Below are 44,150 nucleotides of genomic sequence, written 5' to 3'. Positions count from 1 at the left end.
TTCAATGAGCTGGTAATCCTGCATCAGAAGCGGGCCGCGCTCCCCGGCACTCAGGGAATTCTGGTTGTCCGGTATCGGAGCGCCTGCACTCGTCGTCATTATCGGGCGATCTGCCATGGGAAATTCCCTCCTGAAAAGCCAATATTGAATGGGACTAGCCTTGCTAAAAGCATGACGCAGTTCGCCCGCATCCTGCCGTGGCTAGGTAACTGACCCAGATTAGACCTATTCCAATCATAATCTCCAATTGCTTTTTCGATTATTTTTGATAATTTTTTCCTATCATGTTTACGGTCCGTCAAATGCGCTATTTCGATGCGCTCGCCTCCACCCTGCATTTTCGCAAGGCCGCAGAACTGGCACATGTCTCCCAGCCTGCCCTCTCCGCCCAGATCGCGGAAATGGAAGCTCTTGCGGGTGCCCCGCTTTTCGAGCGATCGCAGCGACAAGTCATCATGACGGAGCTTGGCAAACAGCTTTATCCGGGTATCCAGACCGTCCTGCGCGAACTCCACATGCTTGAGGAGATTGCTGCGCAAAGCCGGGGACTTCTGCAAACAAGGCTGCGATTGGGCATCATTCCCACCGTTGCGCCCTATCTGGTGCCGGTTCTCATTCCCCTTCTACGCGAACGGCATCCGTCATTTCGCCTGCAATTGCGGGAAAGCGTAACCGCCAAACTTCTCGACGAGCTGCATGCGGGCGAGATTGATGCCATAGTTGCGGCTCTCCCGATCGACGATGAGCGGCTTGCGCAACGAAAACTGTTTGATGATCGCTTTTTGATCGCGACCTCCACCAATGATCAAACGGTTCTGGCCTCCCCCATGACGCAGGATAATGTTGCCCTTGATCGTTTGCTTTTGCTGGAAGAAGGCCACTGCATGAGGGACCAGGCCCTGGCTGTCTGTTCCCACCCCCCGCAGCGCCAGCTTGTGAAATATGGCGCCACCAGCATGACCACGCTTTTGCAGATGGTCAGTCATGGCATGGGCCTTACCCTCATTCCGGAAATCGCAGTGCGTGCCGAAGCGCGCAGCAGCCATATGCGCATTGTGCCTTTTGACGGCGAACAGCCAAAACGGGAGATTGCGCTTTTCTGGCGGCGACAAAGCATGCGCCGGAAGGATTTTCAGGCGCTTGCCGAATGCCTTGCGGAAAGCGCTGAGAAATTGATGATAAACCAGACCGAACTCAATCGTTTATTGGATAAGCCCTTGGCCCCATCCACCTCTTAAGACTGTATTAAGCTCAGGCGCATACCCCACCGAACGTTTTGATTCTGAAACGTATTATCGGAGGGGTTAATGAGGTGGTCCGACTTGGGGATCTATGCTGTCGTCTTTTGTCTGAGCCTCGGATATTTCGCGGCAACGAGCGACAGTTCACGCACGAAGGCGGCTTCGGCGCGGCCACACACCAGCACTACTGCTGCAAACAGCAACAAGGCCGCACCGCAAAACGTCGCGGCGGTTGCGGAGAAGGAAAAGGCTCCGGCAGCGAAAGCAGCAGAGCCGGAACAGGCAGCCTGGGACATCGCCGATCCCGATACGCTGCCCGATGACGCCTGGGGGAAGATCGTGCGGCATGGCCGCGATCTGATTACCGAAACCTATGCGCATATCGGCCCGGAAGTGGCCGATGAGACGAAACGCTTCGCCGGTAATAATCTTTCCTGCCAGAACTGCCATCTGGAGGCGGGAACAAAGCAGTATGGGTTGCCGCTTGTCGGTGTTTACGGCGATTTCCCGCAATATCGTTCCCGCGAGGGGCAGATTGGCACGATTGAAGACCGCGTCAATGGGTGCATGACCCGAAGTCTTAACGGCGAGCCGCTGCCGCTCGATTCTGACGAAATGAGAGCCATGGTCGCCTATATCAAGTATGTTTCGGCAGGAACGACGGTCGGTGAAGACACCAAAGGCCGCGGTTCGGGAAAAATGCCTGAACTCAAACGTGCAGCCGACCCGGTGCATGGCGAAAAGCTCTATGCCGAAATCTGCGCGGCCTGCCATGGCGGTGACGGTCAGGGCAAGCGCGTCGGCGTTGTCGGCGATGCCAAGGGCTATGAGTTTCCGCCGCTTTGGGGCCCGGACAGCTTCAACGACGGCGCAGGCATGAACCGGCTGATCTCGGCCGCGAACTTCATCCATGCCAACATGCCCAACGGCGTGTCGCTGGAAGAGCCGCAACTGGAACCGGAAGATGCATGGGACATTGCTGCCTTCTTCCAGTCAAAGCCGCGCCCTGCGAAAGCCAATCTTGAGGGTGATTTCCCGAACCGGCTGGAGAAGCCCGTGGACGCCAGCTACGGCCCCTATGCCGATAGCCTTCCAGCGGAGATGCATAAGGTCGGCCCTTTCGAGGAGATCCGGGCCGAGGTCAAGAAGCTGAAGACTGCGAGCAACTGAAAACAAAAAGGCGGCTCCAACCGGGCCGCCTTTTCTTCACCAACCGTCTGATACGCTATTACATACCGCCTGGATAATTCGGGCTTTCACGGGTAATGGCGACGCCGTGCGAATGGCTTTCGCGCAGGCCCGCATTGGAAATGCGCACAAAGGTCGCCTTCTCGCGGAATTCTTCCAGCGTCTTTGCGCCAACATAGCCCATGGAGGCGCGCAAGCCGCCCGCAAGCTGGTGCAGAACCGCCGAAATCGGTCCCTTATAGGCAACCTGCCCTTCGATGCCCTCGGGCACGAGTTTCAACTCATCGCGCACTTCCGCCTGGAAATAACGGTCGGCCGAGCCGCGCGCCATAGCGCCGACTGAACCCATGCCGCGATAGGCCTTGAACGAGCGGCCCTGATGCAGATAAACCTCGCCCGGACTTTCTTCCGTACCGGCCAGAAGCGAACCGGCCATTGCCGCGACAGCCCCCGCAGCCAGCGCCTTGGCGAAATCGCCCGAGAACTTGATACCGCCATCTGCGATGACCGGGATGTTCTGCTTTTGCGCGGCTTCAACGGCGGACATAATAGCCGAAAGCTGCGGAACACCGACACCGGCAACGATACGCGTGGTGCAGATCGAGCCCGGTCCAATCCCGACCTTGACCGCATCCGCACCGGCGTCGATCAGAGCCTGTGTACCGGCAATCGTTGCCACATTGCCCGCGAGAATCGCGACATTCGGATAAGCCTTCTTGATACGTGCGACAGCATCCAGAACGCGTTGCGAATGGCCGTGCGCCGTATCCACGACCAGAAGATCGACACCGGCATCGATCAGGCGTTCGGCGCGCTCGTAGCCGTCTTCACCGACGCTCGTTGCGGCGGCGGCGCGCAGGCGTCCCTGGGCATCCTTGGCGGCGTTCGGATTGAGCTGCGACTTTTCAATGTCCTTGACGGTGACGAGACCGACGCAACGGCCCTGATCGTCGACAACGAGAAGCTTTTCGATGCGATGAGCGTGCAGGAGACGCTTTGCCTCATCCTGATTGACATTCTCGCGAACCGTAACGAGTTTCTCGCGCGTCATCAGTTCGTGGATTTTCTGCTTTGGATCGGACGCAAAACGAACGTCGCGATTGGTCAATATGCCAACAAGACGCCCCGGACCCTTGGTTGCATTCTCAACGACCGGAATGCCGGAAATTCCGTGCGCCCTCATCAAGGCCTGCGCATCGGCCAAGGTGGCATCCGGCCCGATCGTGACCGGATTGACCACCATGCCGGATTCGAATTTCTTGACCTGACGGACTTCTTCGGCCTGACGCTCGGGCGTCAGATTGCGGTGAATGACGCCAATGCCGCCGGCCTGTGCCATCGCAATGGCCAGACGGGATTCCGTCACCGTGTCCATGGCGGCGGAAAGAAGAGGAAGATTGAGTTCGATATCCTTGGCGATGCGCGTGCGCAGGTCGACCTGCCCCGGCATTACTTCGGAATGGCCCGGCTGCAACAGCACGTCATCGAACGTGAGAGCGAGAGCGCCAGTGGGCGATTCCACGATTTTAGCCATTGCCAATTCCTTTGCCGGTTTTATCGAATGAGAAAAGCCGCCTCTCCGGAAATAAGTCCGGGAGCAGCGACGCATCTGGTTTGCAAGGTTGAATTGGCACCGGCTGGTAACACGGTTATGACCAAATGGAAAGTCTTTTACTGACAAGTTTCAGTTACCGATAAGGATTTGCGTGATAAATCTCCGCACATCGAAATCGGGCAGCAGCAGGTTTGCAGGGGCAAAGTGAGAAAATCCTATAAGCGCGTTCCACTCATCCGCCGGTCAAAGGCCATGTGGATATCCCCGCATGTCTGGAAACCGCGACTGGTCTTCTGGTGCGGCGCCCTGGCCATCGGCCTGATCAGCGTTGGCTTCGCGGAAGCCGCGGATGTGGCACAGGAATGGTTCAAGGCCCTGACCAGCGGAAACAGCGGGCGGGTCTGGCTTCCCCTGCTTATCACGCCGCTGGGCTTCATGGCGTGTTCGTGGGTCGCTTTATCCTGGTTTCCCAATTCCGGTGGAAGCGGCATCCCGCAGGCAATCGCCGCGCGCCACTTGCACGATCATGAAGATCGCTCCCTTCTGCTTTCGATCAGAACCGCCATTGGCAAAATCGTTCTGACGCTCGCCGGGCTTTTCAGCGGTGCGTCCATCGGCAGGGAAGGCCCGACGGTGCAGATCGGCGCATCCATCATGATGCAATCCGCGCGTTTCGGCGGCATGGAGCAGGCGCGCGGCCTCATTCTTGCTGGCTCAGCGGCGGGCATCGCGGCTGCGTTCAACACGCCTTTGGCAGGCGTGGTGTTCGCGATTGAGGAAATGGGGCGCGCCTATGCGGCCCGAACAAACGGCCTTGTGCTATCCGCCGTCATTCTCGCCGGTCTCGCCTCGCTTGGCCTTGTTGGAAACTATAACTATTTCGGGCTAACCACCGTGACTGCCTCGACCGGCAAGGATTGGGTTCTGGTCATTGCGTGCGGCGTGATCGGAGGGGCATTCGGAGCCGCCTTCAGCGCGCTGGCGCTTGAACTGGGACGCCGCGTGCGGCGGCGCGTTCAAAAGGCTCCCCTGCGCAATGCGGTGTTCTTTGCTGGCATCTGCGGTCTTCTCGTCGCAATTATCGGGATTGCATCCGGCGGATCGACTTTTGGCGCAGGCTATGACCAGGCTCGAAGCGCAGTGGAAGGGGTGCCTCTTCCACCTTTTTACTTCATAGGGAAATTTCTCGCCGGGCTTCTTTCCATGATCTCGGGAATACCGGGCGGAATATTCGCGCCTTCACTTTCCGTCGGCGCAGGACTGGGCAGCACGATCGGTCTTATTCTTGGAACCAGCGCCAGCCTTGCGGCTGTTCTTGGCATGGCGGGATATTTTGCCGGTGTCGTGCAGGCCCCGATGACTGCCTTTGTCATCATACTGGAAATGACCGGCAATCATAACAACGTCATTCCGCTGATGTGCGCATCCATGTTGGGCTATGGCACCGCGCGCCTCATATCACATGAACCGCTCTATCACGCCCTCTCGCGTGACTATGTGGCCGATGTGCTGCGCCAACGCCGGGCGCGCGAAAAGAATACGCTCTCGCAATAGAGCGAAAATGGAGGAGGAAACTGTTCATGGATCGCAGAACATTCGCCAAGTCGCTTGCGGGACTTGGGGCAATGCCCTTTGTCGTCAATAGCGCATCGGCAGCTACCGAGGGAGGAACAAGCATGCTGGAACTTATGGGTGGGAGCATCACGGATGTACCCGGAATCAAGCTGGGGCACCACACGCTGAAAAAACGCCCGACCGGCTGCACCGTCCTTCTTTGCGAGGAAGGTGCTTCCGCGGGCGTTGATGTGCGCGGTTCAGCCCCCGGCACACGCGAGACCGATCTGCTCGATCCGATCAATTATGTGCAGCAGGTTCAGGCGATCCTGCTTTCCGGCGGCAGTGCCTATGGCCTTGCGGCTGCAACCGGCGTGATGCGCTATCTGGAAGAAAACAATCTCGGCTTCAAGATCGGCAAGGGTGTCGTTCCGATTGTACCGGCGGCAATCCTGATGGATCTCGGCGTGGGCGATTTCTCCGTGCGCCCCGATGAGGAAGCGGGATATCTGGCCTGCAAGGCGGCCAGGACGGAGCCATCGGGCGAAGGCAATATTGGCGCGGGCGCAGGCGCGACTGTCGGCAAGATGTTCGGCATGGATTACGCCATGAAAGGCGGGCTCGGCACGGCAAGCCATAAAGTGCCGGGGACGGAAATCGTCGTGGGTGCAATTGTCGCCGTCAATGCGGTGGGCGATGTCTATGCTCCAAATTCCCGCCAGATTCTTGCAGGCGCAAGGAGTGAAGACGGCAAAGGTTTCCGCAACACGATGGCCTCCATCATGCAGGGGCATGGCGTTGTGAAATCCGGCGGGGCAAACACCACGATCGGCGCCGTCGCCACCAATGTCCCGTTTGGCAAGGCGGAATTGAAGAAAATCGCCGGAATGGCCCATGACGGCTTTGCCCGCACGATCAACCCGATCCATACCATGTGGGATGGCGATACTATCTTTGCGCTTTCCACCGGCAAGGCAAAGGGCGTGGAAGCCGACGTCACCGCCATCGGCGCGATTGCAGCCACGGTTATGGCAGAAGCCGTGGCACGCGCAGTCATCAACGCGGACAGCCTCACGGATTTAAATCTGCCCGCACATAAGGATTATGCCCCGCAATAAGCTAATGCATGTCTCCCAAAAGCGGGAACCGCCTTCGCGGGGAAATCAGTCCACTGGACTGATTTCTGATCCCGCTACGATGGGATAAAGACATGCAGGAAAACAAAAACTTAAAGCGTGTCGTATGACTACGATAAAATGCGACACGCTTTAGAGCGGTTCCTATTTTAACGGAATCGTCGGAACCGCTCTAACTATTTGTTTTGTCGTATTATCCTACGCAAAACCGTTTCACACTTTTGCTGGAAATGCTCTAGGGTCAGGACCTATTCATCTTCCGGTGTAATGCGCAGACACCCGCAAATGCGCCAAAGGCAGTCTGGACGGGCTGTAGAAGCGTGTTCTTTACGAGAGCGAATCCTTCTATAGTCCGCCCATGCCAATTCGACACTTAAGCGAAACCATCATCAATCAGATCGCGGCGGGCGAGGTCATCGAGCGCCCCGCCAGCGTCATCAAGGAACTTGTCGAAAACGCCATCGACGCCGGCGCGACCCGTATCGAGGTCGTCACCGGCAGCGGCGGCAAGACATTGCTGCGCGTGACGGATAATGGTTCCGGCATTCCCGTCGATGAGCTTCCCTTGGCAGTCTCCCGCCATTGCACCTCCAAGCTTTCCGACGATGTGCATGACATTCGCGCACTTGGATTTCGCGGAGAAGCGTTGCCATCCATCGGATCGGTCGCAAAACTGACGCTCAAATCCCGTCCGCAGGATGCCGATTCGGGTTTCGAAGTTTCGGTTTCGGGCGGGCATCTCGATGGCCCGCGACCTTCCGCACTGAACTGCGGAACAATCGCCGAGGTGCGCGATCTTTTCTATGCGACACCGGCCCGCCTCAAATTCATGAAGACGGATCGCGCGGAAGCGTCGGCGATAACCGACGTCGTCAAGCGCATCGCGATTGCCTTCCCGCATATCCGCTTTTCGCTTGCAGGCACCGACAGAACACCATTGGAGCTGGCCGCAACCGGCACCGGCGCAGATGCAACGCTTGAGCGTATCAATCAGGTGCTTGGAAAAGAGTTCGGCGAAAACGCGCTCGCCATCGACGCCGAGCGCGATGGCGTGCGCCTGGCCGGATTTGTCGGCATACCCTCCCACAATCGCGGCAACGCTTTGCATCAGTTCGCCTATGTGAATGGCCGTCCGGTGCGCGACAAACAGCTTTTCGGCGCATTGCGCGGCGCCTATGCCGACGTCATGGCGCGCGACCGTCATCCGGTTGCCGTCCTATTCCTGACGCTGGACCCGGCATTGGTTGACGTCAACGTGCACCCTGCCAAGGCTGATGTGCGTTTCCGCGATCCCGGTCTTGTGCGCGGACTGATCGTCGGAGCAATCAAGCAGGCGCTGGCGCAATCGGGCATTCGGCCAGCAACAAGCGGTGCGGATGCGATGCTGCAAGCCTTCCGCGCGGAGGGATTCCAGCCTTCCGCACCATCCTTCACATCGCGTCCTTCTTCGACAGGCTATGCATCGGGGGGCTGGCGCCCCGCAGCCTCCGCGCCCCGAACCGAATGGTCGCCACAGACTGCGCATCCGGCGCATCGTCCGCTTGACTTCGCAGCCGCATCGTCTTTTCAGGAAAGCGATCAGACGACGCTTGCCGCCGTCACTACGCCTGCCGCGGATGCCCGCGCAACGCTCGATGAAGCCCCGGCGGAACTCCAGCAAAAACCGCTTGGAGCGGCTCGGGCTCAAATCCACGCCAACTATATCGTGTCCCAGACGGAAGACAGTCTGGTCATTGTGGACCAGCATGCTGCGCACGAGCGCCTTGTTTATGAAGCGCTGAAAAATGCCCTGCATTCCCGTCCCATACCGGGACAATTGCTGCTTATTCCTGAAATCGTCGATCTGCCGGAAGAAGATGCCGAACGGCTCACGGCACATGCGGAAACGCTTGCGCGTTTCGGTCTTGGTATTGAGCAATTTGGACCGGGCGCTATCGCCGTGCGTGAAACGCCTGCAATGCTGGGAGAAATGAACGTCCAGCAACTGATCCGCGATCTGTCGGATGAAATAGCCGAACACGATACTTCGGACGGGCTGAAAGCCATGCTGAACCACGTGGCCGCAACCATGGCCTGTCACGGTTCCGTGCGCTCGGGACGGCGTTTGAAACCGGAAGAAATGAACGCACTCTTACGTGAAATGGAAGCCACCCCCGGTTCGGGCACCTGCAACCACGGCCGCCCGACCTATATCGAACTGAAGCTGACAGATATTGAACGGCTTTTTGGCCGGCGCTGATTGAATTACAGCCAGACAAGACGCGGTATCGCTGGACGCAACCTCCAGCGCTTGTTAGAGTTGATTACAAAGGTTTTGGACATATGAATAGATTTGAATCTCCCCGTTCTTCCGAAGCTGTTCTGCGCTATCTCGATGGTGATTATGAAATCGTCAGGCACGGAGCCTATGTCGTTTGTGCGGTCACGGGCGCCCATATCCCGCTCGATGAGCTGAAATACTGGAGTGTTGCGCGGCAGGAGCCTTACGCAACCGGCCTGATTTCTTTTGAGCGTGAGCTTGAAGTCAATCCTGAACTGCGCAGCCGCAAGAAAGCTTGAGATCAGCGTGTAATGCGGCCTCTAAAGCGTTCGATGACCGTATCGAGAATGCGGTCAAGCGCATCATCGCGTTCAAATGTGAGATCGACATCAAGGACAGCGAGTTTCGCCAGAAACTCTGCGGGAACGCCGATCATCGTTGCCAAACGCACCTGATCCTTTGCCGTGGTAATCAGTCCCAATCCTTGACGGCGAGACGTGTCGATCAGGTTGCGAATTTCGTCAGGTTCAAAACTGTGGTGGTCGGGGAATGAGCGCGTTTCCACAATCTCGCCGCCTGCTTCGGCAACGCTGGCATAGAATTTTTCAGGATTGCCGATGCCTGCGAATGCAAGCCAGCGATGACCCGCCACGGGTGCTGTTGACGACGGCACAAGCCGCGCTTCATAGATCGGTCGACCTGCTCGCGCTGCCTGACGGATAACGAAATCAGCTCCATCGTCTTTGCCTATGCGAAGCAGAGCGTCGGTCTTGCGCATCTGGTCTGTCAGCGGAGCCCGCAACGGGCCTGCCGGTATGACCCTGCCATTGCCAATGCCACGTGCCGCATCCACGACCAACAACGAAAAATCGGCATATAGGCGAGCGCTCTGAAAGCCGTCATCCATGATGATGAAGTCACATCCGAGCGCCTGCAAATGTTTTGCAGCCTTCAACCGATCCGGGCAAAGGGCCACCGGAGCGTGCCGTGCCAGCAAAAGCGGCTCGTCTCCAACATGGCGCGCGCTGTCATGCCCGGCATCAACAAGGTGCAATCCCTTATAGGCCCCGCCATATCCACGGGAGACAATTCCGGGCTTTGAACCGCGCGCTTTCAGCCCTCTGGCAAAAGCGATGGCCGTCGGGGTTTTTCCCGAGCCTCCAACCGTAAAATTGCCCACACAGAGGACCGGCAAGGAAACTTGCGGCGGTTCCGCCTTCAAAAGTCGCCGCCCCGCCACGGCTCCATAGAGCCAGGCGGCAGGTGCCAGAGACAAAGCGCGCCAATCAGGTTTTTCCCACCAGAAAGGCGGAGCTTCACTCACCATCGTCAATGCCCGCCTGTCTGATACGCAGCCTCGTTGCGATTACCGGGCAATTGTGCCTGCAGGATCAAAGGCTGGATAAATGGCTCAAGTGCGACAAGCGTGCGATCCAGCGCGCCGCGCATATCCCTGACCGTGCTCACCCCGGCATTGATCATGGCCCGCAGATGCTGGGGATTGTTGAACAGAAAATTGATCGCGCCTGCCAGCATATTGCGATCCTTCACGATGCGCGCCCCGCCATTTTTGATAAGGCGCTGGAAGGATTCGCGAAAATTCTGGACATTCCGCCCGGTTAGCACCGCAGTCCCCATCATTGCCGGTTCCAGCGGATTATGCCCGCCTTCCTTGGTCAGGGAATTGCCGATAAATGCTATCTCTGTCAGCTGGAGATAAAGCCCCATCTCCCCGATAGTGTCCCCCAGCAGAATATCGGTATCGGCCTCAATCAGCTCATTGGCGCTGCGGCGCGCAACCTTGAGCCCTTTTTCAGCCAGCATGGCTTCGATGGCGGGGGCACGATCCGGATGACGCGGCACAATGATGGTAACAAGATGCGGATAGCGCATCTTCAGCATCTGATGGACTTCGGCTGCGATCGCTTCCTCGCCGTCATGGGTGGAGATTGCAGCCCATGTCCGCCGCCCGGCGATCTGGCGTTGCAATGCAACCAGGGCCTGCGGATCAGCTGGCGGCGGATTTGTATCGACTTTCAGATTTCCCGAAACGCTTACAGGGCGTGCTCCAAGCGTGCGAAAACGTTCCGCATCGAGCTCCGACTGCGCAACCACATAGGCAAAATTTTCGAACAGCGCTTCGGCCAATGCAGGTCTTTTTTGCCATGCGGCAAAAGAGCGATCAGACATGCGCCCATTGACCAGAACTTGCGGCGTATGACGGCTGCCGAGAGACAGCACTGTTGCAGGCCAGATCTCGGACTCGCAGCCAATGGCAAGATCCGGTTTCCAATGGTTGAGAAACTTGTTCAGCGCGGGCTGCAAATCCAGCGGCGCATATTGGTGAATGACCTTGTGGCCCAGATGATCCGCGACAAATTTTGCCGATGTCACCGTCCCCGTCGTCAACACGATATGAATACCCGTTGCCGCGATACGCTCGATCAGGGGCGTGATCGCGACGGTTTCCCCCACGCTTGCCGCATGTGTCCAGATAACAGGCCCCTGCGGGCGCGCAATGGCGGATTTGCCGTAGCGTTCGCCGCGGCGTGCCCGTTCTTCCTTACCGCGAGATGCGCGATAGGCAATATAGGGGCCCATGAAAGGATAGGCCGCCGAACCAAGCGCGCGATAGGCTGACAACATGTTGCGCGCCCAGCGTTCGCTCATTTCGCTTTCTCCAACGCAGCATGGGCCTTGGCGGTCGCGTCGTTGAGTTGGCGCGTTAGCTCCATGCGTTTTTCTTCCAATTGCGTTTCATCGGCATCCGGATCGACCCATATATTTTCGCCGCGCACGATGATCGAGCGCCCGAAGGGCAGCGGAATCGCCGTCTTGTCCCAGGACTTTTCCAAAACATGGTTCCGCGAGAACGCATAAGCAACCGGTATTATCGGGCGACCGGACAATTTCGCCAGTAAAATGATACCTTCGCCCGCTTCCCGCGCCTTGCCATGCGCAATATCCGCGATCATCGATGCCGATTGCCCTTTTTTAAGGGCATTCTTCAGCGTCAGCAGCGCACGCGCTCCCCCCTTTTCAGGCTTGGAGCGTGTTCCCCGCCCGCCAGAGCCGCGCACTGTCACCAATCCCAGTTTTTCCGCGACGCGAGCGTTCAATTCCGCATCGGCACTGCGCGAAAACATGGCAACGATTTCAATTCCCTTGGGACGGATAAACGGTCCCATCAGGTGCTGCCCATGCCAGAAGGTCACGATGAAAGGATCATCCTGACCAACCACCGCCTGCGGATCGACAGATTCCTTCAGGCGTGGATTGGTCAAATAGACAAACTTGAAATAAACGGTAATCAGCCACACAAGCACCGATTTTACCACAGCCGACTGCGTCAATGGCCCGCGAAAGCGCCGCCATAGGCGTTTCGCGATCCCTTGCTTCCTACGCTTGCCGGTCTGACCTGGATTGTCTGCGCTTTGCATCCGATATTGGCCGGGAGCAGACAAGCTGCTCAATCCGCCTTCAACGTCAAGCCTTCCGGATCGAGCAATCGGTGCAGGTGCACGATAAAATAGCGCATATGAGCATTATCTACAGTTTGCTGGGCCCGAGACTTCCACGCGGTCTTGGCAGATTCGTAATCCGGATAGATGCCGACGATATCGAGGTTCTGGAGATCGCGGAACTCAACCGTGCCAAGCTTTTTCAGCTCACCGCCGAACACCAGATGAAGAAGCTGCTTTTTGTCGCCTTCGACGCTCATGACTATAATCCCTGAACAAATTTGGTTCGCGGCATGATTAACCCAAGGGCTAGCCCGCGACAACACTCAACATTTCTTGCAGAAGGTTCCCGCTGGCGGCAACGAGAGCCCCATGGCTCCGCGTCGGTCCGCCATATATAATCGGTGAGGCATCGCTTGTGAGGATTGCCCCGCCCGACTCACTGAGGATCAGATCAGCTGCTGCCAGATCCCAATCATGCGAATTTGGCCGAATGAAGGTACCGGCTATATCTCCCCGCGCCACCATTGCAATACGATATGCAAGGGAGGGAACATAGGGATGAACCTTCACACGATCCCGCCAACCGTCCGGCAGCGCCGTTACCATGTTGCGCGCGGATGCAATCGCGATCTGTTCTCCCGCCGCGGGCAAGCGGGTATGGATGGCATGCCCGTTCTGCAAGGCTCCGCCCCCCTGGGCGGCCTCGATCAGCTCCTTACGCGCCGGGCATTCCAGAACACCGGCAAGGGGACGGCCATTTTCAACTATGGCAATACTGACGCACCATTGATCCTGTCCGGCAATGTAGGCGCGGGTTCCATCAATCGGATCGACCACGAAAACGCGGCTGCGTTTTGCGGCTGCCCTTTCATCGACAGTCTCTTCCGATATCCAGCCATAGTCCGGCCGCGCATTCAAAAGGAACGCTTTCAAATAGCGGTCGACAGCCATATCGGCTTCGCTGACCGGCGATATGCCGTCCTTCAGCCAGACTTCCGGGGAACGGCCGAAGTAACGCATTGCAATGCGCCCGGCTTCCCGTGCAGCGGCCCGAAGAAGCGCCAATTCACCGACAACGTCGCTATGCCTGTCAGTTCCCGGCAAGGGTCATGCCTTCGATCAGAAGTGTCGGCGCGGTCATTCCGAAGTTTCGATCGATGTCGGATGCCGGCGTCATGTTAAGGAACATGTCCTTGAGGTTCGAAGCAATCGTCACTTCGCTGACCGGATAGGCGAGTTCGCCGTTCTCGATCCAGAAACCCGAAGCACCGCGACTGTACTGGCCGGTTATCATGTCCACGCCCTGCCCGAACACTTCCGTCACATAAAAGCCCGTACCCACAGCGCGGATCAATTCTTCCGGCGACTGTGAACCGGGCTCGATGGCAAAGTTGGTGGATGCGGGTGAAACACCGGAACCCGAACGAACCCCACGGCCATTGCCTTGCAGGCCAAGTTCACGGGCGCTCGACCCGGAAAGCAGCCAATGATTGAGAACGCCGTCCTCAATCATCGTCAGTGGCTGCCCCTCGATCCCTTCCCCGTCAAACGGACGTGAAGACGAACCACGAACACGAAGCGGGTTGTCGGTAACATTTATACCTCGCCTGAGCACCTGCTTGCCGAGACACTCGCGAAGAAAGCTCGTCCTGCGCGCAACCGAAGCGCCATTGATGGCGCTTGCCAGATGCCCGGCAATACCGCGCGCAAGCCGGGGATCATATATGACCGTAACAGGGCCGGTTTTGGCCTGACGCGCACCCAGCCTCCGCACGGCGCGCTCACCGGCGCTGCGACCGATATTTTCCGGCGTCTCGAGATCGGCAAAATGCAGGCGCGAACTGAAATCGTAATCGCGCTCCATTTTCGTGCCCTCGCCGGCAATGGCCGAGACCGAACGTCCGAAGCGCGTAGCAGCATAGTGACCCGAAAAACCCGTCGACGTGACCAGCACCAGCCCGCCCAGACTGCGCGAAGCACCTGCCCCGCCTGAATTCGTCACGCCGTCGACCGCAAGTGCCGCCGCTTCCGTTGCAAGCGCGTCCTGCGTCAACCGTTCGGAATCAATTTCCATGGCATCATAAAGGTCGAGGTCACGCGGCGAAACCACAAGCAGGGATGGGTCGGCCAGTTGTTCATAAGGGTCTTCCGGCGCAACCCGCGCCATGGCAACCGCCCGTTCTGCCAGACGATCCGGATCGGCGCTCGCATTGGCGGAAACGCTTGCAATGCGACGGCCAACAAAAACGCGCAGCGCGAAATCATCACTCTCCGACGATTCGGTTCCCTCAACCTTGCCAAGTCTCACCGACACGCTGACGGACCGTGCGCGCATCACGACCGCGTCAGCATGGTCTGCACCTGCCCGCCTGGCGGCAGCAACGAGAGCGGTTGCCCGATCGACAAGCTTTTCTGCCGAATTATCTGAAATCATTATATAATCCGAGTTTCCTAAGCATATCGTGGTTCAAACTGGTACTACGAACTGCAGTGAGAAAGAAACCGTGACCTGCCAAAAAATATCGCCAAATTGTTCGACATCGGGCTGAATACAGCCATATCTTGTCTCTATATTGCCGAAATCCGGGGGCTTCAAGGCAAGCCCTCCTATATTTCTCCAAATTCCAAGAGCTTGGCATGGTTGCAACTGGCGGAAGTCTCTACCTACAGTGTCTGATGATTTTGGGCGGTGCCATTATCGCCGCGCCGCTGTTCAAGCGGTTGGGACTTGGCACGGTTCTCGGCTATCTTGCGGCAGGCATCACGATTGGACCTGTGGCTCGTCTCATTGCGGATGGAGAAGATTTTCTGCATTTTTCCGAACTGGGCGTCGTCTTCCTGCTTTTCATTATCGGCCTCGAACTGAAACCATCCAGACTTTGGGCGCTGCGCCAATCGATCTTCGGTCTTGGCACCGCCCAGGTTCTGCTATGCGGTGCGGCTCTGGCTGCTCTTGGCATCTACCTTGCGGGCCTCAGTATGGAAGCGGGGATCATTGTCGGTTTCGGCCTGGCGCTGTCTTCCACGGCATTCGCCATGCAGGTGCTGGAGGATCGGGCGGAAACAAATCAGAAGCATGGCCAGCGTGCTTTTTCGATCCTGCTGTTCCAGGATCTCGCAATCGTGCCGATTCTCGCAATCATTCCGGCACTTTCACCCAATGAACCTTCGCAGGCAAGTGCGGGTTTCCATCTCGCCACGGCCATTGCAGCCATCGCGGCCCTGGTGATCGCAGGGCGCTATCTCATCAACCCGATGTTCCGCATCATCGCCAATACCGGCGCCCGTGAGGTGATGATCGCAGCCGCACTGTTCATTGTGTTGGGTTCGGCCAGCCTGCTTCAGGCCGCAGGTCTTTCCATGGCCATGGGGGCATTCATTGCCGGTGTTCTTTTGGCGGAATCATCCTATCGACACGAACTTGAAGCCGATATCGAACCGTTCCGCGGTATTTTCCTCGGATTGTTCTTTGTCGCGGTTGGCCTGTCACTGAACCTCTCGGTGATCCTGCAATACTGGAAGATTATTCTTCTTGCCGTGCCCATCTTCATGGCAACCAAGATCGCCATCATTTATCTGCTGTGCCGCATCTTCCGATCCAGCCACAATGATGCGGTGCGGATAGCCTTTCTTCTGCCGCAGGGCGGTGAATTTGCCTTTGTCCTTTTTTCGGCGGCTTCGGCTGCAGCCATTATTTCCAGCGCTCTCGGTTCGGAGCTTGTGGCTGCCGTCACCATATCCATGGCGCTCACGCCGCTTTCCGTTGCGATCGGCTCCAGGCTGCTCGTCAAGGACAAGGCCATCGATATAATGGAAGAAAATTTTGAAGGCGCCGGGTCCGACGTGCTGATGATCGGTTTTTCCCGTTACGGCCAGATTGCGGCGCAGATTCTGCTCGCGGGCGGCATTGATGTAACCGTCATCGACAGCTCGCCCAATCGTGTCCGCGCTGCCGGAAAATTCGGCTTTCGCATTTATTTCGGCGACGGCACCCGCAAGGACGTGCTGGAAGCGGCAGGCATCAGAAAAGCGAAGATTGTCGCTATCTGCACCCACAAGAAAGAAACCACCAACCACATCATCAACCTCATCCAGTCGGAATATCCGGATGTACGGCTGTTCGTTCGCTCTTATGACCGCGAACATACGTTGCAATTGCGCGCTCAAGGCGTTGAATACGAGCTACGCGAAACATTTGAATCCGGCCTGCTTTTCGGCCAGCGCACACTGGAAGGGCTCGGCATTGCCGAGGCTCAGGCTTACGGGATAAGCGAAGACGTCCGCCAGCGCGACGAAGACCGTCTCCATGTACAGGCATCGGAGGGTATCATGGCAGGCCGCCACCTGCTGTTCAACAAGCCGGTCACACCGGAACCCCTGGTCAAACCCGCCCGCGAAGGCCAGCGCATCGATAAAGGCGTGGACGATATACCCTCACCTTCATCGTCCGGCGACACGCCCGCATCATCGGTTCCAGCGGAATAGAAGCGACCGGACGCCGATAAATTCAGACCGCAAGCGTTGAATTTATCGGCACCGCTTTGCCTTCGACAGCCAGTTCGATTCCACGCTTCAGTTCATCGCGAACGCCAGCGCTTTGTGACAGGATCTGTTCGAATTTCAGGAAGTCCAGAAGCCCGATCCGCTCGACATTGGGACGGATGAAAATGTGCGGTGGACGAATACGAAACTTGTTTTCGTTGATAGAACACATCATCAGCTGGTTCGCGCCGATCACAGCCTCGAATGTGGTCGGCATATAGTCATCCGGCCCAACCGGCGCGCCCACAACGTCGATGCCGATCACAATATCGGCTTCGTCAAACAGCAGGTCAAAAGGCACGGGATTGAACAGGCCGCCGTCAACCAGAATGCGGCCCTTCCGGCGCACCGGAGCAAACACCGGCGGAATGGCACAAGATGCCGCAATAGCAGAGCGAAGATCACCGTCGCGAATATGAACTTCCCGCGCGGCGTGGAAATCCACTGCCGTGATGCACATCGGAATCTTCAGTTCTTCCACATTCTCCGGAAAACTGGCCGGCAGGAAGACGTCCAGCACCTTTTCGATATTGAACTGGCTGACGCGCAAGCCGCCCTTCAGCAATTCGCTCCACCGGGCAGGTCGAGTTTGCCACATGCGCTTTGCGACTTCGGAACGGCGATTGAAGATCGCCGCCATATAATCGTGAATGTCCTTGCCGCTCATGCCGCTGGCCATGCCCGAGCCGACAATCGAACCGATCGAAGAGCCCGCAATGGCAACCGGTTTTATACCCAGTTCATCGAGCACTTCAACAATATGGATATGGGCAACGCCGCGTGCTCCGCCCCCGCCGAAAGCGACGGCAATGCGGGGGGATGACGGTACTGCCTTTTCCAAATGAGCACCTGTCAGCTTTGAGCGGGGCCGAAGATCAGGATAGCCGGTTCCGCGTCGAGCAGTTTTTTGGCAATCGCCTTGACCTGATCGAGCGTCACGGCATCAATCAATTCCGAACGCTTGTCGATATAATCACGCGGAAGTTCTGCTTCCTGCAAGCTCACGAGAGTTTCGGCAATTGCCGCAGACGAGTCCAGATTGTTGACCGCATACGACCCCTTGAGAAAACTCTTGGCTGCGGCCAGTTCCGCTTCCGTCGGACCATCGGCGGCCATAGCGGCAACCTGTTCGCGGATGATCTTCAAGGATTCCTGCGCCTTTTCAGGGCGGGTTGCGGTGGAAATCATCAGTGCGGAAGCATGATCGCGCATGACCATGGACGATGATACCGAATAGGCAAGGCCGCGCTTCTCACGCACTTCGGCATAAAGACGGGATGTGAAGCCGCCGCCCAGAATATGGTTCATCAGATAGGCTGCGAAAAATTCAGGATCCTTGCGGGGAATGGCCGGATAGACGAAGCTGATCGACGTCTGGGGCATATCGAAATTGAGGCTGGTCGTGGTCCCGAGTGCCAGTTTGGCATCCGGCACAGGAACCAGTTCGGCCATCGCAGGCAGATCGCCGAACACCTTGTCCAGCAGCACACCCAGATCCTTCGCATTGATGGCGCCCACCACGCCGATCGTCAGATTGTCACGCGCAAAATTCTTGCGATGAAAATTCACCAGATCGTCACGTGTGATCGACTGCAAAGACTTCACCGTGCCGTCGTCTGGACGTGCATAGGGATGGTTGCCATAGAGAACCTCGGAAAACTTGCGCGATGCAATCGTCGACGGGTTGCGTTGCGACGCTTCGATGCCTGCGACGACCTGCTGGCGTATCCGATCGACAGCATCCTGATCGAAGCGAGGTTTGTTGACCGCAAGGGCGAGCAAATTTGTCACTGCGTCGCGATTTTCCGCCAGCATGCGAATCCCGCCCGAAACAGAATCCTGCGTCGCGGAAAAGCTCATTTCCGCACCCAGATTATCCATCCGTTCCTGAAATGCATCCGATTTCAGATCGCCCGCACCTTCATCGAACAGCCCGGTCATCAGATTGGCCAGTCCCTCCTTGCCCGAAGGGTCTTGCGATGTGCCGCCCTTGAACGAGAATCGCATGGAAACAAGCGGGACTGAATTATCTTCCACCAGCCAGGCATGAATGCCCTTTGGCGAAACCACTTCCTGAATTTCGATGGCACGCGCGGGCAAGGCGCATACGGCCAACACCATCATCGATGCCGCAAGCATGCCCACAACAGACCGGACATCAGAAAAACCGAAAATGCGTTTGAATTTCAGCATGATGATCTTCTTCACTGGATCATTCCTCCCGCCCCGTTGCCACCGACGCCTTCAGCGGATGCATTTGGGTTCTCGCGCGCATTTTCCGGCTCGGCATCCGGCGGAAGCAGATAACTTGTCACCGACTGGTCCTTGACGAGATACCGCGTCGCCACATCCTTGATCTGATCGACAGTGACGCCCTTGATGACATCGGGCCACTTCTGGATATCGTCGACAGTCTGTCCAACGGACAGTGTCGAGCCATAGATCCGGGCCATGCCGGTCTGGCTGTCGCGTGCGAAGATAACGGCCTTGAGAAAACGATTGCGCGCTTGATCAAGCTCCGCCTGGCTCACTCCATCCTTGATGATCCGTGCCACTTCGGCCTCGACGGCTTTTTCCACATCTCCCAAAGTCGCACCGTTGCGTGGCGCGCCGTAAACGGAAAACGTGCCATCGTCCAGCGCGTCGCCACCATAGTTCGCGCCCGTACTGGCGGCGATACCTTGTTTGACGATCAGCTGCTGATAAAGACGCGAACGCAGCGATCCACCCAGAATTTCGCTGAGGAGATCGAGAGCGGGGGCATCCCCCGGCTTCGCGTTCGCAAACCGCTTCTCATTCGCATAGGATGGCACCAGCCAGGAGATACGGAACGAGGGCATGCTGACACGATCGTCATGCAGCGTCACGACGCGGGCCGCATGCTTGGCAGGCTCCTGCGGGCGTTCACGCGGCAGGACCTCGGCGCGTTTGGGCACTTTTGCCCAGGTTTTCAGTGTCAGTTCACGCACGCGTTCAGGTGAAACATCTCCTGCAATAATGAGCGTTGCGTTATTCGGCGTGTAGTATTGCTGATAGAAATCGATGGCGTTCTTGAGGCTCAACTTTTCCATCTCCTGCTGCCAGCCGATGACCGGCTTGCGGTAGGGATGGTTATAGAAAAGAACAGCGTCGGTATTTTCCATCAGCATGGATGCTGGATTGGAATCGACCCGCATCCTGCGTTCTTCCAGGATCACGTCCCGTTCGGTTTTCACCGCTTCCTCGTTCAGCACCAGATTTTCCATCCGGTCCGACTCGAACTGCATCACCATTTCCAGGGCTTCGGGCGATACGCGCTGAAAATAGGCCGTATAATCATAGGAAGTGAAAGCGTTCTCCTGCCCCCCGATGGCGGCAACCTTTGCGGAGAATTCACCGGCCGGATGGTTTTTCGTTCCCTTGAACATAAGATGCTCAAGAAAATGGGCGATCCCCGACACACCCGGCGCTTCGTCAGCCGAGCCCACATGGTACCAGATCATCTGCGTCACCACCGGAGCGCGATGATCGGGAATGACGACCACTTCCAGGCCATTTGGCAAAGTGAAGCGGCTGACCCCGTCCGACTGGGTGATCTCGGGAAGCGTCTCCTGCCCGGCAGCTGGCGATGGCGCGGGCGTCGTTGCCGCTTGCGTCCGGGCAGCCGCCGCAGGCTGGCTTTCTGCCCGGACAGCGCCGCTTGCCAGCGGCAACACCAGCACAAAACCAAGGGCGGTGGACAACAGCAAGCGCCGGAGTGAGGGGTTATTCACCAAGCGACATCTCCAATCGGTTTCGTTTTCGCCCGTTATCCGGACGGCATACTATATTTTTTGCGAACAGGATCGTCCGCTCATTCAACCGGCGGCTTTCAACTGGATCAGCCGAATAATCGTGCCCCCGTAGTTGCGCTCTTCCAGCACGACGAACCGCTCATCGAGATCGAGTGCGGCCTCCGCATTTTCTTCAAGCACCAAAAGTGCGTCAGGATTAAGCCAGCCACCCTGAAGTGCCGATAAAAATGCCTTTTCTCCCATGCGGCGCCCATAGGGCGGATCGGCAAAGACCAGATCAAACGGCTCCATCGTGCCGACGATACCCAACTGACAGGCATCGCGCCGCAAGATCTTGGTGTGTCCCTGAAGACTGAAAGCCTCGATATTCTGGCGTAGCAATCCCCGTCCCTCCGCGGATTCCTCCACAAAGGTCACGTAGCGCGCGCCACGCGACAGAGCCTCCAGCCCCAGCGCGCCCGTCCCGGCAAACAGGTCGAGAACGCGCGCACCCTCCACCTTGTCCGGGAAATTATGCGCGAGAATATTGAACAGGCTCTCGCGGGTGCGATCAGTCGTCGGGCGAATGGCGTTGGTGGACGGCGTTACAAGCGCACGCCCACGAAACTTACCGCCGACGATCCGCACCGCCGCCCCCCGTTCTGCCGCCGCCCGATTTTCCACCGGGCTTACCGCCTGGCTTGTTTCCCGGTCCACGACGCGGACCATCATCAAAGCTACGGGACTTGTTGCCCGCTCCGCCGGCGCGCGGGCCTGAGCGCGTATCGCGGTCGGAAGCACCGAAACGGCCTTCGCCACGCGACCCACCCGGCTTGCCGGACTTGCGCCCCTCAAAACCGCCCTTGCCGCGTTCTCCAACCCCGGCCTCAGCATCGCGCAATTCTGCGCGCTCACGCTTGCCGGGGCGGCGCTCCTTGCGTCCATCCTCGCGGGGTTCACGGCGCTCCGGGCGACTTGCATCCGGGCGCGATGGACGGGTTTCCTTGTCAGAACGCCCTTCAGGACGTCTGCTGTAGCGACGTTCGCCGCCTTCTTCGCGGCCCTGCTCCTCATCACCAGCCCGACGCGGGCGCATTTGCAGATCGCCACTGAACTTCGCCGAGCGATGCGGAAGCTGATGCTCGACACGCGCCGGCTTTGCCGCAGCCTTTTCGCCCTTGGGGCGAGCGCCCGGAGCCATCCAGACATTGGCATTTCCGCGGCGACGCGGCTCAACCTTTTCAGTCTTGTCTTCGCGTCCGCGACGGCGTTCGCCCGTGCTGGAAATCCATTCGCGCTCGCGCGGCGGACGGCGGCGTTCGCCTTCCTGCTTTGGCTCGCCTTCCTCCATTTCACGACGCGTGCGCCCCTGCGCGGCCGCGTTGGAGAATTCGTTCAGAACCGGCGCATCGAAGTCCGCGCCGGCCTCCTCGATCAGCTTGTCGCCCAGCTGATCCCGCAGGGTGCGCCCCTTGATCTCGCGCACCGCGCCTTCTTCCAGATCGCCAAGCTGGAAGGGACCGAACGAAACACGGATAAGCCGTCCGACCGTGAGCCCCAGCGCACCGAGAATGTTCTTTACTTCACGGTTCTTGCCTTCGCGCAGTCCGATGGAAATCCAGACATTGGCGCCTTGGACACGTTCAAGTTCGGCTTCCACGCTGCCGTAAAACACACCATCAACGGCAATGCCGTTCTTCAGTTCGTCCAGCTGCTGCTGCGTGACCTTGCCGTGAGCGCGCACGCGATAGCGGCGCAGCCATCCTGTGGACGGAAGTTCCAGGACACGGGACAACCCGCCATCATTGGTCAGCAGCAGAAGCCCCTCGGTATTGATATCGAGACGTCCGACCGACAACACACGCGGCATTTCGGCAGGCAGCGCCTCAAAGACCGTTGGACGGCCTTCCGGATCGCGATTTGTGGTCACCAGGCCGGCAGGCTTGTGATAAAGCCAAAGGCGGGTACGCTCGGCCTGCTTCAACGGCTTGCCGTCGACCGTGATGATATCCGTGCGCTTTACATTGACTGCCGGACTTTCCAGTACCTTGCCATTTACAGCAATCCGTCCGGCCGCAATCATTGTCTCAGCCTCGCGCCGCGATGCTATTCCAGCGCGCGCCAGGCGCTTTGCGATCCGCTCGCTCGTCTCGTCCTGCCCCTCGACGGTACGCGGCCCGAATTTGCGCGGCCCGGCCTTGTGCTGCTTGTCGCGTCCACCCTCGTCGCGGCGCGGACGGCTTTCACGATCTTTGTCACGATCTGGCCGACCCGGACGGTCGGAGCGTCCTCCACGGCCATGCGGACGCTTGCCGCCCTTGTTGTCGTCGTCTTTAGTCATCTGATATTGGCCTTTCAGCAGCGCTGCCGTGTCACCTTGCACCTTCAATGACAGGCAAGGGACAGCCGGAAACAGGAACGCCGTATAAATCCGTTCGCAAATCGGTTTCGATTTCGAGAATTATGCAGTAACAAATCGCTCCATGGCTTGCGAGCGAAATTTCCGAAAGAATGCACGAAATGGATCAGGCATGACAAGGATTGCCGACCTCATGGAACGAGATTCGGCCAGCCCGATGGAGACCGCGCTGGCCGAAGCGCGGGCGGCACGCGCACGTGGAGAAGTGCCGATCGGTGCCGTCATCGTGCACCAGGGGAAGGTCATTGCACGTGCCGGCAATCGCACACGCGAGTTCAACGATGTCACCGCCCATGCGGAAATCCTGGCAATCCGCAGCGCGGGCGAGACCCTCAAATCCGAACGTCTGGTGGACTGCGACCTCTACGTGACGCTGGAACCCTGCGCGATGTGTGCCGCAGCGATTTCTTTCGCGCGTATCCGCCGCCTTTATTACGGCGCTTCCGACCCGAAAGGTGGCGGCATAGAATATGGGCCGCGCTTTTACACGCAGCCCACCTGCCATCATGTGCCGGAGATTTATGCAGGGTTTTCCGAGGGGGAGGCCCGCGAGATCCTTAAGGATTTCTTTCGGGAGAAACGCTGAACGGTTCAGTTTAACACTTTGCGGCCGGTCATATAACGCAACGTATCATCCCGCAGCGCGAAATGATGGACAAGCGCCATCAGAACATGCCCCGCAATGACGGCGAGCAAAACCCACCCCAGCAAACCGTGCAGCGCATTGCCGGGCGCAGTCAGGGCGGCATTCTGCACACCTGTCTGTTCGAAAATCTGGATGCCAAGGAACGAGAAGCCCCGCCCGCTACCATATGCACGCAGCAAAGCCACCGCCGGAACCGTGAACATCAGCCCGTAAATCGCAAGATGCCCGAGCAGAGCAAGCTTGCCGGCAAGGTTTTGTTTATGCGGACGCCGGTGAATGTTCAACACACCCCAGATTCCCCGCAGCACGACAAGTATCAGAAGTGCAAAACCAAGCTGGTGATGCGCCGACCAGAAAAAATTATAAACCATCGTATCCTTGGCAAAGACACGAAGAATGGCCGATATAAACTGCCACAGAAACAATAGAGCCATCGACCAATGAAAGGCTCGGCTGATCAGACCATATCCGTTTCGATTATCCAAAAGAGTATTCATATTGCTCATCCAATCATACCTTACACTCAGAGCTAATATGATATAATCTACATTAAATAAATCTTTGTTTGAAATCAAATATACGTCAGAATAGAGAACATTACAAAAATTTAATGCCCGTATAAAGATACTGAGCAGTATTCCAGCAATACAAAAAGCCGCAGCAAGTTAATTTACCGCGGCTTTTATGAAAAACTTCAATCAGGCATCAGTTCCAAGGCAGATAGTCACGCCAGCCCTTGGATTTACCAGCGGCCTTCTTGCGTTCACGTTCCTTCTGCGCTTCGTCGGTTCCCAACTCGCCGGTCGCTGCCGTGGAGGCGGGCTGCCGATAGGCCAAAGGCGGCTCGCTCAGGTAACGGCGCGTCGTCGAGGAACCCTGGGTCTGCTGCTGACGAGCGGCCTTGTAGGCTGCGACCTTTGCCGGGTCGAAGGTAGGCGTGCGAGATTCATAGTCCTCGCGGCGGCTGTTTCCGCGCGGCAAGGCTGCCTGAATGTTGGACGCCACCGGGGCATCCTGAACGACCGGCGACACGAAATTCGGATCGTCGCGGTTCGCGGTAATCTCATCGCGCAGACGCTTGCGGCGCTGCTCCGGCGATTCCGGCCAGTTCGGATCATTGGTGCTTGCCAGACTCTGCTGCGGCGCCGGCAATTGCCCCTTGTCGCCGGGAGCGGGACGGACGAGATCGGGACGCGGCTTGTAGTCGATCCGCTCCTTCTTGTTCCTGCCCTGTCCGAAGCTCGCCATATTCGACATATCGTCCAGGAGCTGCGCCCCTGCGGTCTTGTCGGTTCCATAGGTTGGCGAAGAAACGCAACCGGATAGCGAAACGCCCGCTATCGCCGTCATCAGTACCAGAACTCGTCCTTCAATCTTCATTAGCGCCACTTCTTTTACGCCTGCCGATTTTGTCTTCACCAAGATTTGCTCACACGAGCCTTGACTGAAGAAACCGGCAACTCCAAGGCAGATCTTGAAATTATCCGAGGACAGCCTTGTACATGAGTGCAACTCATGCGGCAATCCGATGTTAACCTGTATTTCACCATGTCCGCAGGAACGTTTGCAACCCGTTTTCTTCCAGAACCCCCGGCATATGAAATGCCGGGGCCTGCGCTTTCAGGTTTCAATCAGGCTTCCAGCCTGCCGAGCGCCTTGAGTTCATGCAGGGCAGCGGCATCGCGCGCCGAAACGTCGGGAAATGCAGGATCGGAGCCAACATCCATTGTGTAACGCCACGAGCGCGCACATTTTTCGCCTTTAGCGCGTGCTGGCACAACAGCAACACCTTTTACATCGCCGAGGGTGAAAGCGCCTTCCGGCGCGGCGGCATCACTCAACGAAATGCCACTTGTGATGCAGATTTCCGCGAAATCGAGACCTTCCAGCGAATCGATCAGGCTCTTGTCCGAAATATAGACAACGGGAGATGCTTCCAGCGAGGAACCAATGCGCTTGTCCGCGCGCTCCAGCTCCAGGGCACCGGTCACGACACGACGCACCGCGCGCACCTTGCGCCACTTTTCGGCCAAAACATCGTCCCGCCATTCCGCCGGCGTCGGGCGGAACTGCTCGGCATGAACCGAGACCGATTGCGGATAACGGTCGAGCCAGGCTTCTTCCATGGTGAAAGGCAGCATCGGCGCAAGCCATGTCGTCAGGCGATCAAAGATTTCACGCACGGCCTGGAGTGCCGCCTTGCGGCGAATGCTGGACGGCGCATCGCAGTAAAGCGCATCCTTGCGGATATCGAAATAGAATGCCGAAAGCTCGACATTCATGAAATCGATGAGCGTGCGGGCAATACGCTTGAAGTCGAAAGCGTCATAGCCGGAGCGGACGACTTCATCCAGCTCGGTCAGACGGTGCAGCATCAGGCGTTCCAGTTCCGGCAGATCGGCATGAGCGACATTCTCGCCCTCGTCATGGGCCAGTGTGCCCAGCATCCAGCGGATCGTGTTGCGGAGTTTGCGATAGGCATCGATATTGGTCTGGATGATGCTCTTGCCGAGACGCTGATCTTCCCAATAATCGGTCGTCATCACCCACAGACGCAGGATATCCGCGCCGGATTCCTTGATGACATCCTGCGGCGTGACCGTGTTGCCAAGCGACTTCGACATCTTCTTGCCGTGTTCGTCCATGGTGAAACCATGGGTCACGACGGCATTATACGGCGCCCGACCGCGTGTGCCGCAGCTTTCCAGAAGCGATGAGTGGAACCAGCCGCGATGCTGGTCGGAGCCTTCCAGATAGACATCCGCGGGCCATTTCATATCCGGGCGGTCTTCCAGCGTGAAGGTATGCGTGGAACCGGAATCGAACCACACATCCAGAATGTCGCGAACCTGCACCCATGCCTCACCGGCGCGGCTTCCAAGGAACCGCTCGCGCGCGCCTTCGGCAAACCATGCATCAGCACCTTCGGCCTCAAAAGCATCAAGAATGCGCTTGTTGACCGCATCATCCTGAAGAATATTGCCTTCTTCGTCCACGAAAACGCAGATCGGCACACCCCAGGCACGCTGACGTGACAAAACCCAGTCGGGACGGCCTTCGATCATCGAGCGCAGGCGCGTCTGGCCGGCTGCCGGTACGAAACGGGTGTCATCGATTGCCTTCAATGCGCGCGAACGCAAGGTCGTTCCGTCACCGAGATTCTTGTCCATATAGACGAACCATTGCGGCGTGTTGCGGAAGATGACCTGCTTCTTCGAGCGCCAGGAATGCGGATAGGAGTGCTTCAGGCGACCGCGCGCGAAAAGCTTGTCATAGGCGATGAGCTGATCCATCACCGACTTGTTGGCATCGCCCTTCTTGCCGTTATCATCGATGACGCGGGCAGGACCGCCCTCACGATCCGGGCCGAAGCCCGGCGCATCCTTGGTATAGAAACCATCGTCGCCGACAGGAAACGGGATATTCGGATCGATGCCGCGTGCTTCCAGCTCGCGGGCATTGTTCATCCATGCTTCAAAGTCTTCGCGACCGTGGCTTGGTGCGGTGTGTACGAAGCCCGTACCCGCATCGTCGGTCACATGATCGCCATCGAGCATCGGCACAACGAATTCATAACCGCCGCCAAACCCTTTAAGCGGATGATCGAGAACCATTTTGCCCAGCTCGTCAGCCGAAACACCACGCAGGCGCTTGAACTGGAGCTTCGCCTTTGCAAAGCTTTCTTCCGCCAGCCTGTCGGCGAAGATAAGCTTTTCACCCGGACGCGGGCCGAAATCGTTCTCGGCTTCGGTCACTTCATAGAGGCCATAGTCAATCCGCGACGAATAAGACACAGCGCGGTTGCCGGGGATGGTCCACGGGGTGGTCGTCCAGATCACCACGGCGCTGCCGGAAAGATCGTTCCGGCCAGCCACCGGGAATTTGACCCAGATCATATCCGACTCGACATCGTGATATTCGACTTCGGCCTCGGCAAGAGCGGTGCGTTCGACAACCGACCACATGACCGGCTTGGAGCCGCGATAAAGCTGACCGGAAGCCGCGAATTTCAGAAGTTCGCCAGCAATACGCGATTCAGCATGGAAGTTCATCGTCGTGTATGGATTTTCAAAATCGCCGAGGATGGCAAGGCGCTTGAATTCTTCCGTCTGCACCTTGATCCAGCTGGACGCGAACTCACGGCATTCCTTGCGGAATTCGTTGATCGGCACTTCGTCCTTGTTCTTGCCTTCGGCGCGATATTTTTCCTCGATCTTCCATTCGATCGGCAGGCCGTGGCAATCCCAGCCCGGCACGTAATTCGAGTTATAGCCGCGCATCTGGAAGGAACGCGTGATGACGTCCTTGAGAATCTTGTTCAGGGCATGGCCGATATGGATATTGCCGTTGGCATAGGGCGGGCCGTCGTGCAGCACATAAAGCGGGCGATCCTTGGCCTGCTCGCGCAGCTTCTTGTAAAGGTTCATCCCCTCCCAGCGCTCGACGAAAAGCGGCTCGCGCTGCGGCAGGCCCGCGCGCATCGGAAACTCGGTCTGGGGCAGATAAAGGGTTTTGGAATAATCGATTTTGGTCGTCTCAGTCATGAGGGTATTCGCCTGTAAAGCCCCGGCCGGAGATGGCGGGCATGTGGATCAAAGAAACAGGGGACTGTAGAACACAGCCGGTCGCTCCCGGACCTCCGCGCCAGATATTGCCTGGCAAAACAGCCGTTCAGGCAAAGCGGGAGGCCGGGCCAATAATTCGTATGGCCGTCATGATAAGCCGAAAATCCGTCATCATGGGCACGCTTTTAGCAATCAGTTTCACCGGAATAAAGAGGCCAGAAGGGCAAAGACGCAATAAAACTGCATCCCTGCCCCTGAAAATGTTCACATTGATGCCGCTGAGGTCAATCCAGCGAGAAATCGAAGCGATATGTCGCGGAAACACCGACCATGAACTGGTTCGGGGAGCCGCGCTCCTTGACGATGCTGGAATCCTTTGCCGGTCCCTGCAAGCGGCTATATTCGCCGAACAGACTGGTATCGATCTTGTCGGTCGCCTTCCACGTGATTGCGCCGCCAATACCGGCGGACTTGAACCCGCCGCCGGGATGATATTCTGAAAGGCCGGAAGCAACCGCTTCCTCGGCATCCACGCCGAAATAGGTCTTGAAATAGTCTTTCGACGCGAAAGTAGCGCGTGGGCCGCCCGATACGCGAATAGTGGGTGTGACATCATAGAAAGCATCGGCGGCAATATCGGCCACGACACCTTTATGCGCCCGGATACCCTGGCGCACTTCACCACGCACACGCAGCCAATCAGTCGGGTAGACATCGACGAATGCGCCGGCTTCACCGCCAAACTTCGTATCCTTGAGACCGTGAATATCGTCATCCCGCTTGAGAAGGAACTTGCCAGCGAGACCGACACGGAAACTATCGTTGTCGATCAGAGCAAAGGATACATTGTCATTGCGCGATGAAAAGCGCGTCGCCTCGCCCTGACGTCCGATCGAGATGAGCGGCTGGGCAAAAAAACGATATTTATCGGAGCCTTCAAACTTGGGGGCCATCAGGCCCGCAGCGCCGACCTTGAGATACCAGTCGCCGGACCAAAGATGTTTACGCGCCGGTTGAACCGTTTCTGCTGCATAAATATCGGTCTGCTGTACATCGGCAGAAAACGCAAACGAGCTACCCGTTAAAAATGCGGCACCTGCAAAGAGGGCCGAGGAAACAATACGTGCCACATTAGACTCCAACAAAAAGCGTCCCAATAAGTTTTGGGGCATTTATTGCTTTTTGTCGAGAATAAGTAAAATTATATTTAAATCTTAAGTGGAAAACGAAACCGCCTCACCCAAACGAGAGCAAGCGATCCAGTTCCGACAAGGGTTTCGCGCTCGCAAGCAGGGCGCGTGCCTCGGCATCGTCGCGCTTCATCTGCTCGACAAGCGGATCAAGGCCGTCAAACTTGATCTCTCCACGCAAAAAGCCAAAGAACGACACACAGGCAGTTTCACCATAAAGATCGCCCGAGAAATCAAAGAGAAACGTTTCGAGAAGCGGACTGCCATCGCTGTCGACGGTCGGACGGCGACCGAAACTTGCAACGCCGTCGTAAAGATCGCCGTTCTCGCGCCTGAACCTGACGGCGTAGATTCCATGTTTCAGGCCCGCCTGCGCATCGATTTTCATATTGGCTGTCGGAAATCCAAGTGTGCGTCCAAGCTTTTTGCCGTGAATGACCTCACCACAGACCATGTAGCGATAGCCAAGAAGCCCCGCAGCCTGAACGACATCGCCTTCACAAAGCAGGTTTCTGATGCGGGTCGATGAGACAAGATTATGGCCCTCGTCTGTGAAAGCATCGACCAGCGTGACCGTAAATCCGGCCGTTTCTCCAGCCTTTTGAAGAAATTCGGGCGTTCCGCGCCGCGCCTTGCCGAAATGAAAGTCGTAACCCGTGACCACACAACGCGCCTGCAGCCTTTCAACCAGAATGTGCTCGACGAAATCTTCCGCCGAGCGGGATGAAAACTCGACCGTAAACGGTTGTTCCACCACGGCGTCAAAACCCATCTCACGCAGGATTTCAGCCTTCTTCGCCGCTGCGGTCAAACGATCGATCGGCGCGTCGGGCTTGAAAAAACTGCGCGGATGCGGTTCGAAAGTCAGGACGATTGCGGGCAAGCCGCGTTTTTCAGCGATCTCCAGCGCACGCTCGAGGACAGCCTGATGGCCACGATGGACGCCATCGAAATTGCCGATCGCCACCACACAATTTTGCAGGCGCTCCGGCAAGGAATCCGTTCCAGAAAGGCGCTGAAAGCTCGCTTTGGTCATTTTGGTCTGAACTTCGATTGATCGTAAGGAGAATGCCCGGAATCAAACAAGAGCGCCAAGTGCTGCCACCGGGCGATTGCCATGTTTCTGGAGAAACGCCTCCATCCGGTCAATGTCAACCGTACCGTCGGTCGTGTAATCGGCCGCATGGACCCCGCCGGAAATATAGAGAACGTCCAGTCCGAAATCGGCAGCGCCCTTCACATCGGTCAGAACGCCGTCTCCAATGCCAAGAATTCGGCTTTTTTCCACTTTCTTGCCGCGAATTTCTTCCGCAAACCGCAAGGCTGCCTCATAAATCGGACGGTGCGGCTTGCCAGCAATGAGGGTACGTCCACCGAGCTGGCCATATTCGCGTGCAAGAGCGCCTGCGCACCAGATCAGCCGCGATCCGCGCTCGACCATAATGTCCGGATTGGCGCAAATGAACGGAAGATCGCGTGAGCGCAACCGGGTCAGCAATTCCCTGTAATCGTCCGGTGTTTCGCTTTCATCGTCATAAAGCCCTGTGCAGACGACACCCGAAGCTTCAAACTCCTCGACAAGTTCAACGTCCAGGCCATCATAGATGGTGAGCTCCCGCTCACAGCCGATATGAAATACCTTGCGCGGGCCTTCCGCGATCAGGTCGCGGGTAACATCTCCCGACGTCACCACCCGATCATAGGTATCGGTCGGCACGCCAAGACCCAGCATCTGCGCCTCGACATCCGGGTGAGGCCTTGGAGAATTCGTCACCAGAATAACCGTGACTCCCTTCGCACGCGCGCGCTTCAATGCCTCGATGGCAGCCGGATATGCAGCAACGCCATTATGCACCACGCCCCAGACATCGCAGAAGAGCACATCATACTGGTCGGTCAGGTCATCGAGGCGTTCGAGCTGCTTCATGGTTTCCTCTTGATAATCGATCTGTAAGGCGAGAACCGCCATATGGGCGCCGGCAAGGCTTCCGAAAAGGTTGCCAGCGCCCCATCTATCGCAGCCAGCCACATCTGTCACGGTTTTTGGCGCGCATATCCGCAAGGTAAGAGCGGGTCCAGTCATCCCACAATCTGTTTCACCGATCATTTACCGTGCTTCGTGACCGACTGTTAGAAAGATATTGATAAGAGCCGATACAACTTTTCATTTCATGTGTCACAGACACAACCGTCGGCGGGGGCCAAATTGAAAAACCGGATTATGCGAGTCCGCAGTCTCGCGCGGCATGCCTTTCGCCGCCGGGTCCAACCAATCAGTCCGCGTTTCATCCAGGACGAGCGCGGCAATTTTGCAATGATGGCCGCCTTGGTCCTCATTCCGGTGCTTCTAGCCGGAATGGTCGCGGTCGACGCAGCCAATCTCATGCGCGTGCGCAACAATGTGCAGGCCTCGCTCGATGCGGCTGCGCTTGCCGTAGGCAGGAGATTTTCCACCGGCGCCTCTCAATCCGACATGCAGGACTATGGAACAAAGATTTTCACTGCAAATCTTACGACCTTGAATATTGATGCGGTCCAGTTCCAGGTCTCCTTTCCCAAAAACGCGGAAACAAACCAGCAAATTGAGGCCACCGCCAACTTCAATTACAAGTCGCTTTTTGGCGTTATCGCATCGCGTCTGTTGGGCTCAGGGCGAAATGACTGGGACGATAAAACCTATGCGCTTCGGTCTGCCGTCAGACTGAAAAATACAATCGAAGTTGCGCTTGTCCTCGATAATTCCAAGTCTATGGATACTTCGGGAAGCGGCTCAAACAAAAATCGCATGACATTGCTCAAAACCGCCGCCAAGCAACTCGTGGAGACCATGGCTGCGCAATCCTCCATCATCACGCATGTCCAAAAGCCGGTGCAATTTTCTCTCGTTCCATTCGCGGGCTCCGTCAATGTTGGTCCGCAATATCTCAATGCGGCATGGATGGACACCACCGGACTTAATAAAATCAGCTTCGAAAACTTCGACCTGCCCGCCACAATCGACGACAGACGCAAGATCATTGAGAACCCTGTCGGAAGCAAGCGTTTCTACAAGTCCGGTTCCGGCTGGGGAGCGGATAATGGGAAGCCTTTTTCCCGCACTGTGCTTTATAGCGATATAACAGCAAGGGATGCGACACCCTGGCTGAAATGGGCGGGATGTGTCGAGGCTCGCAGCGGCAAATATGCACTGGATGTTTCCGCACCCGTGGCCAGCAATCCAGCCACCATGTTCGTGCCGATGTTCGCGCCCGCTGAATACAATAACAGCACCAGAGACCGCGGCCTGAATTATTGGTGGACAGAGAACTTGTCCACCAACGATTATCTGAAACGCCAGCGCGATGTCACCAAATATTATCTCCAAACCGCAAGCAGCCGTCCCGATGATGGTGGCCCGAACTATAGCTGCACCACCTCCCCTCTAACGCTGCTGACCGACGTCTCCATGGATGGAGGCAAAAAGGCAATCCTGAATGCAATTGACGCCATGAAAGCCAACGGCGGTACAAACGTCCCCGAGGGACTGGCATGGGGGTGGCGAACGATCGCTCATGGAGCGCCTTTTACCGAGGGCAGACCCGAAAACGAACGCGGAAATGATAAGGTCGTGATTGTTCTGACCGACGGCGCGAACACTTACTACACTTATAAATCTCTTCTCGGAAGCGGCGGTTCGGACCGGGCTGGCAACCAATCCTATTATTCTGCCTATGGCTATACGCGGGAAGTTCCGGCCGAATACGGACGGACGCGGCTGTTTCAGGAAACGAACGTAGGCGTGTCGCAGGATAACGCCGTCTATGGCAAAGCGATGAATGCGAAATTCGAAACCCTCTGCAACAATGCAAAGGCCGCAAACATCATCATCATGACCGTAGCGCTCGATCTCAGCACCGCCAAGAGCGATGAAAAGGCACAGATCGACTTGCTCAAATCCTGTTCTTCCAATTCTCGCGTTCGCATGGAAAATGGCAAGCCTGCAAAACTTTTCTGGAACTCCACCGGGGGCGATCTGGCAGAAACCTTCCGGCAGATCGGCGACGAATTGTCAAATTTGCGTCTCGTCGATTGATATTGCTGGCGACATCACCATATGCGGAGCAGGCGATGGCCGACCTCGACAATTCCGCAAGCATAATCGTGCAAATTAACCATCATTCGCCTGTCAAATTTATCAGGCAATCTTGACAAGATAAGGTACGGCTTCTATCTCAGAGCCACGTTAGCACTCTTATATGATGAGTGCTAACAAGCGCGGATCGGCTCGATCCGTTAACAGGGTTCAACGTCTATAACACCAAGGGTTATACCATGGCTGATATCAAGTTCCGCCCGCTTCATGACCGCGTCGTCGTTCGTCGCGTTGAATCGGAAGCCAAGACCGCTGGCGGCATCATTATCCCTGACACCGCCAAGGAAAAGCCGCAGGAAGGCGAAATCGTCGCTGTCGGTGCTGGCGCCCGTGACGAAGCCGGCAAGCTGATCGCTCTGGAAGTCAAGGCCGGCGACAAGGTTCTGTTCGGCAAGTGGTCGGGCACCGAAGTCAAGATCGGCGGCGAAGACCTGCTGATCATGAAGGAATCCGACATTCTGGGCATTGTCGGCTAACGCCTTCGGCTCGGTATCGTTGGCTGATTAGCCAAAGGCATTTCGCTTTTATCCAAGAAATCCAATTCACCATAATCTGACCGGGATATTCCCAGGAGAGTAAAATGGCTGCAAAAGACGTAAAATTCGGCCGCACTGCGCGCGAAAAGATGCTGCGCGGCGTCGATATCCTCGCCGACGCTGTAAAGGTAACGCTCGGCCCGAAGGGTCGTAACGTTGTCATCGACAAGTCCTTCGGCGCTCCGCGCATCACCAAGGACGGCGTATCGGTCGCCAAGGAAATCGAACTGGAAGACAAGTTCGAAAACATGGGCGCACAGATGCTGCGCGAAGTGGCTTCGAAGACCAACGACACGGCCGGTGACGGCACCACGACCGCGACCGTTCTCGGTCAGGCTATCGTTCAGGAAGGCGCAAAGGCTGTTGCTGCCGGCATGAACCCGATGGACCTGAAGCGCGGTATCGACCTCGCTGTTTCGGAAGTCGTTGCTGAACTTCTCGGCAAGGCCAAGAAGATCAACACGTCGGAAGAAGTTGCCCAGGTTGGCACGATCTCCGCTAACGGCGAAGCCGAAATCGGCAAGATGATCGCTGATGCGATGCAGAAGGTCGGCAATGAAGGCGTGATCACGGTTGAAGAAGCCAAGACCGCTGAAACCGAACTCGAAGTCGTTGAAGGCATGCAGTTCGATCGCGGCTACCTGTCGCCTTACTTCGTCACCAACCCTGAAAAGATGGTTGCTGACCTCGAAGACGCTTACATCCTCCTGCACGAAAAGAAGCTCTCGAACCTCCAGGCTCTTCTGCCGGTTCTGGAAGCTGTCGTTCAGACCTCCAAGCCGCTCGTCATCATCGCTGAAGACGTCGAAGGCGAAGCCCTTGCAACGCTCGTCGTCAACAAGCTGCGCGGCGGCCTGAAGATTGCTGCTGTCAAGGCTCCCGGCTTCGGCGATCGCCGCAAGGCCATGCTCGAAGACATCGCGATCCTCACCGGCGGTCAGGTTATCTCCGAAGACCTCGGCATCAAGCTCGAAACCGTTACGCTCGACATGCTCGGCCGTGCAAAGAAGGTTTCGATCTCGAAGGAAAACACCACGATCGTTGACGGTGCAGGCCAGAAGGCTGAAATCGACGCTCGTGTTTCACAGATCAAGCAGCAGATCGAAGAAACCTCTTCGGACTATGATCGTGAAAAGCTTCAGGAACGTCTTGCCAAGCTCGCTGGCGGCGTTGCCGTGATCCGCGTTGGCGGTGCAACGGAAGTTGAAGTGAAGGAAAAGAAGGACCGCGTTGACGACGCCCTGAACGCAACCCGCGCTGCGGTTGAAGAAGGCATCGTTGCCGGCGGCGGCACGGCACTGCTTCGCGCTTCCGCCAAGATCACGGCCAAGGGCATCAATGCCGACCAGGAAGCTGGCATCAACATCGTTCGTCGCGCTCTGCAGGCTCCGGCCCGCCAGATCACGACCAATGCCGGTGAAGAAGCTTCGGTCATCGTTGGCAAGATCCTTGAAAACGCCTCCGAAACCTATGGCTACAACACCGCAAACGGCGAATTCGGCGACCTCATCAAGGCTGGCGTCGTTGATCCGGTCAAGGTTGTCCGCACCGCTCTGCAGAATGCAGCATCGGTTGCCGGCCTCCTGATCACCACGGAAGCCATGATCGCTGAACTGCCGAAGAAGGATGCAGCTCCGGCTGGCATGCCTGGCGGCATGGGCGGCATGGGCGGCATGGACTTCTAAGAAGTCTATAAAGCACGCCCATGAAGTAATATGCTCGCACCGCAAAGCGGTGCGGGTGGCGGCATGGACTTCTAAGAAGCCCAGAAAGTTTACTTTGCCAAGAATGCGAGAAAGGCGGCCCAAGGCCGCCTTTCTTTTACATTGGGCAACCAATTGTGATTTATGAAAAATTTACTCTGCTCGCGTTTTGGCCCGGCGATTTTTTTATTTTAGAATCTTCTGATTGACTCACAGGCATCAATCATGATCAATCGCCAATGACATAGAGACGGACTTCCTGTTTGCCCCCGCACCTTGGAAGTCCTGTCTCAGGCAACAGGAAAGGCAGGCTTCGGCCTGTCTTTCCACTTGCACTCCTCGTCGATGCGTTTTCGCTGCGCAGCGCCAATCTGTCCGATGCCAGGCCATCCTGGCAGGTGCGCCACCCCCAGTTTTTAATTCAGTGATTAGTGCTCATTGATCCGGCGCAGGCATAGGCGTTCGCGCCGGATGTGCTGCATGGCAGGCAACAAGGCAGGAATTCCAACTTGCCGCTCGCATCGCCTGCCCTATGATTATCCATGGTCACAATGGAATGGATAATCATATGCGCAAGGAACTTCCCATCGCCACAGCCCCGAAAGACGGTCGCAAGATAACCGTCGTCTGGACCGACGAAGATGACCAGCGCAACGAATCCATTGCGCAATATCGAACGCTTGCCCAATTGCAGGCGGGCGGCGGCCAATGGGATGAAACCGATACAGGCTGGTGGACTTTCACCGACAGCAAAACCCAGCGCAAGATCGAACCAACGGCCTGGATTTCCGAGACGGATGACGCCGAGGAAGATGACGATACTTGACTGGGCAAATCCGGCTCATAAAATTTGACTTTTTCAATCATATTTTATCAAACTATCGGATATCAGAAGTTTCCGAGGGAAACATTGACCCGCCAAGGTTTTGGCGGTGCTATATTCATTCTGACAGGCTCGGTTCCGAGCCCAAATTAGCCGGAGACATGAAATGACCGCTACGCGTACCGAAACAGATACTTTCGGACCGATCGATGTTCCCGCAGATCGTTATTGGGGCGCACAGACGCAACGCTCATTGCAGAATTTCAAGATCGGCGGAGAGCGCATGCCGCTCCCGTTGGTTCATGCGTTGGGCGTCGTCAAGCGCGCAGCCGCGGAAACCAATATTGCTCTGGGGAAGCTCGACCCTGTTCTCGGTCAGGTGATCGCGGTGGCCGCTTCCGAAGTCATCGAGGGCAAGCTTGACGATCATTTCCCGTTGGTCGTCTGGCAGACCGGCTCGGGAACGCAATCCAACATGAACGCCAATGAGGTCATTTCAAACCGGGCCATTGAGCTTCTCGGCGGTGAAATGGGGTCCAAGAAACCGGTCCACCCTAACGACCACGTGAATATGAGCCAGTCCTCGAATGACAGTTTTCCAACTGCAATTCACATTGCAACTGCGGTTGAGGCGGTCAATCGTCTTTATCCGGCGCTAGCGCATCTCACGGCAGCGCTAAAAGCCAAGGAAGACGCTTTCAAGGACATTATCAAGATAGGTCGCACCCATACGCAGGATGCAACGCCGGTTACGCTTGGACAGGAATTTTCCGGTTATCGCGCCGCATTGGACTATGCGCGTCATCGCATCGAACAGTCGCTCGCAGACGTTTTTCTGCTCGCTCAGGGCGGCACAGCCGTAGGCACGGGATTGAACGCGCCGATCGGCTTCGATACGGGCTTTGCTGAAGCCGTGAGCGAAATCACGGGCCTTGCTTTCAAACCGGCCCCCAACAAGTTCGAGGCGCTTGCCAGCCATGGTGCCATCCTCAACTTCCACGGAAGCCTGAATGCCTTGGCGGCAGATCTTTTCAAGATCGCGAACGATATCCGCTTCCTCGGATCGGGCCCGCGCTCCGGTCTTGGCGAACTGTCGCTGCCAGAAAACGAACCGGGGTCATCCATCATGCCCGGCAAGGTCAACCCGACCCAGGCCGAAGCCATGACGATGGTGGCGACACAGGTATTCGGCAACCAGACAACCGTAACGGTCGCGGCCAGCCAGGGTCATTTTGAACTGAACGTGTTCAAGCCGGTGATTGCATATAATGTCCTGCAATCGATCCGCATTCTCAGCGATGCCATGGTGTCATTCGCCGATCATTGTGTGGACGGAATCGAACCCAACCTGAACCGCATCAAGGAATTGCTGGATCGTTCGTTGATGCTTGTAACCGCATTGGCTCCGGCCATAGGCTATGACAATGCTGCCAGGATTGCCAAGGCCGCTCATAAGAACGGTACGACCTTGCGGGAAGAAGCATTGGCGAGCGGGCTGGTATCGGAAGAAGATTACGAACGGCTGGTGCGTGCGGAGAGAATGATAGCACCGGCGTGAATTGGCTTTCATACTGTGAACAAACTGTCGAGAATTAGGCGTCTTTTCTTGACAGTCGGCAAGCGCTAATTGATGCTCCAGTTCAACAGGAGATAGCCCCGCATGTCCTCTATCAATCCGCAGACCAATGGCGTTGTAACGCTCATCGCCCGTATCTTTCTTTCCATCCTCTTCATCCTCGCCGGCTATGGCAAGCTAACTGCCATTTCGGGCACCGCAGGTTATTTTGCCGGTATCGGCCTTCCGGTCCCGACCGTTACGGCCGTTATCGTCGGCCTGGTGGAATTTGTCGGCGGTCTTGCAATTCTCGTCGGCTTCCAGACCCGAATTGCTGCGGTCATTGTCGGCCTCTTTACCATTGGCGCGACGCTTGTTGCCCATATGGATTTTTCGGAAGGCGTGAACGCCCTGATGGCTCAGAAGAACCTCGCAATCGCCGGCGGTCTCTTCATTCTCGCGCTCTATGGTGCAGGTTCGCTTTCGATTGATGCCAAGCGCGGCTGACCAGAGCATTTCCAGCAAAGCGTGAAACGGTTTGCGTCGAATTTGGAGCGGTTCTGGCGGTTCTGCTAAAATGGAAACTGCTCTAAACGCCATGCAAAAATAAAAAGCCGTGCCATTTGATTGGCGCGGCTTTTCTCATTGTAGCTGCATTTTTTAAGAGAAAACCACATAGCGTTGAAAGCTATCAGTTCTCCAATCCCTGACGAATGCGGGATGCTACCTCCACCACACGGGCATTCTCCCTGCTTCGGCGCGCCGAGACAAGACAGGCCTGCGAACGCAGGATAATGCCGTCTTCCAGCACCTTGAGGCGATTGGCCCGCAAGGTGGACCCCGTCGAGGTGATATCCACGATCATGTCGGCCGAACCTGCTGCCGGGGCGCCTTCGGTAGCTCCCAGGCTTTCCACAATGCGGTAGACCTGAATGCCGTGTTTCTGCGAAAAGAATTGCTGCGTCAGGCGCCAATATTTGGTGGCGATGCGAAGGCGGCGGCCATGACGCTGGCGAAAATCCGCTGCCACATCGTCCAGATCGGCCATGCTGGTCACATCACGCCAGACTTCCGGAACAGCCACCACCACATCAGCGTGGCCGAAGCCGAGTTCAGCTTCAATAGCCACACGCTCTTCCGAATGTGCCAATGTCTCGCGCACGAGGTCTTCGCCTGTAACGCCCAGATCGACGCTGCCATAGCCAAGCTCGCGTGCTATTTCGGAAGCCGAAAGGAACAGAATATCGAGGTCCGGCTCGCCCTCGACACGCGCACGGTAATTGCGCGAGTCATCCGGCAGAATGACGCGGTAGCCTGCTTTTTCGAGCACTGCGAGCGTTTGTTCCTTCAACCGTCCTTTCGACGGTAATGCCAGTGTCACGCTCATTTTGTCTCTCCCGCCAGCATCTGCAACCGGTCGAGCCATATGGAGAAGCCGACGCCGGGAATATTTTCGGACGCGCCAAGCATCGTCAGAAGCCGGTCATAGCGGCCCCCACCCGCTAGAACACCGTCCTTTTCGACACCAGCGGCCCGGATCTCGTAAACGAGGCCGGTATAATAATCGAGCGGACGTCCGAAGGAAGCATCGTAGACGATGTCCATTGTGGAGATGCCCGCATGCGCAATGGCCTGGCTGCGCGCCTCAAACTTCTGCAATACCGCAGCAAGATCAAGGGCGTGTTCGGAAGCGAAAGCCCGCAAGGTGATTGCCGCCGAATCGAGTGAGACACGCGTTTCAAGAAACTGTTTCAGAAGGTCCAGCGCCGCGGCAGGGAAGCGCGTCGCGGCCAAGTCTTCCTTTTCGATCAACCGGCGAGCGATTTCGGCCGGGGAACGTCCGGCACCGGGCGAAATGCCGGCTTCCAGCATTTCCGTTTCCAGCATGCGCGCAAGCCCGGTTTCATCGCCTTCTGCGACCAGCACGGCAAGCGTTTCCGGCAGCGGATCGCGCCGCTGGTCGCCCGTCAGTTCAGCGAGCGCTTGCTCCATCGAGCTCGCATCGCCGAAAGACCGCAGAAGCTTTTTGCGCCATCCTTGCGGCAGTCCCAGCGCTTTAAGCATACCTGCAAAAACCGACTGGTCGCCCAAAACGATCTCCAGTTGTGCCTGGGGAGCGGCTGCACGAACGCAGATCAATGCATCGGCAATCGAGCGCGCATCCGACACGGCTTCATCGGACGCCCCCAGATCCTCGATACCGGCCTGCAAAAATTCTGCCGCGCCATCCCGACGTTGACGAAACACCTCGCCCAGATAGGCATAGCGTTTGGGCGTTGCCGCATTGAGCGCGATATGATTGCGGCAGACCGGAATGGTAAATTCCGGCCGCAGACAAAGACTATCGCCATTCTCGTTCTCGGTGAGGAAAATACGGCGGCGCAGATCCTCGCCCGCCATATCCAGAAATGGATCAGCCGGCTGGATCAGCGGAATTTCGACAAGCTCCGCCTCACGCGCATCAAGCTCCGCGCGAAGCGCGTTGAGAACACCAGACAAACGCGATCCAGTCATGGCTTCCGTCACTTCGATTGTTCTGCGCGGTCACGCGCCTGACTGCCGAGAATTTCGCGGACGGCATCGACCAGACCGTCTTCCCTGACCGTGATCTGCGCCGGGCGGCTTTCGCGCCAGGTCACATTGTCCTCAATCTCTGCGGAAAGGCGCTTGCCTTCCACCAGGTCCTTGATCTGAACCTCACCGGCCTCGCGTTCCTGCGAACCCTGGATGATGACGCAGGGAGCCTCGCGGCGGTCGGCATATTTCATCTGTGCCTTCATGCCGGAACCGCCGACATACATTTCAGCGCGGATGCCCGCCTGACGCAGATCGGAAACCATCTTCTGATAGCGGCCAAGGCTCTCCGTGTCCTTGTCCATCACCAGCACGACCACCGGACCGACCGTGTCGGAAACATCCAGCTTGCCGAGATTCTTCAGCGCCGTCATCAGGCGCGAGACGCCGATGGAGAAGCCCGTCGCCGGAACCGGCTCGCCACGGAAACGCGACACGAGGCCATCATAACGACCACCGCCGCCGACCGAACCGAAAACGACCTTCTGGCCGTCTTCATTGGTCACGTCGAACAGAAGTTCTGCCTCGAAAACCGGGCCTGTGTAATATTCAAGACCACGCACGACAGATGGGTCGATCTTCACACGGCCATCATACCCGCCTGCCGCGAACAGCGCCTGCATATCGGCGAGTTCGCCGACGCCTTCTTCGCCCTTGGCATTGCCTGCAACGACAGCGCGCAGATTGGCAATTGTGTCCGCGCCCGTCGCGCCGCCTGCAGCCGTGAAAGCCAAAACCTTGTCAATTGCCGCATCGGCCAGTTCAGCGCCCTTGGTGAAATCGCCACTCTCGTCAAGACGCCCCTTGCCGAGCAAAAGGCGCACGCCCTCCGGGCCGAACTTGTCGAGCTTGTCGATGGCCCGCAATACATTGAGGCGCTTGGCGGCATTGCCCTCGCCTTCAAGCCCGATTGCATCCAGCACGCCATCGAGAACCTTGCGGTTATTGACGCGGATCGCGTAGTCGCCACGGCGAATGCCGAGGCGCTCCAGCGTATCGGCCATCATCATGCACATTTCGGCATCGGCCGAGACGCCCGGCGCGCCGACCGTGTCGGCATCGAACTGCATGAATTGGCGGAAGCGGCCAGGGCCCGGCTTTTCATTGCGGAATACCCAGCCGTTGCGATAGCTGCGATAGGGCTTCGGCAGGGCTTCGAAATTTTCGGCGACATAACGTGCCAGCGGCGCCGTCAGATCATAGCGCAGCGACAGCCATTGTTCGTCATCATCCTGAAACGAAAACACGCCTTCATTCGGACGGTCCTGATCCGGCAGAAATTTTCCGAGCGCATCCGTATATTCGACGAGCGGTGTTTCCACAGGCTCGAAGCCGTAGAGGTCATACACTTCACGGATGGTCGCCATCATCTTTTCAGCGGCGCGCAAATCATCCGGCACCCGATCGACAAACCCGCGCGGCAACCGCGCCTTCATCTTGTCCGCTTTATCGGCCATTTTTCCTGCCTGATCGCTGATTTATATAAACATGCCGATTGAAACCGGCATCAATTCTGTTGCCGGTTTCCTAACCGATCAAGTCCGTTGCGGCAAGTGCGGGGAGCGTGTTCAGCGTGTCGCAATGGCGACCGCCGCGCCTGCCATCATGCCGGCACTGGTTCTGTTGGCAATCCGCATCATGCGCGGGCTGCGCAGAAACCGCCTTGCCTGTGCTGCAAGCACTACCCACGCCGTATCGACTGCGGCAAGAACGGCGAACATGACCAGCAGCAATTCGCCCCAGCCAACCAGCGAAACATGGGTGATATCAACCACTGTCGGCAAAATGGCGAGGTAAAACACCATGATCTTGGGATTGCCGAGCGTGATCGCCAGCGCACTCAGGAAGAGTTTTCCGGCTTCTCCCTGGCGAGGAATGGCATTTTCATCGGAAACTTCATCGACCGGCGCGATCCACATCTTCCAGGAAAGATAGATCAGATAGGCGACGCCCACATATTTGAGGATGAGAAATGCCGTGTGAAACATATTGGCCAGTGCGGCCAATCCCCAGACCGCCAGTGAAAGCCAGACCGCATCACCGAGCCAGAGGCCAAACATGAACGGAAAGACGCCCTTGTGACCGCGACTGATGACACGAGCCACCAATGCGCCGACATTCGGCCCCGGTGTGCCCGCTGCAACAACCAGAATACCGGCAAATGCCATCAAAGACACCAGGTCCATGATTATCTCCCCTATTCAAAGACAGGATGTTTCTGGCAGAAACGACGCGGCTTAGCAATCATTGCGCTGGCTCGGTCTTTTGAAACTCTCTCGCAATTTTTCAATATGGCCCCGGCAGTGGCAACCCTCGATATGATCGTTCACCAGCCCCATCGCCTGCATGAAGGCATAAACCGTCGTCGGCCCCACAAATGACCAGCCGCGTTTCTTCAGGTCCTTGGAGATGCGAATAGATGTCTCAGTCTTTGGGTTAGCGACAAGCGTTGGATAGTCCACCACGGCAGGGCGATCTTTTGCGCCCGGTTCGAAAGACCAGAAATAGGCTGCCAAAGAGCCCTTTTCCGAGACAAGTTCAATTGCGCGCCCGGCATTATTGATCGTGGATTCGATTTTCCCGCGATGGCGCACAATGCCCTTGTCCGCCAGCAGGCGCTCCACATCCGCCGGACCGTACTGCGCGACACGATGGAAATCGAAGCCATCGAACGCTGCCCGAAAATTCTCTCGCTTTCGCAGGATCGTGAGCCATGACAGGCCGGATTGAAAACCTTCAAGGCAGATTTTTTCGAAAAGCCGGAAATCATCGGAAACGGGAACACCCCATTCATTGTCATGATAGGCAAGATAATCAGGCAATTCACCGGGCCAGAAACAGCGCGTCATTCCATCGGCACCGACGATCAGACCGGTTTTTGCCTCAGCAACGTCACTCATTGTTTCGCCTCCCGACGTTCATCCATCGTTAATCATGTCGCGCAACCCGCCACTAACCACAACTTTAATTGGAAGAAGCATCAGGCAGAACACGCGGCCGAAATTTACCTTTACGATTCCATTCAGGCACACAATCCCCCCATGAGCATGTGGGCTGCTCTCCTGACAAGCGATGTCAGGAGCTGCAACGGGCAACTGCGCCATCACGATTTTCCGGCGCAAAGAGACGGATCTGGATTATGAAACCACGTCATCTTCTTTTAATCGGATCGCTTGCGGCGATTGCTGTTTCCATCGTCAGCACGGGCATGGCATTTGCCAATGACCGCTATGCGACCCTGCCGCCGGTACAGGTCAGCCCCGATCTCTCGGCGCCTTGGGTCGCTCAGTTGCAGGCACAGCCGACCAGAATAAG

General features: G+C 57.1%; 40 protein-coding genes (1 of these 40 cut by a window edge). 15 read left to right on the top strand and 25 right to left on the bottom strand.

Going from position 1 to position 44,150, the window contains the following annotated elements:
• A partial coding sequence (locus AVM02_RS01740) for a catalase (protein ID WP_411505304.1) occupies positions 1-117 on the bottom strand: 117 nt, incomplete at its 3' end.
• Positions 118-284: 167 nt separating this feature from the next.
• On the opposite strand from AVM02_RS01740, the gene AVM02_RS01735 reads away from it, so the two are divergent.
• Both AVM02_RS01735 and AVM02_RS01730 read left to right on the top strand, forming a co-directional pair.
• Positions 285-1,238 carry a hydrogen peroxide-inducible genes activator gene (locus AVM02_RS01735; RefSeq protein ID WP_411505289.1) on the top strand — a complete coding sequence of 318 codons (954 nt, stop codon included), beginning with the start codon at positions 285-287 and terminating at the stop codon, positions 1,236-1,238.
• Positions 1,239-1,307: 69 nt separating this feature from the next.
• Positions 1,308-2,411 (top strand): c-type cytochrome, encoded by a 1,104-nt coding sequence (locus AVM02_RS01730; RefSeq protein WP_411505288.1) that lies wholly within the window; start codon positions 1,308-1,310, stop codon positions 2,409-2,411.
• A gap of 58 nt (positions 2,412-2,469) precedes the next feature.
• Here the strand turns inward: AVM02_RS01730 and guaB are convergent, their stop codons facing one another.
• Positions 2,470-3,963 carry an IMP dehydrogenase gene (gene guaB, locus AVM02_RS01725; RefSeq protein WP_411505287.1) on the bottom strand — a complete coding sequence of 498 codons (1,494 nt, stop codon included), beginning with the start codon at positions 3,961-3,963 and terminating at the stop codon, positions 2,470-2,472.
• Positions 3,964-4,188: 225 nt separating this feature from the next.
• On the opposite strand from guaB, the gene AVM02_RS01720 reads away from it, so the two are divergent.
• From AVM02_RS01720 to AVM02_RS01705, 4 genes are all read left to right on the top strand, one after another.
• Positions 4,189-5,538, top strand: coding sequence for a chloride channel protein (locus tag AVM02_RS01720; RefSeq protein WP_411505286.1), 1,350 nt, complete (start codon positions 4,189-4,191; stop codon positions 5,536-5,538).
• A 26-nt stretch (positions 5,539-5,564) separates the two neighbouring features.
• Positions 5,565-6,656, top strand: coding sequence for a P1 family peptidase (locus AVM02_RS01715; protein ID WP_411505285.1), 1,092 nt, complete (start codon positions 5,565-5,567; stop codon positions 6,654-6,656).
• A 376-nt stretch (positions 6,657-7,032) separates the two neighbouring features.
• Positions 7,033-8,913 carry a DNA mismatch repair endonuclease MutL gene (mutL, locus tag AVM02_RS01710; protein ID WP_411505284.1) on the top strand — a complete coding sequence of 627 codons (1,881 nt, stop codon included), beginning with the start codon at positions 7,033-7,035 and terminating at the stop codon, positions 8,911-8,913.
• Between the two features lie 83 nt (positions 8,914-8,996).
• Positions 8,997-9,233 (top strand): DUF2093 domain-containing protein, encoded by a 237-nt coding sequence (locus tag AVM02_RS01705; protein ID WP_411505283.1) that lies wholly within the window; start codon positions 8,997-8,999, stop codon positions 9,231-9,233.
• A gap of 2 nt (positions 9,234-9,235) precedes the next feature.
• Here the strand turns inward: AVM02_RS01705 and lpxK are convergent, their stop codons facing one another.
• From lpxK to AVM02_RS01675, 6 genes are read right to left on the bottom strand one after another with little or no spacing between them, the layout of a single operon-like run.
• A complete protein-coding gene (gene lpxK / locus AVM02_RS01700; protein WP_411505282.1) occupies positions 9,236-10,261 on the bottom strand; it encodes a tetraacyldisaccharide 4'-kinase in 1,026 nt (341 codons plus the stop codon).
• A 2-nt stretch (positions 10,262-10,263) separates the two neighbouring features.
• Positions 10,264-11,604, bottom strand: a complete 1,341-nt coding sequence (gene waaA / locus AVM02_RS01695) for a lipid IV(A) 3-deoxy-D-manno-octulosonic acid transferase (protein ID WP_411505281.1) — start codon at positions 11,602-11,604, stop codon at positions 10,264-10,266.
• Positions 11,601-12,374, bottom strand: a complete 774-nt coding sequence (locus AVM02_RS01690; protein ID WP_411505280.1) for a lysophospholipid acyltransferase family protein — start codon at positions 12,372-12,374, stop codon at positions 11,601-11,603. Before AVM02_RS01690 ends, waaA begins: the two co-directional genes overlap by 4 nt.
• Positions 12,375-12,403: 29 nt before the next feature.
• Positions 12,404-12,655 (bottom strand): DUF4170 domain-containing protein, encoded by a 252-nt coding sequence (locus AVM02_RS01685; protein ID WP_411505279.1) that lies wholly within the window; start codon positions 12,653-12,655, stop codon positions 12,404-12,406.
• Positions 12,656-12,704: 49 nt separating this feature from the next.
• Positions 12,705-13,502 (bottom strand): 3'(2'),5'-bisphosphate nucleotidase CysQ, encoded by a 798-nt coding sequence (locus AVM02_RS01680; protein ID WP_411505278.1) that lies wholly within the window; start codon positions 13,500-13,502, stop codon positions 12,705-12,707.
• Complete coding sequence (locus AVM02_RS01675) at positions 13,489-14,832, bottom strand: TldD/PmbA family protein (protein ID WP_411505277.1); 1,344 nt, start codon at positions 14,830-14,832, stop codon at positions 13,489-13,491. Before AVM02_RS01675 ends, AVM02_RS01680 begins: the two co-directional genes overlap by 14 nt.
• A gap of 203 nt (positions 14,833-15,035) precedes the next feature.
• Here AVM02_RS01675 and AVM02_RS01670 point away from each other — a divergent pair, with 203 nt between their 5' ends.
• Complete coding sequence (locus AVM02_RS01670; RefSeq protein ID WP_411505276.1) at positions 15,036-16,883, top strand: monovalent cation:proton antiporter-2 (CPA2) family protein; 1,848 nt, start codon at positions 15,036-15,038, stop codon at positions 16,881-16,883.
• A gap of 22 nt (positions 16,884-16,905) precedes the next feature.
• Here AVM02_RS01670 and AVM02_RS01665 read toward each other — a convergent pair whose 3' ends face one another.
• From AVM02_RS01665 to AVM02_RS01645, 5 genes are all read right to left on the bottom strand, one after another.
• Positions 16,906-17,781 carry a patatin-like phospholipase family protein gene (locus AVM02_RS01665; RefSeq protein WP_411505275.1) on the bottom strand — a complete coding sequence of 292 codons (876 nt, stop codon included), beginning with the start codon at positions 17,779-17,781 and terminating at the stop codon, positions 16,906-16,908.
• An 11-nt stretch (positions 17,782-17,792) separates the two neighbouring features.
• Positions 17,793-19,133 carry a M16 family metallopeptidase gene (locus tag AVM02_RS01660; protein ID WP_411505303.1) on the bottom strand — a complete coding sequence of 447 codons (1,341 nt, stop codon included), beginning with the start codon at positions 19,131-19,133 and terminating at the stop codon, positions 17,793-17,795.
• A gap of 11 nt (positions 19,134-19,144) precedes the next feature.
• Positions 19,145-20,692, bottom strand: coding sequence for a M16 family metallopeptidase (locus tag AVM02_RS01655; protein ID WP_411505302.1), 1,548 nt, complete (start codon positions 20,690-20,692; stop codon positions 19,145-19,147).
• Between the two features lie 84 nt (positions 20,693-20,776).
• A complete protein-coding gene (gene rsmD, locus AVM02_RS01650) occupies positions 20,777-21,340 on the bottom strand; it encodes a 16S rRNA (guanine(966)-N(2))-methyltransferase RsmD (RefSeq protein WP_411505274.1) in 564 nt (187 codons plus the stop codon).
• Positions 21,321-23,081, bottom strand: a complete 1,761-nt coding sequence (locus tag AVM02_RS01645) for a pseudouridine synthase (RefSeq protein WP_411505273.1) — start codon at positions 23,079-23,081, stop codon at positions 21,321-21,323. The genes rsmD and AVM02_RS01645 overlap by 20 nt, the downstream gene beginning before the upstream one ends.
• 142 nt (positions 23,082-23,223) lie before the next feature.
• Here AVM02_RS01645 and AVM02_RS01640 point away from each other — a divergent pair, with 142 nt between their 5' ends.
• Complete coding sequence (locus AVM02_RS01640) at positions 23,224-23,697, top strand: nucleoside deaminase (RefSeq protein ID WP_411505272.1); 474 nt, start codon at positions 23,224-23,226, stop codon at positions 23,695-23,697.
• Between the two features lie 5 nt (positions 23,698-23,702).
• On the opposite strand, the gene AVM02_RS01635 is transcribed toward AVM02_RS01640, so the two are convergent.
• The 6 genes from AVM02_RS01635 to AVM02_RS01610 form a co-directional block, all read right to left on the bottom strand.
• Positions 23,703-24,263: a cytochrome b gene (locus tag AVM02_RS01635; RefSeq protein ID WP_411505271.1), complete on the bottom strand. Its 561-nt coding sequence runs from the start codon at positions 24,261-24,263 to the stop codon at positions 23,703-23,705.
• Between the two features lie 199 nt (positions 24,264-24,462).
• Positions 24,463-25,137 (bottom strand): hypothetical protein, encoded by a 675-nt coding sequence (locus AVM02_RS01630; RefSeq protein ID WP_411505270.1) that lies wholly within the window; start codon positions 25,135-25,137, stop codon positions 24,463-24,465.
• 251 nt (positions 25,138-25,388) lie between these two features.
• Positions 25,389-28,301, bottom strand: a complete 2,913-nt coding sequence (gene ileS / locus AVM02_RS01625) for an isoleucine--tRNA ligase (protein WP_411505269.1) — start codon at positions 28,299-28,301, stop codon at positions 25,389-25,391.
• Positions 28,302-28,606: 305 nt separating this feature from the next.
• The gene (locus AVM02_RS01620; protein WP_411505268.1) at positions 28,607-29,467 is read right to left on the bottom strand and encodes a MipA/OmpV family protein; all 861 of its coding nucleotides are present in this window, start codon (positions 29,465-29,467) and stop codon (positions 28,607-28,609) included.
• A gap of 91 nt (positions 29,468-29,558) precedes the next feature.
• Entirely contained in the window at positions 29,559-30,548 is a 990-nt protein-coding gene (locus tag AVM02_RS01615) for a bifunctional riboflavin kinase/FAD synthetase (protein WP_411505267.1), read from the bottom strand.
• A gap of 42 nt (positions 30,549-30,590) precedes the next feature.
• Complete coding sequence (locus AVM02_RS01610; RefSeq protein WP_411505266.1) at positions 30,591-31,439, bottom strand: TIGR01459 family HAD-type hydrolase; 849 nt, start codon at positions 31,437-31,439, stop codon at positions 30,591-30,593.
• A gap of 279 nt (positions 31,440-31,718) precedes the next feature.
• Here AVM02_RS01610 and AVM02_RS01605 point away from each other — a divergent pair, with 279 nt between their 5' ends.
• The 6 genes from AVM02_RS01605 (at position 31,719) to AVM02_RS01580 (ending at position 38,768) form a co-directional block, all read left to right on the top strand.
• On the top strand, positions 31,719-33,584 hold the full coding sequence (locus AVM02_RS01605) for a pilus assembly protein TadG-related protein (protein ID WP_411505265.1): 1,866 nt from the start codon (positions 31,719-31,721) through the stop codon (positions 33,582-33,584).
• Positions 33,585-33,823: 239 nt separating this feature from the next.
• Complete coding sequence (gene groES / locus AVM02_RS01600; RefSeq protein WP_006472506.1) at positions 33,824-34,120, top strand: co-chaperone GroES; 297 nt, start codon at positions 33,824-33,826, stop codon at positions 34,118-34,120.
• Between the two features lie 104 nt (positions 34,121-34,224).
• Positions 34,225-35,865 carry a chaperonin GroEL gene (groL, locus tag AVM02_RS01595; protein WP_411505264.1) on the top strand — a complete coding sequence of 547 codons (1,641 nt, stop codon included), beginning with the start codon at positions 34,225-34,227 and terminating at the stop codon, positions 35,863-35,865.
• A gap of 586 nt (positions 35,866-36,451) precedes the next feature.
• On the top strand, positions 36,452-36,709 hold the full coding sequence (locus AVM02_RS01590) for a hypothetical protein (RefSeq protein WP_411505263.1): 258 nt from the start codon (positions 36,452-36,454) through the stop codon (positions 36,707-36,709).
• Between the two features lie 163 nt (positions 36,710-36,872).
• Positions 36,873-38,264, top strand: a complete 1,392-nt coding sequence (gene fumC, locus AVM02_RS01585) for a class II fumarate hydratase (protein WP_411505262.1) — start codon at positions 36,873-36,875, stop codon at positions 38,262-38,264.
• Positions 38,265-38,366: 102 nt separating this feature from the next.
• A complete protein-coding gene (locus AVM02_RS01580) occupies positions 38,367-38,768 on the top strand; it encodes a DoxX family protein (protein ID WP_411505261.1) in 402 nt (133 codons plus the stop codon).
• Positions 38,769-38,952: 184 nt separating this feature from the next.
• Here the strand turns inward: AVM02_RS01580 and hisG are convergent, their stop codons facing one another.
• From hisG to AVM02_RS01550, 6 genes are all read right to left on the bottom strand, one after another.
• Positions 38,953-39,648, bottom strand: coding sequence for an ATP phosphoribosyltransferase (gene hisG, locus AVM02_RS01575; RefSeq protein ID WP_411505260.1), 696 nt, complete (start codon positions 39,646-39,648; stop codon positions 38,953-38,955).
• Positions 39,645-40,775, bottom strand: a complete 1,131-nt coding sequence (locus tag AVM02_RS01570; protein ID WP_411505259.1) for an ATP phosphoribosyltransferase regulatory subunit — start codon at positions 40,773-40,775, stop codon at positions 39,645-39,647. The genes hisG and AVM02_RS01570 overlap by 4 nt, the downstream gene beginning before the upstream one ends.
• A gap of 8 nt (positions 40,776-40,783) precedes the next feature.
• Positions 40,784-42,292, bottom strand: a complete 1,509-nt coding sequence (gene hisS / locus AVM02_RS01565; protein WP_411505258.1) for a histidine--tRNA ligase — start codon at positions 42,290-42,292, stop codon at positions 40,784-40,786.
• A 111-nt stretch (positions 42,293-42,403) separates the two neighbouring features.
• Positions 42,404-43,021 (bottom strand): LysE family translocator, encoded by a 618-nt coding sequence (locus tag AVM02_RS01560; protein WP_411505257.1) that lies wholly within the window; start codon positions 43,019-43,021, stop codon positions 42,404-42,406.
• Positions 43,022-43,072: 51 nt separating this feature from the next.
• Positions 43,073-43,735 carry a DNA-3-methyladenine glycosylase I gene (locus AVM02_RS01555; RefSeq protein WP_411505256.1) on the bottom strand — a complete coding sequence of 221 codons (663 nt, stop codon included), beginning with the start codon at positions 43,733-43,735 and terminating at the stop codon, positions 43,073-43,075.
• Positions 43,736-43,753: 18 nt separating this feature from the next.
• On the bottom strand, positions 43,754-43,939 hold the full coding sequence (locus tag AVM02_RS01550; RefSeq protein WP_411505255.1) for a hypothetical protein: 186 nt from the start codon (positions 43,937-43,939) through the stop codon (positions 43,754-43,756).
• Between the two features lie 35 nt (positions 43,940-43,974).
• Between AVM02_RS01550 and AVM02_RS01545 the strand changes: the two genes are divergently transcribed.
• A protein-coding gene (locus tag AVM02_RS01545) for a L,D-transpeptidase (RefSeq protein WP_411505254.1) crosses the window boundary here: on the top strand, positions 43,975-44,150 show its start. 592 nt of this gene lie beyond the right edge of the window; the window shows 176 of its 768 coding nt (coding positions 1-176); its start codon is at positions 43,975-43,977; the stop codon falls past the right edge of the window.

The organism is Brucella anthropi, assembly GCF_046630315.1.
GTDB classification, from domain to species: domain Bacteria; phylum Pseudomonadota; class Alphaproteobacteria; order Rhizobiales; family Rhizobiaceae; genus Brucella; species Brucella anthropi_A.
The sequence above is the reverse complement of the archived record's forward strand: the minus strand, read 5'-3'. Positions and strand labels throughout refer to the sequence as shown.

Bases quoted from the DNA above. Each gene is read 5' to 3' on its own strand.
- AVM02_RS01580 (WP_411505261.1), top strand. From the start codon at position 38,367: ATGTCCTCTATCAATCCGCAGACCAATGGCGTTGTAACGCTCATCGCC.
- AVM02_RS01635 (WP_411505271.1), bottom strand. From the start codon at position 24,263: ATGAGCAATATGAATACTCTTTTGGATAATCGAAACGGATATGGTCTG.
- AVM02_RS01570 (WP_411505259.1), bottom strand. From the start codon at position 40,775: ATGACTGGATCGCGTTTGTCTGGTGTTCTCAACGCGCTTCGCGCGGAG.
- AVM02_RS01555 (WP_411505256.1), bottom strand. From the start codon at position 43,735: ATGAGTGACGTTGCTGAGGCAAAAACCGGTCTGATCGTCGGTGCCGAT.
- groES (WP_006472506.1), top strand. From the start codon at position 33,824: ATGGCTGATATCAAGTTCCGCCCGCTTCATGACCGCGTCGTCGTTCGT.
- AVM02_RS01675 (WP_411505277.1), bottom strand. From the start codon at position 14,832: ATGATTTCAGATAATTCGGCAGAAAAGCTTGTCGATCGGGCAACCGCT.
- AVM02_RS01735 (WP_411505289.1), top strand. From the start codon at position 285: ATGTTTACGGTCCGTCAAATGCGCTATTTCGATGCGCTCGCCTCCACC.
- AVM02_RS01685 (WP_411505279.1), bottom strand. From the start codon at position 12,655: ATGAGCGTCGAAGGCGACAAAAAGCAGCTTCTTCATCTGGTGTTCGGC.
- AVM02_RS01615 (WP_411505267.1), bottom strand. From the start codon at position 30,548: ATGACCAAAGCGAGCTTTCAGCGCCTTTCTGGAACGGATTCCTTGCCG.
- AVM02_RS01550 (WP_411505255.1), bottom strand. From the start codon at position 43,939: ATGGCGCAGTTGCCCGTTGCAGCTCCTGACATCGCTTGTCAGGAGAGC.
- waaA (WP_411505281.1), bottom strand. From the start codon at position 11,604: ATGAGCGAACGCTGGGCGCGCAACATGTTGTCAGCCTATCGCGCGCTT.
- hisS (WP_411505258.1), bottom strand. From the start codon at position 42,292: ATGGCCGATAAAGCGGACAAGATGAAGGCGCGGTTGCCGCGCGGGTTT.
- mutL (WP_411505284.1), top strand. From the start codon at position 7,033: ATGCCAATTCGACACTTAAGCGAAACCATCATCAATCAGATCGCGGCG.
- AVM02_RS01560 (WP_411505257.1), bottom strand. From the start codon at position 43,021: ATGGACCTGGTGTCTTTGATGGCATTTGCCGGTATTCTGGTTGTTGCA.
- guaB (WP_411505287.1), bottom strand. From the start codon at position 3,963: ATGGCTAAAATCGTGGAATCGCCCACTGGCGCTCTCGCTCTCACGTTC.
- groL (WP_411505264.1), top strand. From the start codon at position 34,225: ATGGCTGCAAAAGACGTAAAATTCGGCCGCACTGCGCGCGAAAAGATG.
- AVM02_RS01705 (WP_411505283.1), top strand. From the start codon at position 8,997: ATGAATAGATTTGAATCTCCCCGTTCTTCCGAAGCTGTTCTGCGCTAT.
- fumC (WP_411505262.1), top strand. From the start codon at position 36,873: ATGACCGCTACGCGTACCGAAACAGATACTTTCGGACCGATCGATGTT.
- ileS (WP_411505269.1), bottom strand. From the start codon at position 28,301: ATGACTGAGACGACCAAAATCGATTATTCCAAAACCCTTTATCTGCCC.
- AVM02_RS01660 (WP_411505303.1), bottom strand. From the start codon at position 19,133: ATGCTGAAATTCAAACGCATTTTCGGTTTTTCTGATGTCCGGTCTGTT.
- AVM02_RS01715 (WP_411505285.1), top strand. From the start codon at position 5,565: ATGGATCGCAGAACATTCGCCAAGTCGCTTGCGGGACTTGGGGCAATG.
- AVM02_RS01610 (WP_411505266.1), bottom strand. From the start codon at position 31,439: ATGAAGCAGCTCGAACGCCTCGATGACCTGACCGACCAGTATGATGTG.
- hisG (WP_411505260.1), bottom strand. From the start codon at position 39,648: ATGAGCGTGACACTGGCATTACCGTCGAAAGGACGGTTGAAGGAACAA.
- AVM02_RS01730 (WP_411505288.1), top strand. From the start codon at position 1,308: ATGAGGTGGTCCGACTTGGGGATCTATGCTGTCGTCTTTTGTCTGAGC.
- AVM02_RS01590 (WP_411505263.1), top strand. From the start codon at position 36,452: ATGCGCAAGGAACTTCCCATCGCCACAGCCCCGAAAGACGGTCGCAAG.
- AVM02_RS01640 (WP_411505272.1), top strand. From the start codon at position 23,224: ATGACAAGGATTGCCGACCTCATGGAACGAGATTCGGCCAGCCCGATG.
- lpxK (WP_411505282.1), bottom strand. From the start codon at position 10,261: ATGGTGAGTGAAGCTCCGCCTTTCTGGTGGGAAAAACCTGATTGGCGC.
- AVM02_RS01690 (WP_411505280.1), bottom strand. From the start codon at position 12,374: ATGCAAAGCGCAGACAATCCAGGTCAGACCGGCAAGCGTAGGAAGCAA.
- AVM02_RS01670 (WP_411505276.1), top strand. From the start codon at position 15,036: ATGGTTGCAACTGGCGGAAGTCTCTACCTACAGTGTCTGATGATTTTG.
- AVM02_RS01630 (WP_411505270.1), bottom strand. From the start codon at position 25,137: ATGAAGATTGAAGGACGAGTTCTGGTACTGATGACGGCGATAGCGGGC.